The sequence below is a fragment of the Vreelandella rituensis genome (assembly GCF_003336665.1).
In the GTDB taxonomy this organism is placed as follows: Bacteria; Pseudomonadota; Gammaproteobacteria; order Pseudomonadales; family Halomonadaceae; genus Vreelandella; species Vreelandella rituensis.
Genome location: NZ_QPIJ01000024.1, coordinates 1 through 56348 on the forward strand (window position 1 = coordinate 1; position 56348 = coordinate 56348).

At 57.2% G+C, this 56348-nt stretch carries 48 protein-coding genes; 29 read left to right on the top strand and 19 right to left on the bottom strand.

Features of this window, described 5'->3' with window-relative positions:
• On the bottom strand, window positions 1-889 hold an 889-nt coding region (gene iscB, locus DU506_RS10980; RefSeq protein ID WP_181870740.1), incomplete at its 3' end, for an RNA-guided endonuclease IscB.
• Window positions 890-946: 57 nt separating this feature from the next.
• Between iscB and DU506_RS22490 the strand changes: the two genes are divergently transcribed.
• Window positions 947-1069 carry a hypothetical protein gene (locus DU506_RS22490; RefSeq protein WP_268877319.1) on the top strand — a complete coding sequence of 41 codons (123 nt, stop codon included), beginning with the start codon at window positions 947-949 and terminating at the stop codon, window positions 1067-1069.
• A gap of 105 nt (window positions 1070-1174) precedes the next feature.
• Here the strand turns inward: DU506_RS22490 and DU506_RS10985 are convergent, their stop codons facing one another.
• Both DU506_RS10985 and mfd read right to left on the bottom strand, forming a co-directional pair.
• Entirely contained in the window at window positions 1175-2326 is a 1152-nt protein-coding gene (locus DU506_RS10985; RefSeq protein WP_114487025.1) for a L,D-transpeptidase family protein, read from the bottom strand.
• Window positions 2327-2513: 187 nt separating this feature from the next.
• A complete protein-coding gene (gene mfd / locus DU506_RS10990) occupies window positions 2514-5963 on the bottom strand; it encodes a transcription-repair coupling factor (protein ID WP_181870741.1) in 3450 nt (1149 codons plus the stop codon).
• A 223-nt stretch (window positions 5964-6186) separates the two neighbouring features.
• Here mfd and DU506_RS10995 point away from each other — a divergent pair, with 223 nt between their 5' ends.
• The 9 genes from DU506_RS10995 (at window position 6187) to sthA (ending at window position 15933) form a co-directional block, all read left to right on the top strand.
• Window positions 6187-7650, top strand: coding sequence for a glyceraldehyde-3-phosphate dehydrogenase (locus DU506_RS10995; protein ID WP_114486984.1), 1464 nt, complete (start codon window positions 6187-6189; stop codon window positions 7648-7650).
• Between the two features lie 283 nt (window positions 7651-7933).
• Window positions 7934-9283, top strand: coding sequence for a Na(+)-translocating NADH-quinone reductase subunit A (locus DU506_RS11000; RefSeq protein ID WP_114486985.1), 1350 nt, complete (start codon window positions 7934-7936; stop codon window positions 9281-9283).
• Entirely contained in the window at window positions 9283-10509 is a 1227-nt protein-coding gene (locus DU506_RS11005; RefSeq protein ID WP_114486986.1) for an NADH:ubiquinone reductase (Na(+)-transporting) subunit B, read from the top strand. Before DU506_RS11000 ends, DU506_RS11005 begins: the two co-directional genes overlap by 1 nt.
• Window positions 10509-11345 (top strand): Na(+)-translocating NADH-quinone reductase subunit C, encoded by an 837-nt coding sequence (locus tag DU506_RS11010; RefSeq protein ID WP_114486987.1) that lies wholly within the window; start codon window positions 10509-10511, stop codon window positions 11343-11345. Before DU506_RS11005 ends, DU506_RS11010 begins: the two co-directional genes overlap by 1 nt.
• A 2-nt stretch (window positions 11346-11347) precedes the next feature.
• Window positions 11348-12016 carry an NADH:ubiquinone reductase (Na(+)-transporting) subunit D gene (locus tag DU506_RS11015; protein ID WP_114486988.1) on the top strand — a complete coding sequence of 223 codons (669 nt, stop codon included), beginning with the start codon at window positions 11348-11350 and terminating at the stop codon, window positions 12014-12016.
• A gap of 1 nt (window position 12017) precedes the next feature.
• A complete protein-coding gene (gene nqrE, locus DU506_RS11020; RefSeq protein ID WP_114486989.1) occupies window positions 12018-12635 on the top strand; it encodes an NADH:ubiquinone reductase (Na(+)-transporting) subunit E in 618 nt (205 codons plus the stop codon).
• A 68-nt stretch (window positions 12636-12703) separates the two neighbouring features.
• Entirely contained in the window at window positions 12704-13936 is a 1233-nt protein-coding gene (gene nqrF / locus DU506_RS11025; protein WP_114486990.1) for an NADH:ubiquinone reductase (Na(+)-transporting) subunit F, read from the top strand.
• Between the two features lie 209 nt (window positions 13937-14145).
• The gene (gene nqrM / locus DU506_RS11030) at window positions 14146-14403 is read left to right on the top strand and encodes a (Na+)-NQR maturation NqrM (protein WP_114486991.1); all 258 of its coding nucleotides are present in this window, start codon (window positions 14146-14148) and stop codon (window positions 14401-14403) included.
• Between the two features lie 138 nt (window positions 14404-14541).
• Window positions 14542-15933 carry a Si-specific NAD(P)(+) transhydrogenase gene (sthA, locus tag DU506_RS11035; RefSeq protein ID WP_114486992.1) on the top strand — a complete coding sequence of 464 codons (1392 nt, stop codon included), beginning with the start codon at window positions 14542-14544 and terminating at the stop codon, window positions 15931-15933.
• Here sthA and DU506_RS11040 read toward each other — a convergent pair.
• The 7 genes from DU506_RS11040 to leuS form a co-directional block, all read right to left on the bottom strand.
• Window positions 15930-17180, bottom strand: coding sequence for a GGDEF domain-containing protein (locus tag DU506_RS11040; RefSeq protein WP_114486993.1), 1251 nt, complete (start codon window positions 17178-17180; stop codon window positions 15930-15932). The genes sthA and DU506_RS11040 overlap by 4 nt on opposite strands.
• The gene (locus DU506_RS11045) at window positions 17177-17722 is read right to left on the bottom strand and encodes a hypothetical protein (protein WP_114486994.1); all 546 of its coding nucleotides are present in this window, start codon (window positions 17720-17722) and stop codon (window positions 17177-17179) included. Before DU506_RS11045 ends, DU506_RS11040 begins: the two co-directional genes overlap by 4 nt.
• 175 nt (window positions 17723-17897) lie before the next feature.
• Window positions 17898-18779, bottom strand: coding sequence for a PA2778 family cysteine peptidase (locus DU506_RS11050; protein ID WP_235825534.1), 882 nt, complete (start codon window positions 18777-18779; stop codon window positions 17898-17900).
• Window positions 18780-18833: 54 nt separating this feature from the next.
• Window positions 18834-19238: a PA2779 family protein gene (locus DU506_RS11055; RefSeq protein WP_114487026.1), complete on the bottom strand. Its 405-nt coding sequence runs from the start codon at window positions 19236-19238 to the stop codon at window positions 18834-18836.
• 157 nt (window positions 19239-19395) lie between these two features.
• Window positions 19396-20454, bottom strand: a complete 1059-nt coding sequence (holA, locus tag DU506_RS11060; RefSeq protein ID WP_114486996.1) for a DNA polymerase III subunit delta — start codon at window positions 20452-20454, stop codon at window positions 19396-19398.
• The gene (lptE, locus tag DU506_RS11065; protein WP_114486997.1) at window positions 20451-20948 is read right to left on the bottom strand and encodes an LPS assembly lipoprotein LptE; all 498 of its coding nucleotides are present in this window, start codon (window positions 20946-20948) and stop codon (window positions 20451-20453) included. Before lptE ends, holA begins: the two co-directional genes overlap by 4 nt.
• Window positions 20945-23542: a leucine--tRNA ligase gene (gene leuS, locus DU506_RS11070; RefSeq protein WP_114486998.1), complete on the bottom strand. Its 2598-nt coding sequence runs from the start codon at window positions 23540-23542 to the stop codon at window positions 20945-20947. The genes lptE and leuS overlap by 4 nt, the downstream gene beginning before the upstream one ends.
• A gap of 174 nt (window positions 23543-23716) precedes the next feature.
• Here leuS and DU506_RS11075 point away from each other — a divergent pair, with 174 nt between their 5' ends.
• Window positions 23717-24235 (top strand): zinc ribbon-containing protein, encoded by a 519-nt coding sequence (locus tag DU506_RS11075; RefSeq protein WP_114486999.1) that lies wholly within the window; start codon window positions 23717-23719, stop codon window positions 24233-24235.
• Window position 24236: 1 nt separating this feature from the next.
• On the opposite strand, the gene DU506_RS11080 is transcribed toward DU506_RS11075, so the two are convergent.
• From DU506_RS11080 to DU506_RS11100, 5 genes are all read right to left on the bottom strand, one after another.
• A complete protein-coding gene (locus DU506_RS11080) occupies window positions 24237-25553 on the bottom strand; it encodes a hypothetical protein (RefSeq protein WP_114487000.1) in 1317 nt (438 codons plus the stop codon).
• Between the two features lie 151 nt (window positions 25554-25704).
• Window positions 25705-28923: an efflux RND transporter permease subunit gene (locus tag DU506_RS11085; RefSeq protein ID WP_181870742.1), complete on the bottom strand. Its 3219-nt coding sequence runs from the start codon at window positions 28921-28923 to the stop codon at window positions 25705-25707.
• 1 nt (window position 28924) lies between these two features.
• Complete coding sequence (locus DU506_RS11090) at window positions 28925-30076, bottom strand: efflux RND transporter periplasmic adaptor subunit (protein ID WP_114487002.1); 1152 nt, start codon at window positions 30074-30076, stop codon at window positions 28925-28927.
• Entirely contained in the window at window positions 30073-31404 is a 1332-nt protein-coding gene (locus DU506_RS11095) for a TolC family protein (RefSeq protein WP_114487003.1), read from the bottom strand. Before DU506_RS11095 ends, DU506_RS11090 begins: the two co-directional genes overlap by 4 nt.
• Before the next feature lie 133 nt (window positions 31405-31537).
• Window positions 31538-32404: a LysR family transcriptional regulator gene (locus DU506_RS11100; RefSeq protein WP_114487004.1), complete on the bottom strand. Its 867-nt coding sequence runs from the start codon at window positions 32402-32404 to the stop codon at window positions 31538-31540.
• A 133-nt stretch (window positions 32405-32537) separates the two neighbouring features.
• Between DU506_RS11100 and leuC the strand changes: the two genes are divergently transcribed.
• From leuC to DU506_RS11190, 18 genes are all read left to right on the top strand, one after another.
• The gene (gene leuC / locus DU506_RS11105) at window positions 32538-33995 is read left to right on the top strand and encodes a 3-isopropylmalate dehydratase large subunit (RefSeq protein ID WP_114487005.1); all 1458 of its coding nucleotides are present in this window, start codon (window positions 32538-32540) and stop codon (window positions 33993-33995) included.
• 3 nt (window positions 33996-33998) lie between these two features.
• Window positions 33999-34655, top strand: a complete 657-nt coding sequence (gene leuD, locus DU506_RS11110) for a 3-isopropylmalate dehydratase small subunit (protein WP_114487006.1) — start codon at window positions 33999-34001, stop codon at window positions 34653-34655.
• A 58-nt stretch (window positions 34656-34713) separates the two neighbouring features.
• Complete coding sequence (gene leuB, locus DU506_RS11115; RefSeq protein ID WP_114487007.1) at window positions 34714-35793, top strand: 3-isopropylmalate dehydrogenase; 1080 nt, start codon at window positions 34714-34716, stop codon at window positions 35791-35793.
• 119 nt (window positions 35794-35912) lie between these two features.
• Entirely contained in the window at window positions 35913-37025 is a 1113-nt protein-coding gene (gene asd, locus DU506_RS11120) for an aspartate-semialdehyde dehydrogenase (protein WP_114487008.1), read from the top strand.
• A 206-nt stretch (window positions 37026-37231) separates the two neighbouring features.
• Window positions 37232-39433, top strand: a complete 2202-nt coding sequence (locus tag DU506_RS11125) for a type IV pilus assembly protein FimV (protein WP_181870743.1) — start codon at window positions 37232-37234, stop codon at window positions 39431-39433.
• Complete coding sequence (gene truA, locus DU506_RS11130) at window positions 39430-40389, top strand: tRNA pseudouridine(38-40) synthase TruA (protein WP_114487010.1); 960 nt, start codon at window positions 39430-39432, stop codon at window positions 40387-40389. The genes DU506_RS11125 and truA overlap by 4 nt, the downstream gene beginning before the upstream one ends.
• The gene (locus tag DU506_RS11135) at window positions 40361-41005 is read left to right on the top strand and encodes a phosphoribosylanthranilate isomerase (protein ID WP_114487011.1); all 645 of its coding nucleotides are present in this window, start codon (window positions 40361-40363) and stop codon (window positions 41003-41005) included. The genes truA and DU506_RS11135 overlap by 29 nt, the downstream gene beginning before the upstream one ends.
• A 153-nt stretch (window positions 41006-41158) precedes the next feature.
• Complete coding sequence (trpB, locus tag DU506_RS11140; protein WP_114487027.1) at window positions 41159-42346, top strand: tryptophan synthase subunit beta; 1188 nt, start codon at window positions 41159-41161, stop codon at window positions 42344-42346.
• A 9-nt stretch (window positions 42347-42355) separates the two neighbouring features.
• Window positions 42356-43171, top strand: coding sequence for a tryptophan synthase subunit alpha (gene trpA / locus DU506_RS11145; protein WP_114487012.1), 816 nt, complete (start codon window positions 42356-42358; stop codon window positions 43169-43171).
• Between the two features lie 81 nt (window positions 43172-43252).
• The gene (accD, locus tag DU506_RS11150; protein WP_114487013.1) at window positions 43253-44296 is read left to right on the top strand and encodes an acetyl-CoA carboxylase, carboxyltransferase subunit beta; all 1044 of its coding nucleotides are present in this window, start codon (window positions 43253-43255) and stop codon (window positions 44294-44296) included.
• Window positions 44238-45599: a bifunctional tetrahydrofolate synthase/dihydrofolate synthase gene (gene folC / locus DU506_RS11155; protein ID WP_235825536.1), complete on the top strand. Its 1362-nt coding sequence runs from the start codon at window positions 44238-44240 to the stop codon at window positions 45597-45599. The genes accD and folC overlap by 59 nt, the downstream gene beginning before the upstream one ends.
• Complete coding sequence (locus DU506_RS11160) at window positions 45592-46212, top strand: SPOR domain-containing protein (protein ID WP_235825538.1); 621 nt, start codon at window positions 45592-45594, stop codon at window positions 46210-46212. The genes folC and DU506_RS11160 overlap by 8 nt, the downstream gene beginning before the upstream one ends.
• A 2-nt stretch (window positions 46213-46214) precedes the next feature.
• A complete protein-coding gene (locus DU506_RS11165; RefSeq protein ID WP_114487016.1) occupies window positions 46215-46772 on the top strand; it encodes a CvpA family protein in 558 nt (185 codons plus the stop codon).
• Between the two features lie 64 nt (window positions 46773-46836).
• Window positions 46837-48357, top strand: coding sequence for an amidophosphoribosyltransferase (gene purF / locus DU506_RS11170; RefSeq protein WP_114487017.1), 1521 nt, complete (start codon window positions 46837-46839; stop codon window positions 48355-48357).
• 10 nt (window positions 48358-48367) lie between these two features.
• Window positions 48368-49567 carry an O-succinylhomoserine sulfhydrylase gene (locus DU506_RS11175; protein ID WP_114487018.1) on the top strand — a complete coding sequence of 400 codons (1200 nt, stop codon included), beginning with the start codon at window positions 48368-48370 and terminating at the stop codon, window positions 49565-49567.
• A 201-nt stretch (window positions 49568-49768) separates the two neighbouring features.
• Window positions 49769-50317, top strand: a complete 549-nt coding sequence (locus DU506_RS11180; protein ID WP_114487019.1) for a cytochrome b — start codon at window positions 49769-49771, stop codon at window positions 50315-50317.
• 120 nt (window positions 50318-50437) lie between these two features.
• Entirely contained in the window at window positions 50438-51022 is a 585-nt protein-coding gene (locus tag DU506_RS11185) for a YceI family protein (protein ID WP_114487020.1), read from the top strand.
• Between the two features lie 154 nt (window positions 51023-51176).
• Entirely contained in the window at window positions 51177-52463 is a 1287-nt protein-coding gene (locus DU506_RS11190) for an MATE family efflux transporter (RefSeq protein ID WP_114487021.1), read from the top strand.
• Here the strand turns inward: DU506_RS11190 and DU506_RS11195 are convergent.
• The 4 genes from DU506_RS11195 to DU506_RS11210 all read right to left on the bottom strand — a co-directional run.
• The gene (locus DU506_RS11195; protein WP_114487022.1) at window positions 52460-53944 is read right to left on the bottom strand and encodes an NCS2 family permease; all 1485 of its coding nucleotides are present in this window, start codon (window positions 53942-53944) and stop codon (window positions 52460-52462) included. The genes DU506_RS11190 and DU506_RS11195 overlap by 4 nt on opposite strands.
• Window positions 53945-54172: 228 nt before the next feature.
• Entirely contained in the window at window positions 54173-55363 is a 1191-nt protein-coding gene (locus DU506_RS11200; RefSeq protein WP_114487023.1) for an amino acid aminotransferase, read from the bottom strand.
• The gene (locus DU506_RS11205; RefSeq protein WP_114487024.1) at window positions 55364-55702 is read right to left on the bottom strand and encodes a 4a-hydroxytetrahydrobiopterin dehydratase; all 339 of its coding nucleotides are present in this window, start codon (window positions 55700-55702) and stop codon (window positions 55364-55366) included.
• A gap of 44 nt (window positions 55703-55746) precedes the next feature.
• On the bottom strand, window positions 55747-56348 hold a 602-nt coding region (locus DU506_RS11210), incomplete at its 5' end, for an IS200/IS605 family accessory protein TnpB-related protein (protein ID WP_147273748.1).

Genomic DNA, 56348 nt, shown 5'->3' on the forward strand with positions numbered 1-56348 from the left:
CAGTGGACTTCATTGCACCGAACAGTGCCCAGCGGGTGGCATTGACAGCGGTGGCATCCCGCAGCGGTAATTTGAGCTGGCGCTGGACGCGCTCAAGGCGGACTTCCGCCGACAAGCCATTAACTTTGAGGCGTTTCTTGAGTCCCTTGTTGGTGGCAAAGAAATCAGCAAGCCACTGGCTGTCCTTGGCCTGGTTGCAGTCGTGACAGGCGATGGTCAGGTTGGCCACCCGGCTAGAGCCGTCCCGAGATTTCGCTACCACATGCTCGATTTCCAGCGGTGTATCACCGGTGCCGCAGTAGGTGCATTCCCGGCCCCATTTTTCCAGGAGGTATTCGCGCACCTCATAGCCCAGGAGCGTGCCTTGCTGGTACTCGACGCCGGAAATCTCGGGGTTTTCCATCTTCTGCAGATCGAAACGCACCAGCTCCATGCTCAGGTGAGTCACCGGCGCCCAGCGGCACAGCTTGTCCACCCAGGCCATGGTCGTATCGACTCGGTGTTGCAGGCTGGGTGGTAGCCAGCCCTTCTTGCGCGTGCGGTTATCAAAACGCGGCTGACGATAACGCAGGTTCTTGCTGCGACGCCGACGCCGAAAACCGGCACGTTGCTCCAAGGCTTGGCGAATCTGGAAGCCCCGATGCACCAACTGAAACAGGCAAAGCACATGGCGGGTTGCCGGTGCCTTTTCTTCCGTTGCGTTGTTTTCCAGCCGCATCAGCGCCAGCCCGGTTTCCTTGCTGCCCGGATCGGCAGCCAGCAGGGTTGGCTGCAAGGTGCAGTCACTCAGGCACCGATCACGCAGGCGGATCACAAAAGGGGTCAGGTTCACCACCACCGCCCGACCACGCTCCAGCAACAGCCGTGCGCGTTTTTCGCTACACGGCATCAATAGAACCCTTACGGGCCTGGTGACGCAGGTCTTCCAGCCTGTCTCCCCTCGGGAATGTCTGCAACCGGCTCCTACCTTGCGGTAGCGATCAGAACCTTCGGCGCTTTACCTTTCACCAGCGTGATCCTGACCTTCCAGAGCGCCGAACTGAGCGAAGCATTCGGCGGTGGGTCTTGACGACCTATTGCAAACGTAGCGGGTTGGCTACCGCTTTCCCTGGTCAACCGGGCTTGTTGTCACAAGCCTCGTCCCTTCAGGGCTAGGTAGTTGACTTTTGGGCTTTCACTCCGTTTCTGTTTCTGTTTCAGCTTCGCTGGTGGTTTGTTGCAGGGCGCTGAGTTCCAGTTGGGAAAACAGGCTGTCCTCATCGAAAGTAGGCGCGGCGGGCTTGGCAGGTTCCTGGACTACGAGTAAAGACACAAGATCACCGCCAGGATTTTCGATGGCCTTGCGCACCTTGGCGTAATCCACGCTGACCTGAGCTTCTTCGGTGAGCTGAGCGATCATATCCAGTGCTTCGATCAAAGGTTCGAAGTTGCCCACGTTCTCTTCCAGCTGAGGGAAGGATTGGCCATAAAGATTACCATCCGCCGACCAGCCCGCCTTGAAAGGGGCGTCGATCAGATTGACTTTCGTGCCGCTGGGCAGGCGCTCATAAAGTGACTCGATGTCTTCCGGGTACATGCGAATACAGCCACGGCTGACACGCATGCCTACTCCATCGGGTCGGTTGGTGCCATGAATCAGGTAGCTGGGCATATCCAGCAGTATCGCATGACGTCCCAGCGGGTTGTCTGGGCCGGCAGGGACAATAGACGGGGCAGGTTCGCCTCGTTCAGCGGCTTCACGGCGCATGGAAGAGGGAGGCGCCCAGGCGGGGTCCTTGACCTTGATGGTGGTCTTGGTCAGACCTACGGGGGTGGCGAATTCATCACGGCCGACGCTGACTGGATAGCTTTCCACGATGTCGGGGTTATCGGCCGGATAGTAATAAAGGCGCAACTCCGACAAATTGATCACGACCCCTTCACGCGGTGCGGGGGGCAGGATGTATTGCGCAGGAATGACCACCTCGGTGCCGAGCCCTGGGACCCAGAGACTCACATCCGGATTGGCCATGCGTATCTCTTCATAACCGATGTTGTGGCGTCTGGCGATATCAATCAATGTCTCTTCCGGGTCTTTCACGGTGATAGCGTAGCGTTCACCAATGACCGCGCCGTTTTCCGGTAACTTGAAGTGACCACGCGGCAGCTCATCGGGTGAGACAGCTTCCATAGCGCTTTTCTGGGCATCTTGGGTGATGGTGGGTGTATCAGCATCTTCGCTGCTTTCACTGGGCGTTTGTGCGCCAACCGGTTGGGCCAGGCTGGCGACAAGCATTACGGCAAGGCTGGTATAGCCCCAGTGAGTGAGGATATAAGGTGTCTTCATTGGTTTGCGCGAGATCCACCGGCTTTTCTTGCCGGGAAAGAGATGGCGGGGCATGCGTCAGCACACCCTGGCCATGCTTCCCGCTCCTCCTTGCGTGTATGAATGAATGCCCTTGCGGGCCTTATGAGACGGTCCAGAGTCTGCAGCGTTCTGGCCACCGCTATATGGGACAAGTTTGCCCGAGGGGTCAGGCCACCGCTACTTTTTGATTCAGCCGATCGAGTAATTGTTCCACAGCGGTAAAGCGTGCCTCGGTGGTTTCCATGGGAATTTCAAAACGTAACGTATCGGCACCGTCCAGCCGGTAATGCTGAGGCGCTTTCTGGATCAGATTGACCAGGGTCAAAGGGTCCACCTGGGTATGAGGCTCAAAAATAACCCGTCCTCGCGTTTCCCCAGCTTCGAGACGAGAAACCCCCAATTGTTCGGCCTTGTGGCGCAGCCGAGTTTGGCGCATCAGGGTTTTGACAGGTGTAGGCAGCAGGCCGAAACGGTCGATCAGCTCGACCTGAAGTTCCCTAAGTTGGGCATCGTTATCACTACTGGCGATACGCTTGTACATCACCAGCCGTTGCTGAACGTCATGAATATAGTCGTCGGGAATCAGGGCGGGTAAGTTGAGGCTGATTTCCACCCCGGCGCTGAAGGGCGCATCGATGTTGGGTGTCTTGCCGGCCCGGATAGCTTTCACCGCTCGATCCAGCATTTCCATGTAAAGCGTGTAGCCGATGGTTTCCATCTGGCCGCTTTGCTCATCGCCCAACAGTTCCCCGGCACCCCGAATTTCCATGTCGTGGCTGGCAAGCGTGAAGCCGGCGCCGAGGTCATCTGAGGCACTGATGGCTTCCAGCCGCTTGATGGCGTCACGCGTCATGGCTTTGGGGGGCGGAGTCAGTAAATAGGCGTAGGCTTGATGGTGGCTGCGCCCGACCCGGCCACGTAGCTGATGAAGCTGGGCTAGGCCGAATTTATCCGCTCGTTCGATCAGGATGGTATTGGCAGTAGGTACATCGATACCGGTTTCGATAATGGTCGAACACACCAGGACGTTAAAACGGCGATGATAAAAATCCGACATGACGCGTTCCAGGCTGCGCTCGGGCAGCTGGCCGTGAGCCACCGCAACGCGCGCGTCCGGCACCAGATCACGAATTTTCTCGGCGGCGTTTTCAATCGTCTTGACTTCATTATGCAGAAAGTAGACCTGACCGCCGCGCAACAACTCACGTAACAGTGCTTCCTTGATCACGGCGTCGTCACGTTGCTGGACGAACGTCTTGACGGAAAGGCGTCGGGCGGGGGGGGTCGCAATGATGGAAAGATCGCGAATGCCGCTCATGGCCATGTTCAGGGTGCGCGGAATCGGCGTGGCCGTCAGGGTGAGAATATCCACTTCGGCACGTAGGGTTTTCAGCTTTTCCTTCTGCGTCACTCCGAAACGGTGTTCTTCATCGATGATCAATAGCCCCATCTTGGGCAGCTCGACACTCTTGGAGAGCAGCTTATGGGTACCGATCACGATATCGGTTTGCCCATTCTTGATCCGCTCAAGGGCCTTGTTCATGTCCTTGCCGCCGGTGAAGCGGGAGATCAGTTCAAGATTGACGGCGGTATCGGCAAAGCGATCACGGAAATTCTCGAAATGCTGGCGCGCCAGCAGCGTGGTGGGCACCAGTACCACCACTTGACGACCCGACTGTACCGCGAGAAAGGCGGCACGCATGGCGACTTCGGTCTTGCCGAAGCCGACATCACCGCACACCACGCGATCCATGGGTTGCGGTGAGGTCATGTCCTGGATGACCGCTTCGATAGCGGCGTGTTGGTCGGGCGTTTCCTCGAAAGGAAAACTGGTGGCAAAGCGGACGTACTCTTCTCCAGGAGCTTCGTAAACGACCCCTTGCTGTGCTTCGCGGCGGGCGTAAACGTCCAGCAGTTCGGCAGCAGTATCACGAATTTTTTCAGCGGCTTTCTTGCGCGCCTTTTCCCATTGTTCCGAGCCGAGCCTGTGGAGTGGCGCCAACTCATCGTCGGCGCCCGCGTAGCGCGAAATCAGGTGAAGGCTGTCGACCGGTACATAAAGTTTGGCTTCGTCGGCATACGCCAGGGCAAGAAACTCGGCGGCCTGGCCGCCGGTTTCCAGCGTTTCCAAGCCTAGATAACGCCCCACGCCGTGAGCTTGATGGACCACCGGTGCGCCAGGGCGAAGCTCTGAAAGATGGCGCACGGCGAAGGCATTGTCATCGGTGGTTTTCTCTCGCCGACGGCTCTGGCGTACCACGTCACCGAACAGTTCGGTTTCGCTGATAACGGCGATATCGGGCGATTCAAGCCATAACCCGCTATCGATCTGACCTTCGGTAATCGCGAGCGGGCTTTCGCTTTCCAGAAACTGAGCGAACGAGTCGACGTGAGGTAGCCTTAAATGCAAAGGCGCCAAGGTTTCTTCCAGTGCTTCACGACGTCCTCGCGATTCTGCAACGAACAGGGCGCGTGTCTTGGGGTGTTCTTCTAGAAAAGCGTGTAATGCAGCAAGGGGCGCCTTGGCGCGAGCGTTGATAGCGACTTGCGGGGGCATTTTTGCCGCAGGGGACCGGGCATGGCGGTTTTGGGTATCCTGGGTCAGCTCGATACGAGGGCGCAGCTTGATTTCGGCAAAAACCTCACTGACCGGCAAAAATGCACGATGTGGTGGCAATAAGGGGCGAGTGGGATCGACGCCCAGGTTGGCATAGCGGTTTTCGATCGATAGCCAGTGGTGCTCGGCGGCCTCGAACACGCCGGGGAGTAACGCGACGCGAGTGCCGGTGGTGAGATGTTCGAACAACGAGGCTGTCTGCTCGAAAAACAGTGGTAAATAATGTTCAAGACCGGGAGAGGGAATGCCTTTGCGGGCGTCGTTATACAATGGGCATTGCCGAGGGTCGACATCGAATAGCGTTTCAAAGTTTTCCCGAAAGCAAGCGATGGCGCTGCGGGAAAGTGAGTATTCCTGAGCAGGCAACAACTCGAGACGCTCGATCTTGTCGGTGGAGCGTTGTGTGCCGGGATCGAAATAACGCAGGGTGTCGATTTCATCGTCGAACAGATCGATACGGATCGGCTGTTCGCTGCCCATGGGGTAGAGGTCTATCAAGGCGCCGCGCAGGGCATATTCGCCGGGCTCATAGACGGTTTCCACTGCACGATAACCGGCGCGGGAAAGGGATTCGCGAAAGTGCTCGCGGTTGAGCTCGGTGCCTACCTCGAGCTGCAGGACGCGCCCGGCGATATAGTCGACCGGCGGCAGGCGTTGCATCAGGGTATTGATGGGGACCAGTACAATGCCGCGCACGCCATCCTGGAGCTGGCGCAGGGTTCTCAGACGTGCCGAAACGATGTCCTGATGGGGCGAAAAGCTGTCGTAGGGCAGGATTTCCCAATCAGGAAAAGGCAACACCGGAACCTGGCTGTAAAATGCCAGGTCCTGCTCAAGCCGCTGAGTGCTGGCGGTGTCCGGCGTGATCACCAGTAACGGCCCTGACTGTGCCGCACGGGCCAGGCCCAAGGCGGTGGCACTGCCCGGAGGGGCGTGCCAATACAAGGTGTCACGGCTGCCTTGGGGTTCAGGCGGTTGGAGCAAAGAGAATGTCGTCATGATGGCAGTATCGGCTTGCGCTGAAACGGAGAGGTGATGATACACGATGGAGGCTTTTACGGCAGGGCGGGCGTGAATCGTAGGGAATTCGCTTGCCCAAAGGACGTTTGTGTAATCCCCCTACATGGGCTGCGACTATCCAGCGATTGCGGCTTGGGCATCTGGCCGGGATAATGGATACTAACTACGTTACTTACTCTTCATTTGAACAAAGAGGCCGCAAGTGAGTCAGCAAACTCTCGACAACGTTTTTCAGGAATGGCAAAGCAACGAAGCACTGGCTGAGCAGATGGTTCCCCTGTTGGGTCGACTATATCGCCAGAATAATATCGTCGCCACCATATTTGGGCGTTCGCTGATCAATAGGTCGGTCATTCGTATCCTCAAGAATCATCGCTTTGTGCGCAAGGTGGAAGGTACCGATCTTTCCGTTCAGGATACCTACCCGATCATCAAGGCAATGAGCGAGCTTAACCTCGGTCCGGCGCACGTCGATGTCGGCAAGCTCGGGGTCGCCTTCAAGAACCAGGGCGGCGGCGATGTAGAAGCTTTCTTGCGCAAGGAGCTTCACGAGATCATCGATGGCTACCGCCCGGGTGCCAGCACCGGCGAGCCGAAAGATGTAGTGCTTTACGGCTTTGGGCGTATCGGCCGCTTGCTGGCGCGGATCATGGTGGATAAGGCCGGAGGCGGTAACCTACTGCGTTTGCGTGCCATCGTGGTGCGTGGCCGAGGCGATGTGGCAAAGGATCTGGAAAAACGGGCCAGCCTGTTGCGCCGTGATTCCGTGCATGGAGCCTTTAACGGCACCATCAGCATGGATGCGGAGGCGCGCACGCTCACGGTCAACGGTAATGTTGTCCAAGTGATTTACGCCAATTCTCCCAGCGAGATCGATTATACCGATTACGGTATCGACAATGCCGTGGTGGTGGATAACACCGGCATGTGGCGTGATGAAGCCGGCCTGGGACAGCACCTCGAATGTAAAGGTGTTTCCAAGGCATTGCTGACGGCGCCAGGCAAGGGCGATATCAAGAATATCGTTTTTGGTATCAATCACGGCGACATCAGTGAAGACGATCGTATCCTGTCAGCGGCCTCTTGTACGACCAATGCTATCGTCCCGGTACTCAAGGTATTGAACGATGAGTATGGCGTGGTCACGGGGCACGTGGAAACCGTTCACGCCTATACCAACGATCAGAACCTGATAGATAACTATCATAAGGGTGACCGTCGTGGCCGTAGTGCGGCGCTGAATATGGTGTTGACCGAAACCGGTGCGGCCAGTGCGGCGGCCAAGGCTTTGCCGGAGCTTGCCGGCAAGCTGACGGGTAATGCCATCCGGGTGCCGATCCCCAACGTGTCGATGGCGATACTCAATCTGACCCTGGAAAAAGGCACCGATGTCGAAGGGCTCAACGACTATCTGCGCCGTATGTCGATTGATTCGGCCTATCAGAAGCAGATTGATTTCGTGGATTCCACAGAAGTCGTCTCCTCGGATTTCGTGGGGAACCGTCATGCGGGTATCGTCGATGCCAAGGCCACCATTACCAATGGTAATCATGCCGTCGTTTATGTGTGGTACGACAACGAATTTGGTTATAGCTGCCAAGTGGTCCGTATCCTTCAGCAGATGTCCAATGTAAGTTTCCTGAAATTGCCACGAGCCGCGGTCTGAGTAGGTTTGTGCCCTCATTTCAAGGGTATGTAGCAGTAGATAAATGCACGCCACCCAAGGGTGGCGTGCTTTTTTTTAAGCTGAACGCTGCGATATAGCACTTTTGGCGACCCCTTGGGATGTGGTCATTGGACGCGCTTATCTTTATAATACGATGGATTTTTCGGGGTGGTTCGAGCGGGGCTCGGGCTGAACTTGTAACAATCTTTAGAAATAAACCAAGAATTCGAATTGATTCGAATTTCTCACCTTCGTATATCCGATCCATCAACTGGGCGAGACTATGATCGAAGTCAAAAAAGGCCTGGATCTCCCCATCACGGGAGCGCCCGAGCAGCGTATCGAAGATGCGCGCCCTGTGCGCCACGTGGCAATCCTGGGTACTGACTATGTTGGCATGAGGCCGACCATGGAAGTACAGGAAGGGGAAAAGGTCAAACTGGGGCAGTTACTCTTCACCGACAAGAAAATCGAAGGTGTGCGCTTTACCGCACCGGCCGGTGGTGAAGTCGTTGCTATCAACCGTGGCGAAAAACGTAAATTGTTATCCGTGGTCATCAAGGTGGATGAAAGTGAAGAGGCCGTCACTTTCACTACTCACGGACGCAACGCATTAGAGAGTCTTGAGCGACAGACAGTCGTGGATCAACTGGTGGAATCAGGGTTGTGGACGGCACTACGCACGCGTCCTTTTTCCCGAACGCCGGCCATTGATAGCGCCCCGGCGGATATCTTCGTCACCGCTATGGACACGAACCCGCTGTGTCCTGATCCGGCCTTGATCATCAACGAAAACGCCGAGGCGTTTGAAGATGGTCTTAAAGTACTCAGCCGGCTCACCGAAGGAAAAGTTTTTCTGTGTACGTCTCCCGAGGCCCGGATTCCCGGCACCGAGGTGAAAGGTGTGCAAACGGAAACTTTCTCAGGGCCGCATCCAGCAGGTCTGGTAGGTACCCATATTCACTACTTGTCGCCGGTCGCTCTGCACCGGAAAGTGTGGCATGTCGGTTATCAGGACGTGATTGCTTTTGGCAAGCTGTTCATAGACGGCAGGCTGGACACGAGCCGCGTTGTGGCGGTAGGTGGCCCACGTGCCGAAAATCCTCGGCTGCTGCGCACTCGTGTCGGGGCGAGTACCGAAGAACTTCTTTCGGGCGAAGTCATCCATCCTGAAGACACCCGTATTATTTCCGGTTCGGTATTCTCGGGGGCTGCTGCAGAAGGTAAATTGACTTACTTGGGCCGTTTCCATAACCAGATCAGCTTGATCGAGGAGGGCAACAAGCGAGCTTTTCTGGGTTGGTTGTCGCTCGGTGTCAAGCGCCACTCAGTCATGGGCATCTATGTCTCGGCGTTCAAGGGGTTGAAGGATTACGCACCGAACACCTCCACCAACGGTTCCGAACGTGCCATGGTGCCGATCGGCGCGTACGAGGTGGTCATGCCGCTGGACATTCTGGCGACACAACTACTGCGTACACTGATCGTGGGCGATATCGAGGTTGGCATGCAACTCGGATGTCTGGAGTTGGATGAGGAAGACCTCGCGCTCTGTACTTATGTTTGCCCCGGTAAATACGAGTACGGCCCCATCCTGCGTGACAATCTCACCATGATCGAGAAAGAGGCCTGATGATGAGTATTCGACAAAAACTCGACAACATCGAGCCGCACTTTCATCAAGGGGGTAAGTACGAAAAGTACTATCCGCTTTATGAAGCCGTGGACACGATCTTCTATTCACCGCCGAACGTTACCAAGACGACCGCTCATGTGCGTGACGGGATTGATCTCAAGCGGATCATGATCACCGTCTGGTTATGTACGTTCCCGGCGATGTTCTTCGGTATGTGGAATGCCGGCTGGCAATCCAACATGGCGATCGACGCGGGTTATGCCTCTTTGGGAGGCTGGCGTGAAGCGATCATGATGACCCTGGCGGGCGGCCATGATCCGAGTAACTGGTGGGCCAACTTCGTTCTGGGGGCTACTTACTTCCTGCCGATCTACCTGGTGACGTTCGTCGTGGGTGGTTTCTGGGAAGTATTGTTCGCCATCAAGCGTGGGCATGAAGTCAATGAAGGTTTCTTCGTTACTTCCGTCTTGTTCGCCTTGATTCTGCCGGCCACCATCCCTTTGTGGCAAGTGGCGCTGGGCATCACTTTCGGTGTGGTGATCGGCAAGGAAATCTTCGGCGGTACCGGCAAGAACTTCCTCAACCCGGCATTGACCGGTCGTGCTTTCCTGTACTTTGCTTATCCGGCGCAAATTTCTGGTGATGCAGTGTGGGTAGCCGCGGATGGCTATACTGGAGCAACGGCACTGTCGATGGCCTTCCAGGAAGGCATGGCGACCATGACCTCGCAATTCTCCTGGTGGGATGCCTTCCTGGGCTTCATTCCGGGTTCCGTGGGTGAAGTCTCGACCTTGGCTATCCTGATTGGTGCAGTGGTGCTTCTGTGGACGCGAATCGCCTCCTGGCGAATCATGCTGGGGGTATTTCTCGGTATGGTCGCGACCAGCGCGCTGTTCAACCTGATCGGCTCTGACACCAACCCGATGTTTTCCATGCCGTGGTATTGGCATTTGGTGACCGGTGGCTTCATCTTCGCTCTGGTGTTCATGGCAACGGATCCGGTGTCCGCATCGATGACCAACCAGGGACGTTTGATCTTCGGCATACTGATCGGGGTCATGACCGTGTTGATTCGTGTGGTCAACCCGGCTTTCCCAGAAGGCATCATGTTGGCGATCTTGTTTGCTAACCTGTTTGCACCGCTGATCGACTACTTCTTTGTTCAGGCCAACATCAAACGTCGCGTTCAACGTACCGGCGTTCCGGCCGAGGAGACTGCCTGATGGCACAGAGCAATAACTCCATCAAGAAGATCCTGATAGTGGCGTTCGCACTGTGTATCGTGTGTTCGGTCATTGTCTCGACGGCTGCGGTGGCATTGCGCCCTCTGCAGCAACTTAATCAGGAACTGGATCGCAAGACCAATATCCTTAGCGTGGCGAATCTCTATGAGCCAGGCACGGATGTGGAAGCCGCCTTCAGCAGTGAAGTTACCGCACGTGTGGTTGATATGCGCACCGGCGAATACACTGATCGGTTTGATCCAGCCACTTTCGATCACTTCCAAGCGGCACGTGACCCGGCAACCGGGCGCACCTTGTCCGGTGAGCGTGACATCGCGGGTCTGTCTCGCGTGGAAAACTTCGCGACGATTTACCTGGTGGGCGACCCGAGTGATCCGCAGCAGATCATTCTGCCAGTACGTGGTCAGGGCCTGTGGGGTCTGATGCGGGGCTATATGTCCGTGGAAGGCGATGGCAATACCATTATCGGTATCACCTACTATGAACATAGCGAAACGCCCGGGCTCGGCGCTGAAGTCAACAATCCGCGCTGGCAGGCTCAGTGGGAAGGTAAAGAAATCTTCTCGGACGAAGACAGCGTGATGCCGGCCATTCGAGTGGCTCGGGGTGCCGGAACAGGCGAGCATGAAGTCGATGGCCTTTCCGGTGCTACCCTGACCAGTAAAGGGGTGACTAACATGGTGCAATTCTGGTTGAGCCCGGAAGGGTTCGGTGAATATCTGGCCAGATTCCGTGCCGATATCAGCCCGGAAGATGTTCAGGGTGCCGAAACCGATCTCGAACCAGAACTTGAACCCGAAACGGAAGGAGCTTAATCATGGCAGATTTAACTCCGAAAGGTGTTCTTACTTCCCCAATCTTCCAGAACAATCCGATTGCTTTGCAGATACTGGGTATCTGTTCGGCGTTGGCCGTTACCACCAGCATGAGCGTATCGCTGGTAATGGCGTTGGCGGTTATCTTCGTCACGGCCTTCGCCAATCTGTTCGTTTCGTTGATCCGGAGTCATATTCCGTCTTCGATCCGGATTATTGTCCAGATGACCATTATCGCCTCTCTGGTCATCGTGGTTGATCAGATACTCAAGGCTTATGCCTACGAAATGTCCAAGCAACTGTCGGTCTTCGTCGGCTTGATCATTACCAACTGTATCGTCATGGGCCGTGCCGAAGGCTTCGCCATGAGCAATACGCCGGGTATGTCTTTTCTGGACGGGATCGGCAATGGTCTGGGTTACGGCCTGATATTGATGATCGTCGGCTTCTTCCGTGAGCTGCTTGGCTCGGGTAGCGTCTTCGGCTTTACCATCCTGGCACCAATTCAGGATGGCGGCTGGTATGTGCCCAATGGTTTGATGCTTCTACCACCGTCCGCTTTCTTCATTATCGGGCTGGCTATCTGGGTACTGCGTTCCTTCAATCCGGAGCAGGTAGAAAATAGCGAATTCGAGATGAAGGAAAACACCAAGCCGAAGGAGGCCGTGTAAAATGGAACATTATCTGAGCCTGTTCGTAGCTTCGGTTTTTGTCGAAAACATGGCCCTGGCTTTCTTCCTGGGCATGTGTACATTCCTGGCGGTCTCCAAGAAGGTGTCATCGGCTTTCGGCTTGGGTATTGCGGTCATCGTGGTACTCACCGTTACCGTACCGGTCAATAATCTGGTGTTCACCTTCCTGCTACAGGAAGGTGCCCTGACCTGGACCGGTATTGCGGGTGCCGAGAATATCGACCTTTCCTTTTTGGGGCTGTTGAGCTATATCGGGGTCATCGCTGCCCTGGTGCAGATCATGGAAATGTTCCTCGACAAATACGTGCCTGCACTCTACAACGCCCTGGGCGTGTTCCTGCCGCTGATTACCGTCAACTGCGCCATCCTGGGTGGCGTACTGTTCATGGTTGAGCGTAACTACAACTTCGGCGAGTCAGTGGTGTATGGCTTGGGCGCAGGTGTGGGCTGGGCACTCGCTATTACTGCGCTTGCCGGCATTCGCGAAAAATTGAAGTACAGCGATGTGCCGGCCGGCTTGCAGGGCCTGGGCATTACCTTCATCACCGTGGGGCTGATGTCTTTGGGCTTCATGTCCTTCTCCGGCATCCAGCTCTAAACGGGGCTTGATTCTCCGGCGGCCGCTGGTCGCCGGGTCAAGAAAACCTCTAGCAATAGGAAACCGACATGGTTGATACAAGTGTCATCTTGCTCGGTGTTGTCATGTTCACTGTGATCGTCATTGGACTGGTCCTGGTGATACTGGCCGCTCGTAGCAAGCTCGTCAGCACCGGGGATGTGACCATCGAGGTCAACGGTGATCCCGAGCACACCCTGAGTACGCAAGCCGGTGGTAAGCTTTTGAACACCCTGGCCGCCAATGGCATTTTTCTCTCTTCCGCCTGTGGCGGTGGTGGGTCTTGTGCCCAGTGCAAGTGTCGCGTGGAAGAGGGCGGCGGCTCGATTCTACCTACCGAAGAATCCCACTTCACCATGCGTGAAAAAAAGGAAGGCTGGCGTCTTTCCTGCCAGGTTCCGGTGAAGCAGGACATGAAGGTGGAAGTTCCCGAAGAAGTTTTCGGCGTGAAGAAGTGGGAATGCGAAGTCATCGCCAACCCCAACGTCGCTACCTTCATCAAGGAACTTAACCTCAAGCTGCCTGAGGGCGAGAATGTCGACTTCCGGGCAGGTGGGTATGTGCAGCTGGTCGCGCCGCCTTACGATATCAAATTCTCTGATTTTGATATTGATGAGGAATACCGGGGTGATTGGGAGAAGTTCGGTCTTTTCAAGACTTCCCACAAGAACCAGGAGGAAGTCATCCGTGCCTACTCCATGGCGAACTATCCGGAAGAGCGTGGCATCCTCAAGTTCAATATCCGCATCGCGACTCCGCCTCCGGGTACTAACCATCCGCCAGGGTTGATGTCGACTTATGTCTTCAACCTCAAGCCGGGTGACAAGATCACCGTCATGGGGCCGTTTGGTGAGTTTTTCGCCAGAGATACCGATGCCGAGATGGTGTTCATCGGTGGCGGTGCAGGCATGGCACCCATGCGCAGCCACATCTTCGATCAGCTCAAGCGACTCAAGTCAGATCGCAAGATCACGTTCTGGTACGGTGCTCGGTCCTGGCGTGAAACCTTCTACAACGAAGAATACGATCAGTTGGCGGAAGAGTTTCCGAACTTTGAGTGGCATCTGGCGCTTTCCGATCCTCAGCCGGAAGATAACTGGGAAGGTCCGACAGGTTTTATTCATAACGTACTGTATGAGAATTACCTCAAGGATCATCCCGCGCCTGAAGATTGCGAATACTACATGTGTGGGCCACCCATGATGAATGCCTCGGTGATCAAGCTGTTGCTTGATCTCGGGGTCGAACCGGAAAACATCCTGCTGGATGATTTCGGTGGATAAACTTCCTGCCTTTTAAGGCACATTGAGGGGCTGGCCATTAGGCCGGCCCCTTTTGCTTGATTCCGATGTCTCCGGGCGAGATGCATTATCGTATTATATCTACCCTGGATTCCGGCACTTTCATTGTCATGGTGTTGTCTCCTTTCCAGGACATGGATAAACAGAGGGAGATAGCAAGTCAGATAATGAAGCGATGAAGGAGTGAACAAATGACTATCTGGTTACTGGCGTTAGGTTTCATGTTGCTGATGGTAGCTGCCATGGCAATCGGCGTAATCATGGGCCGTAAGCCTATTGCTGGTTCATGTGGTGGTTTGAACCAGCTGGGTTTGAAGGATGGCTGCGATATTTGCGGCGGTAAGGACGAGGTCTGTGAAGAAGAAAACCGCAAGCGCGGTAGCAGTGCCCGTCGGAGTAGCGATGAGAGCCGGGGCGCGGATTTAGGCTATGATGCAACACGCCGTTGATACGCCTAAATGGCAGCCTCGTTACTGAAAAGTAGTCTGTGGGATTCAGCTTGATAAGCAAAAAAAGCGGGTAATGTTCAGTGCTCTACGCTGAACATTCGCTTCGCATGTGTCAGGGAACAAGGAGACGCCTAGACTATGGCAGTACATAATTATGACGTCGTGGTAATCGGCACCGGCCCTGCCGGTGAAAGTGCTGCTATCAATGCTGCCAAACATGGCATGCGGGTTGCGATTGTCGAAAAACAAGCGCAAGTGGGTGGTAACTGCACGCATTGGGGAACAATTCCTTCAAAGGCCTTACGTCACCAAGTCAAGCAGATCATGGCGTTCAATACCAACCCCATGTTTCGTGATATTGGTGAGCCGCGTTGGTTTTCCTTCCCCAAGGTAATGGAACATTCGCGCGTCACTATCGACAAGCAAGTCGAAATGCGTAGCCGTTTCTATGCCCGTAATCGTATCGATTTATTCAACGGTGTGGCGCGTTTCAAGGACGAACATACGGTACTGGTACGTGACCGCCAGGAAGGGACGGAAGAGCTGGTGGCCAAGAAAATCGTGATTGCCACCGGTTCCCGCCCTTACCGTCCCGCCGATATCAACTTTCGTCATCCGCGTGTGTACTGCTCGGATACCATTCTCAGCCTATCTCACACACCACGCACCTTGATCATTTTTGGTGCTGGTGTGATTGGCTGTGAATATGCCTCGATTTTTTCGGGACTCGGGGTCAAGGTCGACTTGATCAACAATCGTGACAGCCTGTTGTCCTTCCTGGACGATGAGATCAGCGATGCCTTGTCCTATCATTTGCGCAAGCACGGTGTCCTGATCCGTCACAACGAAGAATACGAGCGAGTTGAAGGGGATGAATCCGGGGTTATCGTCTATTTGAAGTCCGGCAAGAAGTTGCGTGCGGATGCGTTTCTATGGGCCAATGGCCGCACGGGCAATACCGATAGCCTGGGGCTTGAAAACGTCGGCCTGGAAGCCAACGGACGTGGTCAATTGCAGGTGGACGATCATTATCGTACGACCATCCCGCATATTTATGCCGCCGGTGACGTTATCGGTTGGCCGAGTCTTGCCAGTGCCGCTTATGATCAAGGGCTGAATTCGTCCAACGAGTTGCTGGAAAAAGACTATCGCTATGTAACCGAAGTGCCGACCGGGATTTATACCATCCCTGAAATCAGCTCCTTCGGCCCCAATGAGCGTGAACTTACCGAGGCTAAGGTACCCTACGAGGTCGCTCAGGCGTTCTTCAAGGATACCGCCAGGGCGCAGATTACCGGGGATACCATCGGCATGCTCAAGATATTGTTCCATCAGGATACACTGGAGATTCTGGGGATTCATTGCTTTGGCGACCAGGCGTCGGAAATTGTGCATATCGGTCAGGCAATCATGCAGCAGAAGGGGGCAGCGAATTCGCTCAACTACTTTGTCAACACTACCTTCAACTATCCCACCATGGCGGAAGCATATCGCGTTGCCGCCCAAAATGGTTTGAATCGAGTTTTCTAGGACTCCTTTACATTGTTCAAGGAAGGCGAAGAAAAGTAAGATTTTGGTTTCTCAGCATTATTCGTGTAGGAACTGTCACTTCCTCCCATATGGACGGGGGGAAGGACTATATCGACTCGGTTGCGACCGGTTTCCTTGGCCTGATAGAGCGCCTGGTCCGCCAGGGAATACAGCTGCTCGAATGTTTGCTCACCCGTTATCGTGGTGGTCAAGCCGATGCTTACGGTTATGCGCAACCCATCTTTAACGCAGTCCAGCTCAAGGCTTGCCACTTTCTGCCGGATACGCATCGCTACACATTTTGCTTCTTCCATTGAAGTATTCGGCATCAACAGGCAAAACTCCTCTCCCCCGATTCGTGCTAATGTATCCGACTGTCGGCACAGTGACGCAATACAGCCGGTAACTAGACGCAGGACTTCGTCCCCGGCCGGGTGGCCGTAGGTGTCGTTGACATGCTTGAAATAATCCAGGTCCAGTATCATCAAGCTAAGCGGATGCTGCTGGCGTTGGGCGTTAGCTAACTGGGTGGTGGCGATGGAAACGAGATAACGGCGGTTTTTCAGTCCGGTCAACTCATCGGTTAGCATCAACTTGTGCATCTTGTTGCGCTGTTGCTGCAGGTTTATCACCGCGGCAAACAAGCTAGCCGTCATGATCAATACAAAAAGCACCAAAGGAATTACCGCACGGGACATTTGTTGAGTGACCCGATACTGCTCTCCGGCGGCTGCATGGACGGCATTATTGAGTTCGCTGTATATCCACGCCATGTTGACCTCCATTTCCATCCCCAGTTGCTGAAGGGGTTCCAGAAAGGAGTTGTCATGGATGGTTTGCAGAGCGAGGCGTTCGAGTTCGGTTAGCTGACTTTCCAGTAACTTGAAGTCGTCGCTGAGATAACTGACATGCGGTTCGAGTAAGGGATAACGCCCGATGCTGTTCTGAATCCCTTCAAGATGGCGTTGTGCCAACCACAGAAAATGATTGATCTCGGGTAAGTGAACAGATGCCGGGTTTGCCATGAATACGTTAATTACTTGGTTGAGTTGGTTATTCTGCTGTTGAGCGCGTACTACGTCTCCGACCATCGCGGTATAGTCGGCACCCACCTGTTGGCGGGCATGATTGACATAAACCCCAATGACGATAGCGGCAATTCCTGCCATGACGGCAAAGCCTGTCACCAAGCGCCAGCGTGAAAAGAAGCGGTCGCTATGATCGTTATCTTCAAGGGTCATATTCATTGATGCCGTACCTCCTGAATGGCCCAGATCCAGCGTGCCTGCGGCAGTGTTCCGGCGAGCACCGCTTCAGCATCCTTCGGAGCTACCAGCAACAACGGCCCCAGTTGCTCGCGGTCAAGGGGCATGCCATTTAACCGGGTCACTAGAAGGTAGCGCGTTTTTTGACGTTCGTCCGCGCTGAGGAACACGCTGTAATCATCCCGGGCAATCAGTCGCACTCGGTCTTCCGGCTGGATTCCCTGATGTTCGAGAAAGGTATCGAGCCAAACCCCTGTAAAACGACCTTCCAGTCCTTCCGGATGCTGCATTTCCACATCGTATAGCGGAGTAGATTCAATGTCTGCCAACGATAGCCAGTGATTATCGTGGCCGATCACCATTTTAAGCGTCAGGCTGTGGTCGGTGGAGGGAGACAGAGGGCTGGGGGTCACCTCGGCAGCGTGGGCGGAAACCAACAAGGTTGCCATTGCACCGAAAGCAATTATCAATAGGCCGCCAATACCACAGCGGTAAAAGTGGAAAAACAATCGGGCAATGGACATTATCAGTTCCTTTGAAGGGGAAAGAGAACTCAAAAAAAATTGAATGCTTTAACCTAACTACAGCAAACTATAATGAATGCTGCCATCCCTCGTATCCATTAATTTTTTAAATTATTGCCAATAAGTAACGAGTATTTCAAAGAAGTTCAATGCGTAAAATGCCCTAGTTAACACGCTAAAGAGTATTAAGTGTTTCCTGGGCTTTTGTCTGCCAAGGGCCAGTCAATGCGGCTGCACGGCTCAGTGCGCGCCTTGCCTCCACGTCATTATTCAGTTGTCGTTCGATCAAGCCCAAATTGAGCCAGGCCACACCTAATGATTCATCCAGAAGTACCGCCTGTTCAAGCGCCTGCCGGGATTTTTTTATTTCACCCACGGCATAATGCGCATTGCCCAAGGCGAAATGCCCCATGGCGCTGTCAGGGTGAGTGTTTACCAGTGCCTTCCAGCTGGGCAGGGCCGCTTGCACCCCTTGGACGGATTCAAAGGTGCTAATCGCTTCAATAGCACGAAAAGGGCGTATTGCTTCGGGCACAGAGCCGGGAGACATTATTGTAAAACCCCAGCGTTCACTGCGTGCCCAGGTGGCATCAAAACGACTCAGGGACATTTCATGATTTGAAATTTCACCGCTATGCAATGTCAAGGTGCGTGTCGGCAGGTCATAGCCTATGGCTACGGCATAGTGCCACATCGGCCAGACAGGCAATGCCAGGTTCTGAAGTACCACCACGGGCTGCCCACTTGCCAGCTGGGTCAGAAGGGCGTCCAAGGAGCCTTCAATAGGAAAGGGAATCATGCCATGGCGGCGTACCGTCGCCAGCATTTCGGATTGAACGCTACCTTTACGCCCAGGAATGAAGACCTGGGGGATCAAGTTCTCCATTTCCACATTGACGCCGGCGGCATTGAGTACCATCGCAAGCGAAGCCGGACCGCATTGATAATCACGCTGTGCGTAAAAGGGTACTTCCTTTAGAAGATCACCAGGCGGCAGGTTATTCAAGGTGGAATCATTCAGGCGAGGCGAGGCGGCGCAGCCTAGTAGAAGACTCATCAGCAGCAAAACGCCCGCGGAGCGGGCGTAAAATAGACAAAATGGCATTATCGATCAGCGTGTGAAGGGATAGACATCGGTCAAGCCGAGAATATCGGTGACCAACAAGATGATGAAGACGGCAAACAAGGCACCGATCACACCGCCGCCGGCACCGGCAGGTAGTTGTTCAAGCTGCTCAGCCATCTGGTGGACCTCGGCATCGCTCAGGGCGGCAACGCGCTTCTCCACTTCGTCAAGGCTGACACCTTGGGCGAGCAGCTGCTCCTGCACATCAGCTCGGGCAAGCACCTCACTGATACGCTCGCGTTCGGCACTGCTGCTGTCAGCGCTCAAGGCAGCCTGGGTGGAAACCAGGCCGGTTTCCGCTTGACCGTGAGGAGTCGCCGCCACCGGCATGCTGCCAATGAGAAAGGCAGTGATCAGAAGAGGTGTCAGGTAGAGGCGCAGTTTTTTCATCATGGGAAGTCCCTTTTTAGTGAAGGTGATTATTTAAGTGAAAGTAAATCAACGATACCCGAGGCGGTAAACCCTGCTGGGTGTCGATGATAGCAGGATCGATGACGGGTAAGGTCGTCAGTCTAGAAGATGATAGCAGAAGAATGGCGTTATCTAGTTAACGCACTTGGTACGTCCAGGCGGTATCCGCCAATAATCCGCGGCCTCCCGCCAGGGTCAGCGCCAAGTCATGCAGGCCCTCCCAGGTAGGTATCGCCACGGCACCCTTGATTGAAAGATCCAGCCGCTGAGCCATGAGCAGCAACTTGTGCAAGCGTTTCATGGGTAACCGCGCAATCGCCTTCTGGTAGGCGGGGCGACGTTTATCGAAGATCATGGGTTTTTGCGCCTTGCATGCGTGCTCGAAGCTCTGGCCTTGTTCCAGATGCTGTTGAATCGAGAGTAAGGTACGCAACTCGCGACTGAGTGCCCAGAGAACGATGGGTGCTTCGACCCCTTCACTGCGCAAGCCATGAAGAACACGGGAGGTTCTGGCGGGTTCGCCTTTTAAGCAGGCATCCGCCAAGGTGAAAACATCGAAGCGGGTATTATCTTCCACGCCCTGCATGATGCTCTCGGGGGTAATTCGGGCACCGGGCGAACTCAGCAAGGCAAGTTTCTGTAATTCCTGGTCGGCCGCCAGAAGATTGCCTTCGGTACGCTCACCGAGCAGCCGGGCAGCGTCCAGCTCAAGGGTCAGCCCATGGCGCGAGGCGCGATCGCGCAACCAGAACCCGAGGCGGGAGGCGTCCACCGGCCATACAGGAACGAACAAGGCATGTTTGTCCAAGGCTTTGAACCAGGCGCTTTTCTGTTGCTTGGCATCGAGTTTGCCCATGCTGATCAGCAGAATATCGTCACATGTGGCGAGCCGTTCCGCATAGCGGCTCAAAGCCTTGGCGCCTTCCTGGCCCAGGCTATGCTTGCCCAGGCGAACTTCCAGCAGCTTGCAACTGGCAAACAACGAAAGGTTGTTGGACGCTTCGTCTAGCCGCCCCCAGGCAAAATTAGCCTCGACGTCAAGCACCTCGCGCTCTTCCACGCCTGCCTTGCGTGCCGCCGCTCGAACGGCATCGCAGGCATCACGGTGTTGAAGCGGCTCCTCTCCAGCGACTATCACCACCTTGGGAAGCTTTTTTTCCAAAGCCGCGGGTAGCTGGTCAGAAAATACTTTCATTGCCAGGATGCCACGTTGACCAGGCGTGCAAGGATTTTCTGGGCAAGCTGTTTTTCAAGTTGACCACGAGCCTCGGAAAACAGCGCTTCACGATTAAGTAAATCATCGTCATTGACTCGAATGCGCGTGGATGTGCTGAGCGTCTCGGTATGTAGATGATAGGTATCGTCGCTGCGTTCTTGAAGTGCCACGCTTGCGCGCAAGGTGAGCTCATGGTCGCGGCTGGCCCGGCCTTCGCCGCCCAAGGTCCGTTCCTCCAGGCGAGGTGTGCCCAGGGTGACCACCCAAGGCGCTTGGTCGCTGACGCCGGAGCCCGCCCGCTGCAAGCGCGAGATGAACTCGCGTGCCAGGCCGCTTTCGGTATCGCCTGCAAGACTCAGCTCGGGTAGCGTGGTTGGCATATCACTGCCTCTCAGCTGAAACCCGCAGCCACTTAGCAACAAGGGGGCGAGTGCCCCCGCTGCGAGGGCGTAAAGGACGTCGCGACGTTTCATCCACTCACCACGATATTGACCAGTTTGCCGGGAACCACGATTACCTTGCGCACGGTCTTGCCTTCAAGGTGTCGTTGCACGTTCTCTTGGCTCATCGCCATGTCTTCCACTGTCGCTTTATCCGCATCCGCCGGCACTTCGATGCGGGCGCGTAACTTGCCGTTGACCTGCACCACCAATTCAAGGGTGTCGCGGGTTAGTGCGGCTTCATCCACGGCTGGCCAGGCAGCGTCTATCGCCGGCTCGCTGTGGCCCAGTGCTTGCCATAGAGCGTGGCACGTATGCGGCGTAATGGGCGCTAACAGCAAGACGCAGGCTTCAAGCGCCTCGCGGCTAATGGCCAGGCTCTGCGGATTCGCCGCATCACCTTCGTTCTGGAAACGCCCCAAAGCATTGGAAAGCTCCATGACGGCAGCGATGGCAGTATTAAATGTAGTACGGCGACCAATGTCGTCACCGGCTTTTTTCAAGGTTTCATGGGTCTTGCGGCGCAGGGCTTTCTGGTCGTCGTCCAGGGCCGCGATATCCAGTGCCACGGGTTCGCGGGCCTCCAGATGCTCGGAAACCTGGCGCCATAGCCGCTTGAGGAAGCGGTGAGCGCCTTCCACACCGGAATCCGACCATTCCAGCGACTGTTCCGGAGGAGCAGCGAACATCATGAACAGACGCACGGTATCGGCGCCGAACTTGTCGATCATCGATTGCGGGTCGACCCCGTTGTTCTTGGACTTGGACATCTTTTCGATGCCGCCCATTTCCACCGGCTGGCCGTCACCGATCAATATTGCGCTTACCGGGCGGCCTTTCTCGTCGCGCTTGACCTCGACATCCGCGGGGTTGAACCATTGCTTGCCGCCGTTGGCGGTCGAGCGATAGTAGGTCTCGGCGATCACCATGCCCTGAGTCAGCAACTGCTGGAACGGCTCGTCGGAATCGACCAGGCCGAAGTCACGCATCAACTTGTGGAAGAAGCGCGCATAAAGCAGGTGCAGGATGGCGTGTTCGATACCACCGATGTAAAGATCCACCGGCAACCAGTAGTTGGCGCGCTCGTCTAGCATGGCATCGTGGTTGTCGGCACAGCAAAACCGCGCGTAGTACCAGGAGGATTCCATGAAGGTATCGAAGGTGTCGGTTTCGCGTATCCAGCCGTCGCCGAGCTCGGAAAATTCCGGCATCTTCTTGAGCGGCGAACCTGAAGCATCCACGGTAACTTCCATGGGCAGCTCGACCGGCAGTTCTGCATCGGTGAGCGGAACGGTCTGGCCTTCGGGGCCGTACTTGACCGGAATCGGCGCTCCCCAGTAGCGCTGGCGGGCAACCCCCCAGTCACGCAAACGGAAATTGGTCTTGACCTCGCCCTTGCCCAGCGCCTTGAGCGCCCCGGCAATCGCCTCGAACGCCTGCTCGAAGTTCAGGCCGTCGAATTCACCGGAGTGAATCAAGGGGCCGTATTCGGCGTAGGCGCCCTGGGAGATATCCGGCTCGTTGCCCTTTTCATCGGCAATCACCGCCTTGATCGAAAGGCCGTATTTGGTGGCGAATTCCCAGTCGCGCTGGTCGTGACCGGGTACCGCCATGACCGCCCCGGTGCCGTATTCCATCAGCACGAAGTTGGCCACGAAAACCGGCACTTCCTCGCCGCTGAGCGGATGCACGGCCTTATGCCCGGTAGGCATGCCTTTCTTTTCCATGGTGGCCATGGCGGCTTCGGAAGTGCCGCCACGCGCGCATTCATCGCAGAAGGCGGCAAGCTCGGCATCGGCTTGTGCCGCTTGCTTGGCCAAGGGGTGCCCGGCGGCCACCGCCACATAGGTCACGCCCATCAGGGTGTCCGGGCGGGTGGTGTAAACGCTGATCGCGGAGGAGGGCGTGCTGTCGGCGGCCTTGATATCGAAGCTCAGCTCCACCCCGCGCGACTTGCCGATCCAGTTGCGCTGCATGGTCTTGACCTGTTCGGGCCATTCGACCTTATCCAGGTCCGCCAGCAATTCCTCGGCGTAGTCGGTGATCTTCAGGAACCACAGGGGGATTTCCTTGCGCTCGACCAGGGCGCCGCTACGCCAGCCGCGCCCTTCGATGACCTGCTCATTGGCGAGTACGGTCTGGTCCACCGGGTCCCAGTTGACCGTGGACATCTTCTTGTAGACCAACCCCTTTTCAACTAGCCGCGTGAAAAACCACTGCTCCCAGCGGTAGTAGCTAGTATCGCAGGTGGCGAATTCACGGCTCCAGTCGTAGGCAAAGCCCAGCGCCTTGAGCTGATTACGCATGTAATCGATGTTCTGGTAGGTCCATTCGGCCGGCGGTACCTGGTTCTGAATGGCGGCGTTTTCCGCCGGCATGCCGAATGCATCCCAGCCCATCGGCTGCATGACGTTCTTGCCTTGCATGCGTTGAAAACGCGATACCACATCGCCGATGGTATAGTTGCGCACGTGCCCCATGTGCAGCTTGCCGCTGGGGTAAGGGAACATCGACAGGCAATAGAATTTCTCGCGGTTGGCGTCTTCCACTGCCTTGAAACACTGGTTCTTGTCCCAGTACTGTTGGGCGTCGCGTTCGATATCACGGGGGCTGTAATGTGCGTCCATCGGTTTTTTTAAATGCCTTGGCGTATGGCCCGTAAAGTGGGCGCAAGGTGAATGGTGGATGACAAGTGTCGAATTTGTTTCGTGGATTGTATCCTATGCAGGTAAAACCTTGAACGGCTAGCGGTAAGACACAATAGTAGTCGTAGAAATAGCCCGAGGATAAGGAGTGCCATCATGAGTGAAAAAAAGAACGATAACCGTCTACGGGAAGGTTACGAACGGATGCTGGAGCGGCTTCAGGGTGGCGCTGACGAGCTGACCTGGGAAAACCTTCAACACGAGCTGGACGAGGCGGTCGAATTCGAAGGTGAACTCGAGGAATTCACCAAGGACGAATTGGCCCTGTTGCGTGCGTGGGTCGAGCGTGACCTGAAAGACATGCGTATCTACCTGAAAGACTCGGGCAAGCATGTCGCCAGCTGGCTGGGGATTGACCTCAACAAGATTTCCCGCAGCGTCGCCGAATCACTGCTGTCCATCGCCGACCGCAGCATCGTCGAAAATGAGCAACTGAAGGACGACCTGGAAGCGGCACGCGCCGATTACTGCGAAGGGGAGGTGGTCGCGCCGGGGCGCATGGCCTGCGTGCATTGCGATGCCCAGGTAACGCTCGAGGAAGTCGGGCGTCTTGAACCCTGCCACCAGTGCGGCCACCGCTATTTCTATCGCTTGCCGGATGCCGCAGCAAGCTGAGTCACCCCTGCCACCAGCCCATCAGGATGATGGCGACAATCGAAAGTCCGCTCATGATCAGGGCGTAGTAGGCATTGTTTGTCATCATCCGATATCCACTCACCCCGTATCTACCCTGTAGCGATAGGTTGATCCCCGAAAGCGGCCCGACGCTGGTGCCGACCGCCCAGGACGCCAGCGCCACGAAGGCGAACAGCGTTTGGCTGCCTGCCTCGAGCGTCAAGACGGACGCCAGCACAGACACGCCGATGATAGGGTGCAAGCCGATCAGTGCGCTTGCGACGATGGCGGCAAAGCTGAAAATTGCCTGTGGCGTGCCGAAAACCGCAAACAACGTCCATTCGCTGCCGGCGACAGCCCGGACGAACGTCGAAAGTCCCAGCGTCAATAACCCCGCCGCCAGAAACAGCGAAATTTCCCCGCGCATGGCCGGTAGCCGTGTGGTGGTGTGCCGGCGAATGCGCCGCAGGGTCCAGAGCGGCCCATCACGCAGATTGACCAGCACCGCGACGCTGGGCAGCAGGAAAGTGATGATACTGACGATGGTAAGTGACGGCGTTATCCAGAAATGAAACACCATCACCAGCGCGGCCATGCCGGCGGGCATCAGCAGGCTGGTGGGCGCCAAGGAAAACCCCTCAACATCGTTCAGTTCAAAGCGTTGCTTCATCTCGAAAGTGGTAATCAACCCGGAAAGTAGTGCCAAGGGCAGGCCGATACTCAGAATATGCGGATACTGCATTTCCGGCGCCAAGGTGATCACCACCCCCATCGAGGCAAAGAACGGCGACCATAGGGCAGCGCTGGAAAGACCGCGATTCAAGGCCAGTAATTGCGGCATTTTCAATGGCTCACGGCGTGCCAAACGATCGCCCACCATGAAGACCGTGGAAAGATTCAGAATAATGCCTAGAAAATGCACTCCCAGCCAGGTACGCAGAATGCCGCCGGCTCCAGTTAACTTTCGCCCGGGGGCCGGTTCATGGCCGCGCCGCGAGCCGATCAAGCCGATGAAACTCACGCCCACCAGCATTGCCACCACAAAGGTATTGCCCTGCAACATGGCGGGCCAATCCACCTTTGCGCCATACACAAAGCGCGCCACCAGCAGCATCAGGGTGCCAATGGCCATCAACGCTCCCGCCTGAATCCGCGAACGCTTAGGAATGTCGCGCCACAGCAACGCAACCGATGCCCACAGCAAATAGCTCACCGCATGTGCGGTAGCCACCAGGCCGGTAAAGCCGATAATTTGCGCGATAAGCCCAAGCAGGATCAGCACGCCTGCCAAGCGTTGCCTCGGGGTCGTCTCTTGCATGCCGGTATCCTAACAGTGAATTAGCAGGCTAAAGGGATTGACCCACGAAGACCAGCGCCTAAGCACTTCTTTTTGCAAGACTGAAGTGCCCGATCACAAGGCTTTACACGCCATATGCACTGAATGACGCCTGCCTTGGGTCGCGACTGGTCTACGCCTGAGTTGTCTTCTCTGATTCATTGCTGAAGGCATGGAAGTAAAGCAGGGGGATGAGTACCAGGGTCAGCACGGTGGAGATGAGCACCCCGCTGGCCAGGGTGAGGCCAAGGGGTTCGAGCGACGGTTCGAATATGAGAACGCCGCTGCCGAACATGACGGTGGCGGCGGTCAAGATGATAGGGCGGGTACGTTGAGCACCTGCCTGAATAACCGCTTCCTTTAACGCCATGCCTTCATCCAGGCGCTTTTCGATGAAATCCACCAGCAGGATGGCATTGCGCGTCACGATACCGCCCAAGGCGATCACCCCGAGAATGCCGGTACCGGCAATATTGATTCCCCAGGCCCAGTGCGCCGGGATAACGCCGATAAAAACCAGCGGGATCGGCAGCATGATCAATACGGGCAGCCGATAGGAACGGAACCAGCCAGCCAGCAAGACGTAGATCAAAATCATCACCACCAGTCCGGCTACGCCCAGGTCCCGGTAGACATCCCGCGTCATCTCCCATTCCCCCGACCAGTAGAGTACCGGCTCCGTGGCTTGGTCGGGCGGAGCAAGCCAGCGGATGTCGATATCCGGCTCTCCCAAACCGCGCAAGGATTCCAGCTGAACGGTGAGCGGCTGGGCCACTGAGCGATCCAGATCGGCAAATACGGTAGTGACCGGCATGAGCCCTCGGCGAAAGCGTGCCTGGTCGCCTTCGCTATGGTTGAAATCGACAATCGATTCCAGAGGCACGGCTCGGTCATTCTCGCTGATCACATACAGGCTTCGCAGTGCCTGCTCGCTTTCCCGGTCGGCTCTTGCGAGGCGCAGTATCACTGGGACCGGATCTCTGGAATGGGGCATTCCCGACCAGTTCGCCAGTGTTTCTCCCTGAATCGCCAGGTACAGGGTGCGGGTCACTGCGGCGGGAATGACCCCGAAGGTCGCAGCCCGCTCCGGGTCAACCTCCAGGTTGAGTGAGGGAAGCGCGAGAGAAGGCTGCTGCTGCGTGGAAATCACGCCTTCTTGTTCACTAAGCCATTGCTCAATGCGGTCTGCCGTTGCCTGACGTATCGCGGGGTCCGGCCCGTAAATTTCAGCGGTGATCGCACGGTCGCTGCTGGGTCCGGAAGGAATGCGCACTATGTGGCCTTTCCCTCCATAAGGCGCCAGCCAAATGCTGAGGTTACGAGCAATCTCTCGGCTGATTTGGTAGCTCTGGCGGTCTCGCTGATCTTCCTGGACGAGCTCGATGTGTAGCGTGAGATCCCGAGGCGCTTTTGCCTCAGGCGAATAAAGTGCTTCAGGGGGATAAATCAGCGGGGTGGAGAGGCCCGAATAAATGGTCACGGCCTCAACTTCCGGGATCTCGCGCAGCTGTCTGTTGAGCGCCGAGGCTGCAGACAAGGATTCGGTCAGCGTCGAGGCGGGTGGCAGCTCGATATCCACAGCAAAGACGTTGCGGTCGAGCAGAGGGGTCAGTCCTATCTGGACGATACGCAGGCCGACGAGTGAAAAGCTCGCCAGAAGAAGCACGACCAGCACCAGGTAAAACAACCAGCGCAGAGAGGCATGAGCAAAGAATGGCGAGAGCAGGCGGCGATAATGCCTTACCAGGGGGGCTTCGTTTTGTTCCTCTTGTTCTTTTTTGTCCCGGTCTTCGTCTCGATTTTTGTCTCTATCATCGGGTTTGCGGTCTTTTCCGCTTTTATTGCCCTCGACTTTGAGCAAACGAAAGCCGAAGTAGGGGGTTATGGTGAGCGCGACCAGCAGCGAAAACAGCACGGCCGCCGAGGCGCCAATTGGAAGGGCGCGCACATACTGGCCCATCTCGCCGGTGATGTAGGCGGTCGGCAGCAGGGTGGCCACCACCAGCAAGTCAGCAAGGATAGTCGGATTTCCCACCTCGTTGACGGCCTTTACCGTCAGTTCCCGGCTTTTTTCTCTGGCGCTTCGAAAGTGGCGAGCCACATTTTCAAGCATGACCACGGCATCGTCCGAGAGAATACCGATAGCCAGGATCATGGCCGCGATCGACACCGGGTTGAGGGTAAAATCGAAGCGGTTGTAAAGATAAGGCACGATCGAGAGAGACGCGGGCATCATGATGGCGATAATGAGTGCCGCACGCCAACCGAGCCCCAGCCAGATAATGCCGACCACCACCAAGGTGCCGGTCAATAGCTGCACCAGCACATTGTAGACCCGCTCGGTGGCATCGATGCCTGCATCGTGGCTGACAGTCAGCTGCGCCTCCGCAGGCAGAGAGTGGCTGGCGAATTCGGTCAGCCTTGCCTGTACCTGTCGGGTGACATCGCTGACGTTCATGCCTTCAAGGGTCGTCACCGCCAGCGTAACGGCAGGGAAGGGAACCGATTGGTCCCTTTGCCAGTGCAGGACACCTTGATATTGCTCTACACGGCCAATTTTGATGTCAGCCACTTCCTCCAGATATACCGGCCCCCCGCCATCCTCGCCTACCGGCAGTCGGCCAAGTTGCTCGGGGCTGGTGATCGTCATGCCGACCTCAAGGTCGGTGACCGGGGCGCTTTCGAGCCGGCCTGCGGGAAGTTGCTGGTTCGCCCCGGCAATCGCTTCGGCAAGCCGGTTCAGGGAAATATTCCGGGCGGCAAGCGCCGTCGGCTTGGGCAGCACCTCGATGGCAGTGGGGTCACCGCCAAAGTGCTCGACACCCCGCACGCCGGGAATTGTCTGGATATTCGCTGCAAGTTCGGTAGCAATGTCTTCCAGCCCGGCAAGGCTCAGGGTTTTGCTGCTGAGGGTGGCCAGAAACACCACCAGACGACTCTCGCCGAAGACCTGGATGCTGGGAGGTTCGGCGGTTTCGGGTAGCTGGCTGGCGCGGGCCTGGAAAATCTCATTCAGCTCGGAGAAAGCAGACGCCTTGGGTGTGCCTGCGACGAACTCAACCGAGAGCAGCGCTGCATGGTTGGAGCTACTGCTGCGCACCTCTTCGACCGACGCGATCTCACGTACCCAGCCTGCCGTTCGGCGTGCCAACTGGTCGTCGACACGCTCGATCCCTGCGCCTGGCCAGGGAAGCAATACCACGGCTGTGGGTACATCAATGTCGGGGCGATCTTCTCGCGGGGTAACCAGAAGCGCATAGCCGCCCAGTAGGAAACAGGCCACGACGAACAGCGGCACCAGCGGCGAATCCAGTAAGCGGTTGGCGATATGTCCGGCAAGACCCAGGCGCAAGTCATTCCTCCCCGAGGCTTTGATCGGTCCTCTGGATGCTGACCTGCTGGCCGTCCTGAAGCGCTGGGGAAGGGTTCAGTACCACAAGCTCACCTACTGCCAGGCCCTGAGTGACGGGTATCAGATTCTCCGCGTCTGCAGGCGGCGCTGTTGTCTTTATCCAGCGCAGATTCAGCGCCGGCTGTTGATTCGAGTCATCCACCACCAATACCCCCGTGAGCTGGCCCCGCCGGATCAGCGCCGCCTGAGGCAACCCCACCCAGGCATCGCCCGAGTCTTGTCGCCCGGAGCGCTGGGTCGGCACTATCACACTGACCACCTGGCCGGGTCTCAGGCCCTCTGGTGGGTCGTCAACTGAAAGCCTCAGGCGCTGGCCGGTGCCTTGATCGTTCAGCGCGGGTATCACGCTGACCAGCCGTGCTTCGGTCATCGTCTCGTCAGAGCCGGAAAGCACCGAAAGTTGCTGGCCGGGAGCCAGCAGCTCTGCCAGCTCACTGGAAACCGGAACATCGATTTGTAATCGACCACGTTCTTCGAGCACCACCAGTGGCTGGCCGGGGCCGACAAAGCTTCCGGCATCCAGCAGGGTTTCAGTGACCTGGCCTGCGAACGGGGCGGTCAGGCGGGTGTAGCTGCGGTTTGCCTGTTGCGCCTTGAGTTCTGACTGGGCTGCTTGCAACTGAGCCTCCAGTTCACTCACTCTGACATCAGCCTGTTCGGTGCGCACTCGGGCAATCAAGTCTTCTGCATAAAGCCTTTGCAGCCGTTGGCTTTCCAGCCTTGCCTGCTGAAGCGCGGCCTGTGCCGCCGCGACCTTTTCCTGAGCAGCGGAAATGGCTGCTTCCACCTCTCTTGCATCCACCGTGGCCAATAGGTCGCCTGTTTCCACCCGGTCGCCGGGCGATGCGGGAACCGAGGTCAAGGTGCCCGACACTCGAGTGCTCAGCACTGCTCTTTTTCCGGGACTCACCACACCGGGAAGTTGGCGGGTCGAGGGGTAGCGCCACTCGATTGCTTCCCCGACGTTGACGGTAGGTGTTGCGGCTGCTTCCTCGGTGGGTTCAGGGGCTTCGTCGGAACACCCCGTCAGCATAAAACCAGTCAGTATGAAAATGGCAGCCAGCGACAACAGAAGGCGAAACAGATCCTTCATCGGAGCGGGTCCTTCAGCGCCAGAAGTGGGTCGTAACCATGCTGAAGATAGTAGTTCATACCGGCAAGAACGGCTTGATAGCGGGTATTGATCAGGGCGAGGCGCTCGCGGTCGAGCCGGGCCTGGGTGGCCAGAAGGTCGGTCATCGAACCAAGGCCTTCTTCATAGCGCCGCAACGCCAGCTGGTTGGCTCTTTGTGCCGCCTCCTGGGCTTTTTGGGCCGCATGCCAGCCAGCCCAGCCAGCTTCCCACTGGCTCATGGCGATGGCTTGCTCTTGCTGGATACGCCGCCGGGTTTCATCGAGTTCCACCCGTGCACTGCGTTCTTTAGCCTGTGACTCGGCGATTCTACCTTCACGGCCAAGACCATCAAAAAGGGTCCACTGGAGGTTGACCGCGACCAGCCATCCATCCCCGCTGGTATTGAGTGGCTCATCGCCGTCAAGCCATTGTTGCCGGGCCAGCAGGTTCACGTTAGGCAGCCATTCGGCCCTTGAGGCTTTTACTGCGGCGCTGGCAGCCGTGGCGGCTAATTTTCTGGCTTGCAGGTCCTTTCGCGACTGAGTAGCGTCGATCCCGACGGGAGGCGCAGGTTCCGGCAAGGCGCTTGATAGCGCCACCTCTTGCTGGGGTGCGATGCCCAGCAGGCGTTTCAGCATAAGCTTTGCTTGGCGCTTTTCGGCTATCGCTTGTGCCACCCGGGCTTGGGCTGCGGCCAGCTCAGCGTCTGCCTGTTCGGTATCCAGGCGCGATGCCATGCCTTCTCGATAGCTTGCCTGGGCCAGCCTGGCGGATGCCTGAGCCGCAAGCAGCGACATTTGTGCGGTTTCCTCGCGCTGCTGCTGGCGGATGAAATTGAAATACAGGCGCGATACTTCCAGGCGGATGGCCTGTTGTCCCCATTGCTCCGCATAGCGGCGAGCATCCACATTTAAAGCTGCGCTTTGTCGGGTCTGAATGGCATCGGCATTGAACAGCGGTTGTGTCACCTGAATGCCCGTCAGGGTGCCCTCGACCGGGCCGAAATCCCTGCGCTGGGTGGTGAGAGGTATGCCCAGGGTGGGAACCGGCACGCCGGTAATAAATGAGGAATCCGCTCTCAGCCAGGTAGCATCTGCGCTAATGGTGGGGAGGTAGGCTTGAGCTGTCTGCTGATGAGTGGCTTCTGCGCGCTGGGTTTCAGCCGCGAGTGACTGCAGGGTGGTTGCCTGCTCCCGGGAGATAGCCAGTGCTTCCTCCAGCGACAGCGCGCTGGCGGCCTCGGGTATCAATAAAACGAACAGTATCGATGCCCATTTGAATGGCGATGGGGTTCCCTTTTTACTCATGGTCCGTGAACTTTTCTCTATTTCCTGAGTGTTTCTTCGAGCGTGTTGCTTCGAGAGTGCTTCGCCGAAAGCGCGGGGCAGCAAGTCGGCGTGTTCTGAGCGTGGGTCAAGCGGAACGGGGCGTCAAGCGGAGTTAGGCGCTTTCCAGCTCCTCGATCATGCGTCTTGCCGCATTCGAAAGGGTCCGGTTGGTATGCACCAGATAGCCCAGCGGGCGGTGGATCGGGGCGGTGTCTACCCCAAGCTCGATAAGCTCGCTGTCGATCATCTTTTCCGGCAGCAGGCTCCAGCCCAGCCCTACGCTGCACATCATCTTCAGCGTTTCCAGATAATTGGTCGATATACTCACCGGCAGTTGCAGGCCTGCTTCGGCGAAACGTTGCTCGATCAGCGAACGGGTGAACGTCTTGGCTCCCGGCAGCACGCAGTTATATTGGCACAGCGCTTCCAGCGAAAGACGCCTTTGGCTTGCCAGGGGATGGTCGGCGGCGCATACAAAGCACAATCTATCGCGCCATAACTCGACCACGTGAAGTTGCTCAAAAGGGTGGGGCGCAAGGGTTACCACGGCCATTTCCAGGGTACCGTCCAATACGCCCTGGTAGGCATGTTCGGAATCGATAAAGTGCAGGTCCAGCTCCACTTCCGGGTGACGCTGAGTGTATTGCTTTAATAGCGGGGGGAGCCGGTGCAGGCCGATGTGGTGGCTGGTGGCCAGGGTCAAGCGGCCGCCCACATGGCCTGATAGGTTGGCGAGTGCCCGGCGGCTATCTTCCACCGTGAACAGAATGTGCCGCGCCTGGGGAAGCAGCACGCTGCCTGCCTCGGTAAGCGCGATACGCCGCCCGATGCGGTCGAATAGGCGCGTGCTCAACTGAGATTCCAGGGTGGCGATGCGTTTGCTCACCGCCGGCTGGGTAAGGTGCAATTGTTCAGCGGCGCGCGAGAAGCTTTGCGTATCGGCCACGGCCAGAAAGGCTTGCAGGCTTTGGGTATCCATTTGGTATTCCAGTTTGGAATCTAAAGCATGAATAACATGAATTGCATTTATGTGCAGCTCGCGTAACACTCAGGCATCACCGGCGCGAAGACGCTGGCAAGACACACTAGCAGGGCACCGCCCGGGAGAGCACATGTCAGGTCAAACCCTTTACGACAAACTCTGGTCGCAGCATTTGGTCAAGCAGCGTGATGACGGCACCGCGCTGATCTACATCGACCGCCATTTGTTGCATGAAGTGACGTCTCCCCAGGCGTTCGAGGGCCTGCGCTTGGCTGGGCGCAAGCCGTGGCGCCTAGATGCCAACCTGGCGACGCCGGACCACAACGTGCCGACCACCATAAAGGAGCGCGCCGAAGGCAACGCCGGGATCAAGGACGCGACGTCCTTGATCCAGGTGCAGACGCTGGATGAAAACTGCCTGAGCTTCGGTATTGAAGAATTCAAGATCAACGACCCACGCCAAGGCATCGTGCACGTGGTAGGCCCGGAGCAGGGTGCCACGCTGCCCGGCATGACAGTGGTATGCGGCGATTCGCATACCGCGACTCATGGGGCCTTCGGTGCTCTGGCGCACGGTATCGGCACCTCGGAAGTCGAGCATGTGCTGGCGACCCAGTGCCTGCTGGCGCAGAAAATGAAGAACATGCAGGTGCGTGTCGAGGGTGAGCTGGGCACCGGCGTTACCGCCAAGGACGTCGTCTTGGCCATTATCGGCAAGATCGGTACCGCGGGCGGCACCGGTTATGCAATTGAATTCGCCGGTGACGCCATTGCCTCGCTTTCCATGGAAGGCCGCATGACCGTGTGCAACATGGCCATCGAAGCGGGTGCCCGGGTGGGCCTGATCGCCGTCGACGACACCACCATCGATTACCTGGCGGAGCGCCCTTATTCACCCAGGGGCGAGCAGTGGACGGCGGCGGTCGTCGATTGGCGCCATCTGGTATCCGATGACGACGCAGCCTTCGACAAGGTGGTTACCTTGAAGGCCGAGGACATCGAGCCTCAAGTGAGCTGGGGAACCAGCCCGGAAATGGTCACGGGTATCTCCGGTCAGGTGCCCGACCCCGCTGCGGCTTCCGATGAAACCGTGCAGCGCAGCCATGCACGAGCGCTGGAATACATGGGGCTTTCGGCCAATCAGAAGATCACCGATATCAAGCTGGACAAGGTATTCATCGGCTCCTGTACCAACTCGCGGATCGAAGACCTGCGTGAAGCGGCCAAGGTGGCACGTGGCAAGAAGGTTGCCGATTCGATCATGTTGGCGATGGTGGTGCCGGGGTCGGGTCTGGTCAAGCGTCAGGCGGAAGCGGAAGGGCTCGACAAGATATTCATCGAAGCGGGCTTTGAATGGCGCGAGCCGGGCTGTTCCATGTGCCTTGCGATGAACGCCGACAAGCTGGGCGCCGGTGAGCACTGTGCTTCCACGTCCAACCGTAATTTCGAAAGTCGCCAAGGCTACGGCGGGCGCACGCATCTGGTCAGCCCGGCCATGGCCGCCGCCGCCGCTATCGCCGGACATTTCGTGGATGTGCGTGGGCTCGATAGCGCCGCCAATGACCCCACTCTCGTCAAGGAGGCCTGAACCATGCAAAAATTCGAACGCTTAGAAGGCTTGGTGGCGCCGCTCGATCGAGCCAATGTCGACACCGACCTGATCATTCCCAAGCAGTTTTTAAAATCTATCAAGCGCACCGGGTTCGGGGTCAATCTGTTCGATGACCTGCGTTATCTGGATGAAGGCTATCCCGGCCAGGATATCGCCGGCCGCCCCTTGAATCCGGATTTCGTGCTCAATCAACCCCGCTACCAGGGCGCCAGTGTCTTGCTTGCGCGGCGCAATTTCGGTTGTGGCAGTTCGCGTGAACATGCTCCCTGGGCGCTGGAGGATTTCGGCTTCAAGGTGGTGATTGCGCCGAGTTTCGCCGATATCTTCTACAATAATGCGTTCAAGAACGGCATCTTACTGGTGACCTTGGCCGAAGAAGAGATCGATCGGCTATTCCAGGAAGTCGAGCCTAACGAAGGCTATCGCCTGGATATTGACCTGGAAAACCAGCGTCTGATCACGCCCTCCGGTGAAGTGCTCGAATTTGACGTGGATGCCTTCCGCAAGCACTGCCTGCTGGAAGGGCTCGACGACATCGGCCTTACCTTGAAGGACGAAGGCGCCATTCGTACGTTTGAAGCTCGCCACCGCGTCCAACGGCCCTGGCTGTTCCGCGAAACCATGAAGGTTGGCTGATGCCTGAATCGCTGAATTCTATTAAGAGTTTTCAAGGAATTTAATTTAAGGAACCAGGATGATACGCAAGATTTTGCTTTTGCCGGGTGATGGTATCGGTCCGGAAATCAGTCTTCAGGCATCGCGCCTGCTGGCGGCTTGCCAGGAAGCCGGCTTGGATATCGCCGTGGAAGAGGCGCTGGTGGGGGGCGCGGCCTATGACGCCCATCTGGACCCCTTGCCTCCGGAAACCTTGCAGAAAGCCAAGGACGCCGATGCGATTCTGCTGGGCGCCGTGGGCGGCCCCAAGTGGGATACGTTGGAAGATCTTTCCAAACGCCCGGAAAAAGGCTTGCTGGGGCTGCGCAAGCACTTGGGTCTGTTCGGTAATCTGCGCCCGGCGATTCTGTATCCGCAGCTGGCCGAGGCATCCTCGCTCAAGCCCGAGATCGTCTCCGGCCTGGATATCATGATCGTGCGCGAGCTCACCGGGGGTATCTATTTCGGTCAGCCGCGCGGCATCGAAATGCGCGACGGTGAGCGCGTAGGCTTCAATACCTACGTGTATTCCGAATCCGAAATCGAGCGTATCGGGCGCGTCGCCTTCAAGATGGCGCGTAAACGCGGCAAAAAGCTATGCTCGGTGGACAAGGCCAACGTTCTGGAAGTCACCATTCTGTGGCGTGAAGTCATGAACCGCTTGGCTTCGGAATATCCGGATGTCGAGCTTTCGCACATGTACGTGGATAACGCCGCGATGCAGCTGGTGCGCGCGCCCAAGCAATTCGATGTGATCGTCACCGGCAACATGTTCGGCGACATTCTCTCGGATGCCGCCGCCATGCTGACCGGTTCCATCGGCATGCTGCCTTCGGCATCGCTCAATGAAAGCGGTCAGGGCATGTACGAACCCTGCCACGGCAGCGCCCCGGATATCGCCGGGAAGAACGTGGCCAACCCCTTGGCGATGATGCTGTCGGTGGCCATGATGCTGCGTTATTCGCTCAGTGAGCCGGCATTGGCCGAGCGTATCGAGGCAGCCGTGGGTCAGGTGCTGGATGGTGGTCTGCGTACCGCGGATATTGCCTCTGAAGGCATGCGGACGGTTTCCACCGACGCCATGGGCGATGCGGTATTGGCGGCTTTCGCTCGAGGCTGATTGCGCTTTTAGTGACCCAGTAACAACAGGGTAGCGACGAATGCACGCCACGGGGCCTTCTGCGAGATCGCCCTGGGGTGTGTATAATGCAGCTTTCATTCTTTGCTGGAGGGCTTCACATGTTGAAAGTCGGTTTCGTCGGATGGCGTGGCATGGTGGGTTCGGTACTGATGCAACGCATGCAGGAAGATGGTGACTTCAATGGCATCGAGCCGGTGTTCTTCACCACCTCCCAAGTGGGGCAGCCGGGGCCTGATGTCGGCGTCGACGTACCTGCGCTGAAGGATGCCTTTGCCATTGATGAGCTCAAGGCGCTGGATGTGATCATTACCTGCCAAGGGGGTGATTACACCGGTGAGGTCTACGCTAAACTGCGCAAGAGCGGCTGGCAGGGCTATTGGATCGATGCCGCGAGTACGCTGCGCATGGAGGATGAAGCCACCATCGTGCTCGACCCGGTCAATCGCAAGGTGATCGACGATCAGCTGGCCAAGGGCGCCAAGACGTTCGTGGGCGGCAACTGCACCGTCAGCCTGATGCTGATGGGCCTGGGCGGGCTGTTCGAGGCCGATATGATCGAGTGGATGACCTCGATGACCTATCAGGCGGCCTCCGGTTCCGGCGCCAAGCACATGCGTGAACTGCTCAACCAGATGGGCGCACTGCGTGACAGCGTCGGCAATGAACTTGCCGATCCGTCCAGCGCCATCTTGGATATCGATCGCAAGGTGACGGCAGCCATGCGTAGCAGTGAGTTTCCCACCGATAACTTCGCCGCGCCGCTGGCGGGTAGCCTGTTGCCCTGGATCGACACCAAGCTCGAAAACGGCCAGAGCCGTGAAGAGTGGAAAGCCGGTGTCGAAAGCAACAAGATCCTCGGCCTGCGCGACAACCCGGTGCCTATCGACGGTCTCTGCGTGCGTGTCGGCGCCATGCGCTCGCACAGCCAGGCCTTTACCATCAAGCTCAGGCAGGACGTGCCGCTGGATGAGATCGAAGATCGTATCGCCAGCCACAATGAGTGGGTCAAGGTCATTGCCAACGACAAGGATGCCACCATCAAGGGTCTGACGCCGTCAGCCGTTACCGGCACCCTGGATGTACCGGTAGGGCGTCTGCGCAAGTTGGCCATGGGGGGAGAATACCTTTCTGCCTTTACCGCCGGCGACCAGCTTTTGTGGGGTGCTGCGGAGCCGCTCAAGCGGATGCTGAAAATCCTGCGCGAGCAGTAATCGGCTGATTTTTTAGCAAATAAGCATGAGCTAGCGTCGACCAGTCAAAACGGAGAGCTGACAAGGTTCTCCGTTTTTTTATGCGTTTCAGTCCCCGAGTATGATAAAACTAATTCAAAATCTTCAAGATTCTTTCAAGTCGATTGTTTACGAAAGGCAGCTGTTTTGCAGAGACAGACGTTGAATTGTTACTCCAAGGGATGTTCATGAGACATACGTTTACGTTCGCCATGCTGTTGGTACTGCTGTCCACCAGCCCGTTGGTCATGGGGCTGGGTCTGGGGCAGGCCACAGTGCAATCCCCACTCAATACGCCATTGAAGGCGTCGATTCCGCTGATTGATACCAGTGGTTTTGACGTCGAGCAATTACGCGTGCAGATAGCCGATAAGCGGGATTTCGAGGCAATCGGCTTGTCGCGTACGCCGCTGGCGGCCAGCGTTCGGGCGAATATCAGCCGCGAACAGGGCGAGTGGCAGGTGCAGCTTTCCACACAGCGCCCCGTGAACGATCCTTGGCTGGACCTCTTGCTGTATCTGGATTCTCCCCAGGGACGACAGATGCGCGAAGTCACCTTGCTGCTTGACCCGCCGGACTATGCATCCATGCCTTCCTTGGAAGAAGGCTCGCCTCAAGCATCCCCTGATGCCTCGGTATCGCCAAGCGCTTCGATATCACCCAGTGCTTCGGCATCGCGCTCCACCACTGCGTCGGTTGCCCAGCCTTCCTCATCGGCTAGCCGGGCGCCTGGTCGCCAAGCGGCGGGCAGTGCCTATATCAGCCGGGGCGATACATTATGGAGCGTGGCGGAGCGCCTGCGCCCGGCTGAGGCCAGCGTTCAGCAGATGATGATTGCCTTGCTCGAAGCCAACCCCGAGGTGTTCCCCTCCGGCAATATCCATGAAATGCGCGAAGGGCTTACCTTGGAGGTGCCGCAGCCAAGCCGGGTAACGGCCCGCTCTCCCGAGTCGGCGGCCGGGACCATTCAGGCGATGAACCAGGCCTGGACTCGTCGGGACGGCGGTACTCCCGAGGCGGTGCCGCTACCTGCCGTGCAGACATCCGAGCCAATACAGCTGAGTGAGACGGCGATTGCCGCTTCAATGGCGCTGGCAGGGGTAGTCCAATCAGAGCAGGTGCCTGAAGCGCCGAGCAGGGAGGCGCTTGCAGAAGAGCGGGCGCGTCTGGCTGATCTTGAACAACGCTGGGAGGAAAGCCAGGCAACCATTCAAAGCTTGCTTACGGAACGTGAGTCGCTGCATGAGGAAGTCGATCAGCTGCATGGGCTACTTTTCACGCTGCGCGAGGAATTGGACGCCTTGGCCACGGCTCCCCCGAAAGTCGCCCAGGCCACTCAGGATGACCCTTGGTGGCAGGCGGGAGCAGCGCTCTTGCAGCGCTATCAGTGGTGGGTAGCCGCAATCGCCATTGCGCTCCTGCTGGCGCTATTGGCGGTGCTGCGCCGCCGTCGCGATACCTGGGAAGAACCAGTGGTCGCCGGGCCTGATGCGTCAAGAAGCGAGCCCCAGGTGTCGGGTTCCGGGGTTTCCAGTTCGGCAAGAAGTGCGACCTCATCGATACACGCCCGGAACGAGGCGCAAGCGACGCCTTCCACAATAGTCCCTGCATCACAAACCGAGGCGTTGTTGCATGACGAAGCGCCGGGTATGAGTGTTGCGGACGACTACGCAGCATTTGATGATCGAGACGAGACGGCGCCTTCCGCACACGGCGAAGCTGCTGTCGAGCCCGAGCCTCTCACCGAAACTCCTTTGCAATGGGACGATAGCGAGACACCGCTGGACAGAACCCAAGCGGCCGGCTTGGCGGAACAGAACCGTCGCCGCCGATACACGCTGCAAAACGTCGATACCTTCGCCATGGAGGCTGATCCGCTGTCTCAGCCAAAGGCGGCACCCATGAAAGCGCTGTTACACGAAATGTCGATGGACCAAATGTCTCCAGTGTCGACGGCTGAAAAGCCTTCGGAGCCTCTTGATGAGCGGTCGGTAACAGAGCCATCTGTGGGATCGGAAACGCCTGAGGCGCCAGCGCCGGTCAATCAGGACCGCGCGCGCATGGTCGATTATGAGCCGCCCGTGCTAAGCAGCGAGGAGACGGTGCGGGAAGAAACCCCCATGCAGCCGACGATCGACTTCACGTCGGAGTCTCGTTCGCCCGAGGCTCCTGCCCTGAACGCCCGGCCGCCAGAAAAAACGCAGGGGCAGTCTTACGCCTATGACACAAAGGGTTTCGGTGGTCAGCCGGAGGTCGATTGGGAAATTGAAGAGGTGGCATTCGACGCGCGTGATCTGGATAATGGCCAGCCGGCCGATAAACCCAAAGCCGATTCTTCGCGCCACTCCCGTGATGCGCCGCCTGCCTACAGACCCGATGCCAAGCAATGAACCAGATATACCATCTCGATGAACATCAACCGCTTCCAGGGCGTCTAGCCATGGGGGTGGAATATGACGGCAGTGCCTATTGCGGCTTTCAGCGGTTGACCCATGCCGCCTCGGTTCAGGCCTCTCTGGAAAAGGCCTTGACGCATATCGCCAATGCCCCGGTGCGCGTGAAGGCCAGCGGGCGAACGGACACCGGCGTGCACGCCACGCGTCAGGTGATGCACTTCGACCCTCCGACGGCGCGTTCGGAAAAAGCCTGGGTCTTCGGCGTCAATTCCAAGCTGCCGCGGGACATCGCGGTGCGTTGGGTCAAGGCGGTGCCGGATACCTTCCACTCGCGCTTCGATGCCCTGGGGCGACGCTACCGCTACATCCTGCTCAACCAGATGAGCCGGCCGGTGCTCGAGCGAGCCAACGTCACCTGGTGTCGTGACCACTTGAATGCCGAGGCCATGCATATCGCCGCCCAGGTGTTGGTGGGTGAGCATGATTTCACAAGCTTTCGTGCGGCGGGCTGCCAATCGCGCACGCCTTGGCGGCACCTGCATTTCATCGATGTCAAACGCCATGGCCCGTTGGTGGTGGTGGATGTGCAAGGTAACGCCTTCTTGCATCACATGATTCGTAATATCGTCGGCGCCTTGGTGACGGTAGGGCGCGAAGAGCAGGGCACCGACTACCTTGCTCGACTGCTGGCCTTGAAGGACCGTCGGCAGGCGGACGTGACGGCACCCGGCTGCGGGCTGCACTTCGTCGATTCACTCTACGACGAGCGTTTCGACTTGCCCAAGGAATTATTGGGGCCTAATTTGCTGGCGTTTCTGGGCGAGCGGACGGGTGAGCGTGGCCTGCCGGATTGTCCCCTGGTGACGTCTCGCCGCGAAAGATCAACGGTTGAGCGGGGCAAAACGCTTGAAGGAGGGCAGTATGAGCCAACCCGAAAAGATATGGGCTAGAACCCGGATCAAGATGTGCGGTCTGGGCCGGCCGGAGGATGTCGACAAGGCCGTGGCGCTGGGGGTGGACGCTATCGGTTTCGTCCTGTGGCCGCACAGCTCGCGCGCTGTGTCTGTTGAGCAACTGGCTGTCCTGTCCGCGCGAGTACCTTCCTTCGTGACTCGGGTCGGGTTGTTTGTCGATCAGTCTCCGGACTTTATCGAGTCTTGCCTGGCTCACCTGGATTGCCTGCAGTTTCACGGTGACGAAACTCCGGAGGCCTGCGATGCCTTTGGAAAACCCTGGTACAAGGCGTTGCGCATGCGTGACGGCCTTGATTTGCAGGCTGCCGCCGCACGTTATCGTAACGCCGGCGCCTTGCTGCTGGATGCGTATCGTCCCGGTGTGCCGGGAGGAACGGGTGAGACCTTCGATTGGTCGAGAATCCCCGCAAGCCTGGCGAAACCTGTTATCCTCGCCGGGGGGTTGACGGCGGTTAATGTCGCTCAGGCTGTGGCCAGCGTGGCGCCTTTTGCGGTTGATGTCTCCGGCGGCGTGGAGTCTTCCCCCGGCCACAAGGATGGCGAAAAAATGGCGGCCTTTGTCCGCCAAGTAGCGCAGGCCGACAATCGTTGATCCGTTGCCCTTAAGTAGGTGGCATGCGAGACATTGCTTGAATGATGTGAAGCATGTCGCGGCGTTTTTATATCGTTGTATTCATTTAATTTTTGCCTGTTCTGGCGATCCTGTGAGGTACTAACCGTGACCAAGTTCAGCGACCTGACCCGAATGCCGGACGCCCGTGGCCATTTTGGTCCCTACGGCGGCCGTTTTGTTTCGGAAACCCTGAGCTTTGCCTTGGATGAGCTGGAGAAGATCTATCTGGATCTTCGCGATGATCCCGCCTTCCAGGCCGAGTTTGACTATGACATGGCCTATTATGTCGGCCGTCCCTCGCCGCTTTATCATGCCGAGCGATGGTCCAGGGAGTTGGGTGGTGCACAAATTTGGCTTAAGCGGGAAGACCTCAATCACACCGGTGCTCATAAGGTGAACAACACCATTGGCCAAGCATTGCTGGCTAAGAAGAGTGGCAAGCCGCGGGTGATCGCCGAGACCGGCGCCGGTCAGCACGGGGTGGCCACCGCCACGGTCGCCGCCCGCCTGGGGCTTGAGTGCGAGGTCTACATGGGCGCCGCGGATGTGGAACGTCAGAAGCTCAACGTCTACCGCATGCATCTTCTGGGTGCCAAGGTCATTCCGGTGGAATCCGGCACCCGCACGCTGAAAGATGCCATGAACGAGGCACTGCGTGACTGGGTCACCAACGTCGACGACACCTTCTATATCATCGGCACCGTAGCCGGGCCGCATCCTTATCCGATGCTGGTGCGCGATTTCAACGCCGTGGTCGGCCGGGAAGCCCGGCGCCAATCACTGGAGCAAATCGGTCGTCTGCCCGATGCGCTGATTGCGTGCGTGGGAGGCGGCTCCAATGCGCTGGGGCTGTTCTATCCCTTCGTGGAAGATGACGACGTGGCGATGTACGGTGTCGAGGCTGGTGGCGATGGGGTGGAAACCGGGCGTCATGCGGCTCCGCTTTCCTCTAACGCGCCACGCGGCGTATTGCACGGCAACCGTACTTACTTGATGTCCGATGAAGCCGGTCAGGTCTCTGACACGCATTCGATCTCCGCGGGCCTGGATTACCCCGGCGTAGGCCCCGAGCATGCGCTGTGGAAGGACGTGGGGCGGGTCAAGTACGTCACGGCCAACGACCGCGAAGTGCTTGAAGCCTTTCGTGAACTGACGCATATGGAAGGCATCATGCCGGCCCTTGAGTCAGCCCATGCGCTTGCCTATGCCAAGGTGTTGGCACCTACGATGCGTCCCGATCAGCATATCGTCGTCAACCTCTCCGGGCGTGGCGACAAGGACATCATGACAGTGGCCAAGCTTGACGGCGTCGAATTTTAAGGGCTCAAGATGAACCGTATCAATCAACGTTTTACCGACCTCAAGCATCAGGGCCGCAAGGCTCTGATCCCCTTTATTACCGCCGGCGACCCGGCCCCCGAGCATACCGTGGGCTTCATGCATGCGCTGGTCGAGGCGGGTGCCGATATCATTGAGCTAGGGGTGCCGTTCTCTGACCCGATGGCCGATGGTCCGGTGATTCAGAAAGCCTGTGAGCGCGCCCTCAAGCATGGCACGCGTCTCAGCCATTTGTTCACCATGGTTGAGGAGTTCAGGCAAAGCGATACCACCACACCGGTGGTGTTGATGGGCTACCTTAATCCTGTGGAGCGACTGGGCTACCAGGCGTTTGCCGACCAGGCGGCGAATGCCGGGATCGATGGCGTTCTGACCGTGGATATGCCCCCGGAAGAGGCAGATGAATTTGGCCCCATTCTCAAGGCGCGCGGATTGGCATCAATCTTTCTGGTTGCCCCTACCACTTCCAATGAGCGTGCCGCTACAATATGCGCTCACGGGGAAGGCTATCTTTACTATGTGTCGCTGAAAGGCGTGACCGGTTCGGCCTCATTGAATGCCGATGATGTTGCCAGTCATCTGGCACCCTTGCGTGAAATGACTGACTTGCCGCTATGTGTGGGTTTCGGTATTCGTGATGGTGCCACGGCCGCTGAAGTGGCCAAGGTGGCGGATGGCGTTATCGTGGGTAGCGCCTTGGTCAATCAAATAGCCGAAAACGCCGACACGCCGGAAATCATCCCCGGTCTGCTGAAAGCCGTCCTGGGTGAGATGCGACACGCGATGGATGCATTGAACCGCAACTGAATTTACTTTTTGTGTAATTTCATGACACTTACCGAGCCTGGCATCGCCAGGCGTTGACTGCATAACGGAAACCTTTCTGATATGAGCTGGTTGGACAAGATCGTGCCCTCCATGGGGCGTATCCAGCGCAAAGACCGCCGCGCCAGCGTGCCGGACGGTCTGTGGCGTAAGTGCCCTAAATGTGAAGCGGTACTTTATCTTCCCGAGCTTGAGAAGCATCACAGCGTCTGCCCCAAATGTGAGCACCACTTGCGTTTGACCGCACGTAAGCGTCTGGACTGGTTTCTGGATAAAGACGGGCGCAAGGAAATCGCCGCTGATATTGAGCCGATCGATCGTCTCAAGTTTCGTGATACCAAGAAATACAAGGATCGTCTGGCAGCGGCCCAGAAGGATACCGGCGAGAAAGATGCGCTGGTGACCATGAAAGGGCAATTGGATGGCCTGCCCGTGGTGGCGGTGGCCTTCGAATTTACCTTCATGGGTGGCTCCATGGGATCGGTGGTAGGTGAAAAATTCATCCGTGCCGCTACATTGGCGCGTGAAGAAGGTATTCCGCTAGTGTGCTTTGCCGCCTCCGGTGGGGCACGCATGCAGGAAGCCTTGTTTTCCCTGATGCAAATGGCCAAGACCTCGGCGGCGCTGGAAGCGCTCAAACAAGCCGGAGTCCCGTATATATCGGTATTGACCGATCCGGTATTCGGCGGCGTCTCCGCCTCCCTTGCGATGTTGGGCGATTTGAATATTGCCGAACCCAATGCCTTGATCGGCTTCGCCGGTCCGAGAGTCATCGAACAGACGGTCAGGGAAACCTTGCCTGAAGGCTTTCAGCGCAGTGAGTTTTTGCTCGAGCACGGCACCGTGGACATGATCATGCATCGCCACGAGATGCGCGCACGCATCGGCGCCATTCTGCGCAAGCTGACTCACCAACCGGCTATTGTCACCGGGGAGCCTGTCGAGGAAGCCGTTATAAGCGGGAATGCCGAACCATTGCTGGATGAACCCCCTGTCGCTGATGCCGCGGAGCAGGATGCAGCAGCCACTTCCGCCACCCAGGATAGCGATGAGACTCGGCACGAGCCCTCGTCCGCTGTGGATGAAGATCGTTCACGCAATGCCTGATACGCTCAATGGCTGGCTGCGTTATCTGGAAACCTTACACCCTGTGGGTATCGACATGGGGCTTGAGCGGGTAGCCGCCGTGGCTGATCGAATGGGACTCAGGAAGCAGCCATTGGCTGCTTCCGTTATTACCATCGCAGGTACCAACGGCAAGGGTTCGACCCTGGCCATGGTGGATCGCTTGGCACGTGCGCATGGACTTTCCGTGGGCACCTATACGTCACCCCATTTGCTGCACTATAACGAGCGGATTTGTCTTGACGGCATTAACGTCACCGATGACTACCTGATCAAAGGGTTTGAGCAGGTGGAGCATGCACGCCTGCAAGACCCCGCCATCAGTTTGACTTACTTTGAAGCAGGCACGCTGTGTGCCCTCTGGTGCCTGGGGCAGTCAGCGTTGGATCTTGTGGTGCTGGAAGTGGGCCTGGGCGGCCGCTTGGACGCAGTCAATATCCTTGATGCGGATGTGGCTGTGGTCACCACCATTGCGCAGGATCATGCGGGTTTTCTGGGAACCGACATCGAACAGATTGGGCGAGAGAAAGCCGGTATTTTTCGCCCGGCCCGTCCGGCGGTGCTGGGAAGCACAAGCTTGCCGGTAAGCGTCAGGCAAACCGCCGAACAGCTGGGCGCCCCGGTCTATGCCTTGGGCGAATCGTTCAGTCGCCATCCACATGCCGCGGGTTGGGCATGGCAAGGCATGGATCAAAGTGGCCAGGCTATTACACTCAAGGCGTTACCTGACCCCGGCTTACCGTTGGATAATGCGGCAACGGCTTTGCAGGCGCTGACCCTGAGCGGGGTGTCGCTTTCAGAAGCGCGTTGTCGGGAAGCTCTCGCCGATGTAAGGGTGCCGGGTCGTATGCAGTGGGTGGGGCAATGGTGCCTGGATGTGGGGCATAACCCCCATGCAGCAGCCTATGTGGCTGGCCAATTGGAGCAGAAGCTGTGCACGGGACGCACCTGGGCCCTGCTCGGCATGCTCGAGGACAAGGATGCCGAGGGTGTTATTGACGCCCTGGCAGCCGTCGTCACGCACTGGGTTTGTGTCGACCTTGAAGGCGAGCGAGGTCGTTCGGCGACTGACCTGGCGCAACGCCTGGAACATCGCGGCCTTGCCGTGAGTCATATAGCTTCGACGCCTGCACAGGGCGCCCACTGGCTAGGTACGCAACTGAACGAATCGGATCGCGTATTGGCCACAGGATCATTTGTCACTGTCGCCGAATTATTGGGCATGGCGCTACCGCAGGCAGTGACCTTGCCTGTTGGAGAAGGAAATGAAATACGGCATGACTGAACGCGTAAGTGGTATCGTTATTCTCTTGGCATTGGCCGCGATCATCGTGCCTTGGTTGATGAGCGACCCCGCGCCACGTGAAGAGCGCCCACGCCCCAACCTGACCATCGAACAGCCCATCGACGTGGAGCGTCGCGATGTACCGCGCCCGGAAATACCCGCTTCAGTCGAGCAGCTTTCTACCCAGGAGCAGGATGTCCCGGCAATCGAGCAGCCCGTCGAGATTGATCCCATCGAAGTAAGCCCCCGCGAGCCGGAATCGACAGCGCCCGAGACAGCGCAACCCGAGCCAACACAGCCACGCGATCCGATTGCCGAGCTGGTGGCGGCAAACGAAACGAGCGGGGCAAATGATGCTAATGCAGTGCCATCGGCTTCCTCTCAGGGAGATTGGGCAGTACAGGTCGGCAGCTTCGGTAATCCCGATAATGTGGAACGCTTGACCGAGCAGCTAGAGAGCCAGGGCCTGATGGTTTACCAGCGCCAGCGCGAGGGCAACCTGACCACGGTTTTTGTCGGCCCATTCGATACGGCTGAAGAAGGCGAGCAAGCGATGCTGGCAGTGAAGCAACGCGCCAACCTTCAAGGATTGCTGGTCAGGGTGAAAGAGTAACCATGGCATTGACCTGGATCGACGCCGTATTTCTGGCGGTGCTGGTGCTTTCCATGCTGGCGGGTTTCACCCGAGGTCTCGTGCGTGAGGCACTCGGCCTGGCCGCTTGGGTGGTGGCATTGCTGGTCGCCAGAATGCTGGCCGAACCCGTCGCCGAGATGCTCAGTGGTCTGATCGACAGCCACGACGCCAGGCTGGTGCTGGCCTTCATTCTGGTGATTTTTGCGGTACTCCTGTTATGCGGCATTGGTATCCGTGTACTGCACGCGGCAGTCGAATGGGCTGGCATGGGGTTTTTCAATCGCATGGCGGGCACCGTCTTCGGCGCTGCCCGGGGTGCAGCCATACTGGTGATCGCCACCGTTCTTATCACCTTGACCCCTTTATCAAGTCTTGATGCCTGGCAGGATGCCTCGCTACGCCCCACGTTCGAGCAATTGCGTGATTGGGCGGTCAGCCAGCTGGATAACTGGGAGCGTGATCTTCCCGAAACGCCAGCGTCGTTAAGGGATATTTCACTTCCACAACTGAATCGCCATGTGCCGGGGTTGAGCCACTAAACCTCATCCCCATGAATTTTCAGACTCGTCACCGCGAGTCGATGTCTCAAGCGAGGTAACTGGAATGTGCGGTATTGTGGGCCTTCTGGCCAAGCAAGCAGTGAATCAGGGAATTTACGATGCCCTGACGGTGCTTCAGCATCGCGGCCAGGATGCAGCCGGCATGATGACCTGGCATGAAGGCCGCTTTCTGTTGCGCAAGAGCAACGGCTTGGTGCGTGATGTCTTTCACACCAGGCACATGGCGCGCCTGCAAGGCAAGCTTGGCATCGGGCACGTGCGCTATCCGACGGCGGGCTCTTCCAGTGAAGCCGAGTCCCAGCCGTTTTATGTCAATTCGCCTTATGGGATCGCCTTGGCTCATAACGGTAACCTGACCAATTCCGAGCAACTCAAGCAGGAATTGTTTTCGACCGATCTGCGCCACATCAATACCAGTTCCGACTCCGAAGTGCTGCTCAATGTGTTCGCTCATGAACTGGGCAAGCAGGGGCTGCATCTGGAATCCGAAGACATCTTTGATGCCGTGCGTCGCGTACACCGTCGCTGCAAGGGGGGCTATGTCGCCGTGGCGATCATCAACGGCTTCGGCATGGTGGCGTTTCGCGACCCCCATGGCATTCGTCCGGTGGTATTCGGGACTCGTGATCAGGGCGACGGCCAGGAAGTCATGATCGCTTCGGAGTCGGTGGCGCTGGATGTGGGCGGCTTCGAGCTGGTGCGTGACCTGTCACCGGGTGAAGCGATTTTCGTCGATATGCAAGGTAAGATACATACTCAGGTATGTGCCGACCGCCCAAGACTTACTTCCTGCATTTTCGAGCATGTCTATCTGGCTCGCCCGGACTCGATACTCGATGGTGCCTACGTTTACGGCACGCGTATGGAAATGGGGCGCAAGCTCGGCGATCGGATCATGCACGAATGGCCGGACCATGATATCGATGTGGTGATTCCGATTCCGGATACGTCGCGCACCTCGGCGCTGGAAATGGCCCAGCACCTTGGAGTGACGTACCGCGAAGGGTTCATGAAGAATCGTTATATCGGCCGTACCTTCATCATGCCCGGCCAGACCCAGCGCAAGAAATCGGTGCGTCAGAAACTCAACGCCATCGCCATCGAATTCAAGGACAAGAACGTGCTGTTGGTGGATGATTCCATCGTGCGTGGCACCACTTGCAAGCAGATCATCCAGATGGCCCGCGAAGCAGGCGCGCGCAACGTGTATTTTGCTTCTGCAGCACCGCCGGTGCGTTACCCCAATGTGTACGGTATCGATATGCCGGCGGCCAGTGAGCTGATAGCGCATGGGCGTACCGAGACGGAAGTGGGTGAGTTGATCGGCGCCGACAGGATCTTCTATCAGAACCTGGAAGACCTGAAAACCGCCTGTCGTGACGTCAACCCGGCACTCGATGAATTTGACTGTTCCGTATTCGATGGTGATTACGTGACCGGCGATATCGATGATGCCTATCTCGCCGATCTTGAAGAAAGCCGTAATGATGCTTCCCGCCAGAACAGTGCCGGGGACCATGCATTGGTGGATATGCACAATCAAGATGACGATGACATCGACTAAAGGGCAGGTCATGCGAGACGAAAGCAATCCGCAGGGATGGTCGCTGGACACCCTGGCGATCCGTGCCGGTCACGAGCGCACCTTCGAGCAGGAGCATTCCGAGCCGATTTTTCCCACCTCGAGCTTTGTCTATGGCAGCGCAGCGGAAGCTGCGCGCAAGTTCAGCGGGGAAGAGCCGGGGAACGTCTATTCCCGCTTCACCAACCCCACGGTGAGCACTTTCGAAAAGCGGCTGGCGGCACTGGAAGGCGGCGAACGTTGCGTGGCGACGAGTTCGGGTATGTCGGCGATTCTGGCGACGGCCTTGGCACTGCTTTCCAGCGGCGATGAAATCGTGGCTTCGCGCTCGCTGTTTGGCTCCACCGTGAGCTTGTTCGATAAATATTTGGGCAAGCTGGGTATCACGACACGTTACGTTGAGCTTTCCAATCTCGACGCCTGGGAAGCGGCTATCACGCCGCAAACCCGCCTGTTGTTTGTTGAAACACCCTCCAATCCCTTGTCGGAAGTGGTGGATATAGCCGCTCTGGCGGAGCTCGCCCACCAGCATGAAGTGTTGTTGGCGGTCGATAACTGCTTCTTGACGCCGGCGCTTCAGCAGCCGCTTGCCTTGGGTGCCGACCTGGTGATTCATTCGGCCACCAAGTACCTCGATGGCCAAGGACGTGCCGTGGGTGGCGCTGTGGTAGGCAGTCATGCCCTGCTGGAAGAAGTGTTCGGCGTGGTGCGTACCTGCGGCCCCTGCATGAGTCCTTTCAATGCCTGGATATTCACCAAGGGATTGGAAACTTTGTCGCTGCGTATGCGGGCGCACTGCGAGAATGCCTTGGCGCTGGCTCAGTGGTTGCAAGCACATCCGGCGGTAAACAAAGTGTATTACAGCGGCTTGCCGGATCATCCTCAGCACGAACAAGCCAAGCGTCAGCAAAAGGGCTTTGGTGCAGTGCTGGGTTTCGAGGTGATCAATGGCCGCGAAGGTGCCTGGCAGGTAATCGATGCCACGCGTATGCTCTCGATTACCGGTAATCTCGGCGATGTGAAAACCACCATCACCCATCCGGGAACCACTACCCATGGCCGTTTATCGGAAGCGCAGAAGGAAGCCGCCGGTATCGCTGAAGGGCTGGTGCGGGTAGCGGTAGGTCTGGAAAGCCTCACCGATATCAAGCGAGACTTGGCGCTTGGGTTGGACAGCCTGCTCTCTGACTAAACGTTACCGCACCGAACGTTCCAAGTAACGCGGATGCGCATATGCCTAGCGCCGGTCGGGAATTTTCCACCGGCGCTTTTTTTCGCCGTAACGCCGGGGATCGATGGTTTTTACGAATGGTCTATTCAGGTTTATTCAGCGGTTTTCCTAGCGTTACCCGAGTATGCTGCTTTCTAAGCCAATGCTGGAGGGAAAACATCGATGTGGCGCAATACACATAATGGCTGGGGTATCGTCAGCATTGCCTTGCACTGGCTGAGTGCGGTTGCCATCATCGGACTTTTCATTCTTGGCTGGTGGATGACGGGTCTGGATTATTTTCACGGCTGGTACAACCTGGGGCCTTGGTGGCACCGATCCGTCGGAATGCTGGTATTGTTCACCACCCTGGCACGATTGATCTGGCGATTCTGGCAACCCGTTCCGCTGACTCATGGCCCCCGTATGGAAAGGCTCGCGGCCCATTTTGGTCATGTCGCTTTATACGTACTCATGCTGGTGGTGATGATCAGTGGCTACATGATTTCCACCGCTAAAGGCCGTGGCATCAACGTATTTGGTTGGTTCGAAGTGCCGGCACTGGTTTACGATCTACCGAATCAGGAAAGCCTGGCGGGAACCATTCATTGGTACAGCGCCTTGTTGTTGATGTTGATGGTACTGGGACATACTGCCGCGGCACTCAAGCATCATTGGATCGATCGTCACGATACCTTGTTGCGAATGCTTGACCCAAGGCGAACCAGATAGCGTTGCACCCGCCAGTATCAAGCTCGGTATCGAACCCAGTCTCAAGCTCAATATAAGACAAGGTTTAGCGTCGGCTCAGGAGTCGGCGTGTATTCAAGTAAACTGTAAAGGAGAGTGACCATGTTGAAGAAAACTGCGATTGCCACGGCGTTGACCGCCGCTGCGCTGGTTCCATTGAGCCAGGCCCAAGCCGCCGACTATGCCGTGGATATCGAAGGCCAGCACGCCTTTATCCAGTTCAAGATCAGTCACCTGGGGTTTTCATACATTCTTGGTGACTTTGAAGAGTTCAGCGGTCAGTTTCACTATGACGCGGACAATCTGGAAGCATCGTCCGTGGAAATGGAAGTTCAAGTCAACAGCCTCGACACCAATCATGCCGAACGTGACCGTCACTTCTTGAGCGATGACTTTCTCGATGCCGATGAATATCCCACAGCCAGCTTTGTTTCCACCGGCTTTGAGTCGACGGGTGACAATGAAGGGGTGGTAACCGGTGACCTTACGTTGCACGGTCAGACTCAGCAGATCGAAATGGATGTTACCTTGATGGGTGAAGGGGATGACCCTTGGGGCAACTATCGTGCCGGCTTTGAAGGCAGCACCATGCTGACATTGAGTGATTTCGATATCGACATGAGTGACTTCCCGGAAATGATGCATGAGTTGGAGTTGTACGTTACGTTTGAAGGTGTTCGCCAGTAACCGAAAAGAGCGACACTAACGCCACCACCCCCGGAGGAAATCCGGGGGTGGTGGCGTTTTATGGATTGAGAAGGGAGTGGCCGTGGCAGATGTAAAGCATCAAGCAACATCAGCGTCTTCGTTGACGCTTACCCTTTGGCGGCAGACGTGGCCCATGGCCATCGGCGTGCTGGCCCTGCTGGGCTTTCAATTGGTGGACAGTGCCTTTATCGCACGCTTGGGTACCGCACCGCTGGCGGCGCTATCATTCACCTTTCCGCTTTCGTTTCTGATCATCGGTATACAAGTAGGGTTGGGCATTGCCATTGCCGCCTTGATTTCCCGTGCGCTAGGCGCCGGGGAGGATGCCCGGGCACGCCGCCTGAGCAGTTTGGTGATGATGATCGGCGGCGTCACCATCGCGTTGCTGGGGGTGCTGCTTTGGGCCTTTCATGTGCCTCTGTTCAAGCTGTTGGGGGCGGATGCCGCAACGCTTGGCTTGATTGGCGATTACTGGGCACCCCAGCTGCTGGCGGCTTGGCTGGGAGCGCTGTTGTATTTTGGCTATAGCCTGTTTCGTGCCCATGGCGATACCCGCTTGCCGGGCAAGATGATGGTGTTGAGCAGTGTCATCAACCTTGTCATGGATCCGCTGTTGATTTTCGGGGTGGGCGACTGGCAAGGCATGGGGCTTCCTGGCGCGGCTTGGGCAACGGTGATTGCCTTCAGTAGCGGCTTGCTGATAGTCGGCCTGAAGCTCAACAGAACCGACTGGCTCACGAGCCATCAGCTGTGGCCTGAATTTCTGCGCTCGGCGGGCCCTTTTGCCGGAATTGCAGGGCCGGCCATGGTCAGTCAACTGATGCCGCCGTTGGCCGCCATGCTGGCAATTTACGTGGTGGCGGGACTGGGTGAGACCTATGTGGCGGCCTGGGGGCTTGCCAGTCGCCTGGAAACGCTCTCGCTGATGGTGATTCTGGCCATGACCATGTCGCTTCCCCCCTGGTTGGGGCGTTGTTACGGGGCGGGCGACTGGACGCAGATACAACGGCTGCTGCATCTGGCACTCAAGGTGGCGGTGGTGTGGCAGTTAGCGTTGGGCACGTTAATGGCGGTGCTGGCGCCCTGGGTGGCCTTGACGCTGTCGGGCAATCCCGACGTTCAATCCGAACTCACCTTGCTGATACGTTTTTTACTCCCCAGCTATGCCGCCCTGGGAGTGTGCATGCTGGTGGTCTCGGCGGGCAATGCATTGGGTTGGCCATTGCGAGCGATGCTGCTCTCTAGCGCCCGGTTGTTCATTTGCTATTTACCCTGTTTATGGCTGGGCTCGCAGTTCTTCGGTTGGTGGGGGCTGGTTGCCGGTGCAGCTGTGGGTAACCTGCTAGCTGGCTTCCTGGCATGGCAAGTGATGAGGCGTATTTTATCCCGCCCGCATCGACAGGCGGGATTCGTGAATTAACGCTGGCGCGCAGCCTCCTGAAAGAAGAAATACATAAAGAGCAGCGCCATACCTAAGTAGCCCATGACGAACTCAGGGGCGGCATTGAAGGAGAGCTCTGGAGCGTGCATTAGTCCCACAAACGAAAAACCAGCGGCAATGGAAGCGAAGGCGGCCGCGCGTCGGAACTGGTGATCTATTACTGATACTGTCATGGCGCCAAGCAGGATCGCCATAAACAAGGCCCCTTGGCCCATCACCACAATGGCGCTGGAGATATCGCCGACCACTTCACCTGCCCCGCGACTGAAGCGTACCATCACGTAGTTAGCGAAGTAGGGCAGCATGGCCAGCGCCACGGCAGGGTAATAGCGCGTTTCGTTGGCTTGAAACGCTGTCGCAATCATCGATATGCCGACAAAGACTAAAATCGGTGCGACCACTGACACGGGGATAATCGCGGCCAGGGCAGCAATTAAACCAAACATAGTGGCTAGCGCATACACGGCGCCATTAAGAAGGCTGTAGCCTCGGCCAGCTCCCATCCACTTGGCACCCACGGTAGCGATATAGACCGTGGTAGGAAAGACGCCACCAAACAGGGCCCCAATCATCGTGCCCGCGCCATCTACTGCCTGGCATTCGCGCACATCATACTTATCGCCCGCAGCTTCCATTGCCTCTACGTTGTTCATCGTCTCAATGGCGTTATAAAGAGTAATTGGCAGTACCACGGTAAGCACCGCGAGCATGCTGGTCAGCAGTAACCCCAGCCCTTCAAACCAGGCTAGATTAGGGAGCAGCGGATAAAAGCCTAGGTGCGTAAACGCATCGCTGAAACGCTCGGTACCGGCGTCACCGATCAAATAGGCCATCGCAGTACCCAAGATAATGGCGAACAACGACGTTGGAAGTCTAAACGGCATGCTGACTCTTGCTAACAAGCCGACGATAATGATCGCTAACACCAGCAGGCCGATAACCGGCATTTCCAGTGTTTTAAACAGCATTTCACCGGCAATGAAAGTGAGCGCCACGCCTGCAACCGCGCCGAGCATGGCGGCGCGGGGCAGATGGTGCTGCACCCAGCGACCAATTACGCTAACCGCGGCTTCAATGGCACCACTGATAAAGCAGGCGGCAACGGCCACCTTCCAGGCCATTTCCGCATCGCCGGTGAGCTGTTTAGCGGGTAGCAATACGCCAAATAAAAATACGAACATCACAGGCGTTGAGATGCCGTAAGAAAGCGCGGTTACATCAGCACGATTCTCTTTTCGTGCCAGTCTTGCTGCGCTCCAAGCGTAATAGAAGTTGCCTACCATCACCGCTACCGCAGCGCCCGGCAGCACTTGGCCATAGACAATGGAGGAGGGAAACCCCATTCCGAGCATGGTGATGGCGATAATGACAAAGTTGGCAATGTTATTTTGGAACAGGGCGAAGAACGCGTCGGTGTCTTCTTTTTTATACCAAGGGTAGTGGGTGCTGACAGCCGCCATAATAGACCTCTTGATTATAGTTGTTGTATACAATGCATGCTGAGCTTACCGAGGAGCTGACTGATCGGTCAAGGATTGCGTTGTACGTTGCATTGTATTGGAAGCCACATGGGCGCCCCTAGGCTCTGTCGGTAAGTGCAAAATTGTATACAGCTTGGAATTGATTAAAGATACAAAAACGCCCAGGGAGACCTGGGCGTTTTTACTATGGTGCTGCTTGGTAGCTAGTTAGTCGTTAACAGCCGCAATGGCCTTGGCCAGGTAGGGCAGATTTTCGTGCGAGAAACCCGCCACATTGGCGCGACCGGAGCGCACCATGTAGATACCGAATTCGTCACGCAACCGGTCGACCTGCTCCGGGGTGAGACCGGTATAGGAGAACATGCCGCGTTGTTCGGCAACACAGGCGTACTTCTGATCCAGGCCGTAGGGCTTCAGCGCTTCAACGAAATCGCGCCGCAGGGTATTGATACGGTCGCGCATTTCAGTGAGCTCGTCGCGCCAGACGGGAATCAGATCGTCGGAAGTCAGAATTTCACTGACGATGGAGCCGCCATGTGCCGGCGGGTTGGAATAGTTCTCCCGCGCCACGATGGCAATCTGGGAGCGCACGTTTTCCATCTGCTCGTTGTCTTTGGCCACCATGATCAAGCAACCGGTACGTTCGCAATAGATGCCGAAGTTCTTGGAGCAGGAACTGGTGATGATCATTTCATCCAGTGATTCAGCCAGCAGACGAACGCCATAGGCGTCTTCATCCAGGCCTTCACCAAAGCCCTGGTAGGCGAAATCCACCAATGGCAAAAGATTGCGCTCACGCACCACTTCCAGCACTTGCTTCCATTGATCTTGGGAAAGATCGAACCCTGTGGGGTTGTGGCAACAAGCGTGCAGCAGCACCACATCGCCTTCAGGAATCTGCTTGAGCGCCGACAACATGCCGTCGAAATCCAGGCGATTGTTCGCGTCCACGTAAGGGTACTTGTGCAGCTTGATACCTGCGGCGGGGAAGATGCCCAAGTGGTTCGGCCAGGTCGGGTCACTCACCCAGATGTCCTTGCCGGGAAGCTGCGAGGCGATGAAATCAGCCGCTAGACGCAGGGCACCTGTGCCGCCCGGAGACTGGGTGGCGCTCGCACGGCCGGCTTCGAGTACCGGTGAGTTCTCACCGAGCACCATCGGTAGCACCACATTGCCATAGGCGGGTGCCCCATGGGAGCCGATGTAGGTCTTGGTGGTTTCATTCTTGAGCAGGCGAGCTTCCGCTTCTTTGACGGCACGCATGATCGGCGTGTTACCTTGCGAATCGCGGTAAACGCCAACGCCAAGATCCACTTTCTGCGGGTTGGTATCTTTCTTGAAGGCTTCGATCAGCCCGAGGATTGCATCTCCCGGGACTCGCTCAATTTGCTCGAACATTTAGTTGGCTACCTCGTCGGTTCTGGCGGCAAGAATGAAGTCATTGCGATGCAGGCCGTTGATGGCATGTGACCACCATGTCACGGTTGTTTTGCCCCACTCGGTGGTGATTTCCGGATGGTGGCCGGCCTGCTCGGCAATGTCGCCGACGCCTTGGGTGAATGCCAGGGCCTCGGCAAAATCACGAAACGTAAAGCTTCGCATAAGCTTCATGATGCCACCGTGCTCGACAATCCGCCACTCGGGAACCTCCTTCAGTAGTGTCTCGCTTTGTTCACGGGTCAAGGGAGTGGCCTCGGCACTGCATGCTTCACATTTTTGCTGGGATAGGCTGGTCATGAAAGCTCCTCGGTCGGCTGTGAGTGAGTGAATGCTCCCGCGAATCATGCTGCGCATTGATTCGGGGCTTCATCGCTCCGCCACAACGTGGAGAGCGTGACCGGCATCCTCGGTGAGCCAGGGGAACGTTTGCCGCCTGACGCCTGCCCGTCCTTTCGGCGGGTCAGTTTGCGTTTCCATGCCCAGTAACGGGCACCAATGTTGTAGCTGGCGCTAAGATCGGCGTTGTACTGCTTCCCGCTCTGGAAGGTGGCCAGTTCGTATTGCGTCTTGTGCCGCTTCACGCGGCCAGAGCCATCAAACGCCCAGGATGACGTGCCTCGCGCATAGACATAAACCACCTTCCCGCCAGCTTCTTTCATCTTGTGCTCGATCAGCGTGGCGAGCCGCCGATGCAGCCATTGGTGAAAACGCTGGCGTAAGCTAGAGCGTTTTTTGCCCGCCTTGGGACGCCAGCCCTTCAGGTCTTCCAGCACGATCATGTCAGCACCTTCGGCCAAGGCAAAATCGACCAGTTGGCGTGATGTCTGTTGCGCCATGTTCTCGTTAATGCGCTGCACTTTGCGGTACCACGTTCGGCCAAAGCCTTTTGACAGCTTGCCGGTCTTACGCGCCTTGCCACGAATCATCGCGGCACGTTTATCGC

What these genes read in the sequence shown, in the direction of transcription:
- DU506_RS11165 (WP_114487016.1), top strand. Translation starts at nt 46,215, where the DNA reads ATGGCATTGACCTGGATCGACGCCGTATTTCTGGCGGTGCTGGTGCTT.
- leuC (WP_114487005.1), top strand. Translation starts at nt 32,538, where the DNA reads ATGTCAGGTCAAACCCTTTACGACAAACTCTGGTCGCAGCATTTGGTC.
- DU506_RS11135 (WP_114487011.1), top strand. Translation starts at nt 40,361, where the DNA reads ATGAGCCAACCCGAAAAGATATGGGCTAGAACCCGGATCAAGATGTGC.
- DU506_RS11200 (WP_114487023.1), bottom strand. Translation starts at nt 55,363, where the DNA reads ATGTTCGAGCAAATTGAGCGAGTCCCGGGAGATGCAATCCTCGGGCTG.
- DU506_RS11075 (WP_114486999.1), top strand. Translation starts at nt 23,717, where the DNA reads ATGAGTGAAAAAAAGAACGATAACCGTCTACGGGAAGGTTACGAACGG.
- DU506_RS11050 (WP_235825534.1), bottom strand. Translation starts at nt 18,779, where the DNA reads ATGAGTCTTCTACTAGGCTGCGCCGCCTCGCCTCGCCTGAATGATTCC.
- DU506_RS11040 (WP_114486993.1), bottom strand. Translation starts at nt 17,180, where the DNA reads ATGAATATGACCCTTGAAGATAACGATCATAGCGACCGCTTCTTTTCA.
- DU506_RS11180 (WP_114487019.1), top strand. Translation starts at nt 49,769, where the DNA reads ATGTGGCGCAATACACATAATGGCTGGGGTATCGTCAGCATTGCCTTG.
- DU506_RS11195 (WP_114487022.1), bottom strand. Translation starts at nt 53,944, where the DNA reads ATGGCGGCTGTCAGCACCCACTACCCTTGGTATAAAAAAGAAGACACC.
- sthA (WP_114486992.1), top strand. Translation starts at nt 14,542, where the DNA reads ATGGCAGTACATAATTATGACGTCGTGGTAATCGGCACCGGCCCTGCC.
- holA (WP_114486996.1), bottom strand. Translation starts at nt 20,454, where the DNA reads ATGAAAGTATTTTCTGACCAGCTACCCGCGGCTTTGGAAAAAAAGCTT.
- lptE (WP_114486997.1), bottom strand. Translation starts at nt 20,948, where the DNA reads ATGAAACGTCGCGACGTCCTTTACGCCCTCGCAGCGGGGGCACTCGCC.
- nqrM (WP_114486991.1), top strand. Translation starts at nt 14,146, where the DNA reads ATGACTATCTGGTTACTGGCGTTAGGTTTCATGTTGCTGATGGTAGCT.
- DU506_RS11055 (WP_114487026.1), bottom strand. Translation starts at nt 19,238, where the DNA reads ATGAAAAAACTGCGCCTCTACCTGACACCTCTTCTGATCACTGCCTTT.
- leuD (WP_114487006.1), top strand. Translation starts at nt 33,999, where the DNA reads ATGCAAAAATTCGAACGCTTAGAAGGCTTGGTGGCGCCGCTCGATCGA.
- DU506_RS11185 (WP_114487020.1), top strand. Translation starts at nt 50,438, where the DNA reads ATGTTGAAGAAAACTGCGATTGCCACGGCGTTGACCGCCGCTGCGCTG.
- DU506_RS11160 (WP_235825538.1), top strand. Translation starts at nt 45,592, where the DNA reads ATGACTGAACGCGTAAGTGGTATCGTTATTCTCTTGGCATTGGCCGCG.
- DU506_RS11080 (WP_114487000.1), bottom strand. Translation starts at nt 25,553, where the DNA reads ATGCAAGAGACGACCCCGAGGCAACGCTTGGCAGGCGTGCTGATCCTG.
- DU506_RS11125 (WP_181870743.1), top strand. Translation starts at nt 37,232, where the DNA reads ATGAGACATACGTTTACGTTCGCCATGCTGTTGGTACTGCTGTCCACC.
- nqrF (WP_114486990.1), top strand. Translation starts at nt 12,704, where the DNA reads ATGGTTGATACAAGTGTCATCTTGCTCGGTGTTGTCATGTTCACTGTG.
- purF (WP_114487017.1), top strand. Translation starts at nt 46,837, where the DNA reads ATGTGCGGTATTGTGGGCCTTCTGGCCAAGCAAGCAGTGAATCAGGGA.
- leuS (WP_114486998.1), bottom strand. Translation starts at nt 23,542, where the DNA reads ATGGACGCACATTACAGCCCCCGTGATATCGAACGCGACGCCCAACAG.
- accD (WP_114487013.1), top strand. Translation starts at nt 43,253, where the DNA reads ATGAGCTGGTTGGACAAGATCGTGCCCTCCATGGGGCGTATCCAGCGC.
- trpA (WP_114487012.1), top strand. Translation starts at nt 42,356, where the DNA reads ATGAACCGTATCAATCAACGTTTTACCGACCTCAAGCATCAGGGCCGC.
- folC (WP_235825536.1), top strand. Translation starts at nt 44,238, where the DNA reads ATGAGACTCGGCACGAGCCCTCGTCCGCTGTGGATGAAGATCGTTCAC.
- DU506_RS11045 (WP_114486994.1), bottom strand. Translation starts at nt 17,722, where the DNA reads ATGTCCATTGCCCGATTGTTTTTCCACTTTTACCGCTGTGGTATTGGC.
- DU506_RS11000 (WP_114486985.1), top strand. Translation starts at nt 7,934, where the DNA reads ATGATCGAAGTCAAAAAAGGCCTGGATCTCCCCATCACGGGAGCGCCC.
- DU506_RS11100 (WP_114487004.1), bottom strand. Translation starts at nt 32,404, where the DNA reads ATGGATACCCAAAGCCTGCAAGCCTTTCTGGCCGTGGCCGATACGCAA.
- DU506_RS11190 (WP_114487021.1), top strand. Translation starts at nt 51,177, where the DNA reads ATGGCCATCGGCGTGCTGGCCCTGCTGGGCTTTCAATTGGTGGACAGT.
- DU506_RS10985 (WP_114487025.1), bottom strand. Translation starts at nt 2,326, where the DNA reads ATGAAGACACCTTATATCCTCACTCACTGGGGCTATACCAGCCTTGCC.
- truA (WP_114487010.1), top strand. Translation starts at nt 39,430, where the DNA reads ATGAACCAGATATACCATCTCGATGAACATCAACCGCTTCCAGGGCGT.
- DU506_RS22490 (WP_268877319.1), top strand. Translation starts at nt 947, where the DNA reads ATGTCTGCAACCGGCTCCTACCTTGCGGTAGCGATCAGAACCTTCGGC.
- DU506_RS11005 (WP_114486986.1), top strand. Translation starts at nt 9,283, where the DNA reads ATGATGAGTATTCGACAAAAACTCGACAACATCGAGCCGCACTTTCAT.
- DU506_RS11095 (WP_114487003.1), bottom strand. Translation starts at nt 31,404, where the DNA reads ATGAGTAAAAAGGGAACCCCATCGCCATTCAAATGGGCATCGATACTG.
- DU506_RS11175 (WP_114487018.1), top strand. Translation starts at nt 48,368, where the DNA reads ATGCGAGACGAAAGCAATCCGCAGGGATGGTCGCTGGACACCCTGGCG.
- leuB (WP_114487007.1), top strand. Translation starts at nt 34,714, where the DNA reads ATGATACGCAAGATTTTGCTTTTGCCGGGTGATGGTATCGGTCCGGAA.
- DU506_RS11090 (WP_114487002.1), bottom strand. Translation starts at nt 30,076, where the DNA reads ATGAAGGATCTGTTTCGCCTTCTGTTGTCGCTGGCTGCCATTTTCATA.
- mfd (WP_181870741.1), bottom strand. Translation starts at nt 5,963, where the DNA reads ATGACGACATTCTCTTTGCTCCAACCGCCTGAACCCCAAGGCAGCCGT.
- asd (WP_114487008.1), top strand. Translation starts at nt 35,913, where the DNA reads ATGTTGAAAGTCGGTTTCGTCGGATGGCGTGGCATGGTGGGTTCGGTA.
- DU506_RS11205 (WP_114487024.1), bottom strand. Translation starts at nt 55,702, where the DNA reads ATGACCAGCCTATCCCAGCAAAAATGTGAAGCATGCAGTGCCGAGGCC.
- DU506_RS11015 (WP_114486988.1), top strand. Translation starts at nt 11,348, where the DNA reads ATGGCAGATTTAACTCCGAAAGGTGTTCTTACTTCCCCAATCTTCCAG.
- nqrE (WP_114486989.1), top strand. Translation starts at nt 12,018, where the DNA reads ATGGAACATTATCTGAGCCTGTTCGTAGCTTCGGTTTTTGTCGAAAAC.
- trpB (WP_114487027.1), top strand. Translation starts at nt 41,159, where the DNA reads ATGCCGGACGCCCGTGGCCATTTTGGTCCCTACGGCGGCCGTTTTGTT.
- DU506_RS11010 (WP_114486987.1), top strand. Translation starts at nt 10,509, where the DNA reads ATGGCACAGAGCAATAACTCCATCAAGAAGATCCTGATAGTGGCGTTC.